The sequence below is a fragment of the Pseudomonas sp. O39 genome, from assembly GCF_045447295.1.
In the GTDB taxonomy this organism is placed as follows: domain Bacteria; phylum Pseudomonadota; class Gammaproteobacteria; order Pseudomonadales; family Pseudomonadaceae; genus Aquipseudomonas; species Aquipseudomonas antarctica_A.
Genome location: NZ_JBJGXV010000001.1, coordinates 1 through 56,281 on the forward strand (window position 1 = coordinate 1; position 56,281 = coordinate 56,281).

At 60.8% G+C, this 56,281-nt stretch carries 55 protein-coding genes and 1 pseudogene (1 of these 56 cut by a window edge); 31 read left to right on the plus strand and 25 right to left on the minus strand.

Annotation, left to right across the window (positions count from 1 at the left end; genetic code table 11):
* Nucleotides 1–88: 88 nt before the first annotated feature.
* Entirely contained in the window at nt 89–1,582 is a 1,494-nt protein-coding gene (locus tag ACI77D_RS00005) for a CoA-acylating methylmalonate-semialdehyde dehydrogenase (protein WP_053254187.1), read from the minus strand.
* Nucleotides 1,583–1,621: 39 nt separating this feature from the next.
* The gene (locus tag ACI77D_RS00010) at nt 1,622–2,971 is read right to left on the minus strand and encodes an aspartate aminotransferase family protein (RefSeq protein ID WP_064450534.1); all 1,350 of its coding nucleotides are present in this window, start codon (nt 2,969–2,971) and stop codon (nt 1,622–1,624) included.
* A gap of 125 nt (nt 2,972–3,096) precedes the next feature.
* On the opposite strand from ACI77D_RS00010, the gene ACI77D_RS00015 reads away from it, so the two are divergent.
* From ACI77D_RS00015 to ACI77D_RS00040, 6 genes are all read left to right on the plus strand, one after another.
* The gene (locus ACI77D_RS00015) at nt 3,097–4,017 is read left to right on the plus strand and encodes a LysR family transcriptional regulator (RefSeq protein WP_064450533.1); all 921 of its coding nucleotides are present in this window, start codon (nt 3,097–3,099) and stop codon (nt 4,015–4,017) included.
* 88 nt (nt 4,018–4,105) lie between these two features.
* Nucleotides 4,106–5,500, plus strand: coding sequence for a uracil-xanthine permease family protein (locus ACI77D_RS00020; RefSeq protein WP_128592035.1), 1,395 nt, complete (start codon nt 4,106–4,108; stop codon nt 5,498–5,500).
* Between the two features lie 87 nt (nt 5,501–5,587).
* Nucleotides 5,588–6,247: a TetR/AcrR family transcriptional regulator gene (locus ACI77D_RS00025; protein ID WP_053254183.1), complete on the plus strand. Its 660-nt coding sequence runs from the start codon at nt 5,588–5,590 to the stop codon at nt 6,245–6,247.
* Nucleotides 6,248–6,259: 12 nt separating this feature from the next.
* Complete coding sequence (locus tag ACI77D_RS00030) at nt 6,260–6,841, plus strand: IMPACT family protein (protein ID WP_407015833.1); 582 nt, start codon at nt 6,260–6,262, stop codon at nt 6,839–6,841.
* Nucleotides 6,842–7,027: 186 nt separating this feature from the next.
* Nucleotides 7,028–7,714: an SDR family oxidoreductase gene (locus ACI77D_RS00035; protein WP_221293823.1), complete on the plus strand. Its 687-nt coding sequence runs from the start codon at nt 7,028–7,030 to the stop codon at nt 7,712–7,714.
* Nucleotides 7,715–7,908: 194 nt separating this feature from the next.
* On the plus strand, nt 7,909–9,267 hold the full coding sequence (locus tag ACI77D_RS00040) for an 8-oxoguanine deaminase (RefSeq protein WP_407015834.1): 1,359 nt from the start codon (nt 7,909–7,911) through the stop codon (nt 9,265–9,267).
* Between the two features lie 134 nt (nt 9,268–9,401).
* On the opposite strand, the gene ACI77D_RS00045 is transcribed toward ACI77D_RS00040, so the two are convergent.
* Nucleotides 9,402–10,493, minus strand: a complete 1,092-nt coding sequence (locus tag ACI77D_RS00045; RefSeq protein ID WP_064450528.1) for a calcium:proton antiporter — start codon at nt 10,491–10,493, stop codon at nt 9,402–9,404.
* Nucleotides 10,494–10,687: 194 nt separating this feature from the next.
* On the opposite strand from ACI77D_RS00045, the gene ACI77D_RS00050 reads away from it, so the two are divergent.
* On the plus strand, nt 10,688–11,641 hold the full coding sequence (locus tag ACI77D_RS00050; RefSeq protein ID WP_407015835.1) for an adenosine deaminase: 954 nt from the start codon (nt 10,688–10,690) through the stop codon (nt 11,639–11,641).
* A gap of 134 nt (nt 11,642–11,775) precedes the next feature.
* Here the strand turns inward: ACI77D_RS00050 and ACI77D_RS00055 are convergent, their stop codons facing one another.
* From ACI77D_RS00055 to ACI77D_RS00065, 3 genes are all read right to left on the minus strand, one after another.
* Complete coding sequence (locus ACI77D_RS00055; RefSeq protein ID WP_064450526.1) at nt 11,776–13,146, minus strand: MFS transporter; 1,371 nt, start codon at nt 13,144–13,146, stop codon at nt 11,776–11,778.
* A gap of 102 nt (nt 13,147–13,248) precedes the next feature.
* A complete protein-coding gene (locus ACI77D_RS00060; protein WP_064450525.1) occupies nt 13,249–13,935 on the minus strand; it encodes a helix-turn-helix transcriptional regulator in 687 nt (228 codons plus the stop codon).
* 137 nt (nt 13,936–14,072) lie between these two features.
* The gene (locus ACI77D_RS00065) at nt 14,073–14,999 is read right to left on the minus strand and encodes a LysR family transcriptional regulator (protein ID WP_064450524.1); all 927 of its coding nucleotides are present in this window, start codon (nt 14,997–14,999) and stop codon (nt 14,073–14,075) included.
* Nucleotides 15,000–15,117: 118 nt separating this feature from the next.
* On the opposite strand from ACI77D_RS00065, the gene ACI77D_RS00070 reads away from it, so the two are divergent.
* From ACI77D_RS00070 to ACI77D_RS00080, 3 genes are all read left to right on the plus strand, one after another.
* Nucleotides 15,118–15,411 (plus strand): putative quinol monooxygenase, encoded by a 294-nt coding sequence (locus ACI77D_RS00070; protein WP_064450523.1) that lies wholly within the window; start codon nt 15,118–15,120, stop codon nt 15,409–15,411.
* A 24-nt stretch (nt 15,412–15,435) separates the two neighbouring features.
* Nucleotides 15,436–16,449: a zinc-binding alcohol dehydrogenase family protein gene (locus ACI77D_RS00075; protein WP_407015836.1), complete on the plus strand. Its 1,014-nt coding sequence runs from the start codon at nt 15,436–15,438 to the stop codon at nt 16,447–16,449.
* A gap of 146 nt (nt 16,450–16,595) precedes the next feature.
* Entirely contained in the window at nt 16,596–16,778 is a 183-nt protein-coding gene (locus tag ACI77D_RS00080) for a hypothetical protein (RefSeq protein WP_064450521.1), read from the plus strand.
* Between the two features lie 8 nt (nt 16,779–16,786).
* On the opposite strand, the gene ACI77D_RS00085 is transcribed toward ACI77D_RS00080, so the two are convergent.
* Together ACI77D_RS00085 and ACI77D_RS00090 are read right to left on the minus strand one after the other, a co-directional pair.
* The gene (locus tag ACI77D_RS00085; protein WP_064450520.1) at nt 16,787–17,980 is read right to left on the minus strand and encodes a multidrug effflux MFS transporter; all 1,194 of its coding nucleotides are present in this window, start codon (nt 17,978–17,980) and stop codon (nt 16,787–16,789) included.
* A gap of 87 nt (nt 17,981–18,067) precedes the next feature.
* Nucleotides 18,068–18,268 (minus strand): heavy-metal-associated domain-containing protein, encoded by a 201-nt coding sequence (locus ACI77D_RS00090; RefSeq protein WP_064450519.1) that lies wholly within the window; start codon nt 18,266–18,268, stop codon nt 18,068–18,070.
* A 147-nt stretch (nt 18,269–18,415) separates the two neighbouring features.
* Between ACI77D_RS00090 and ACI77D_RS00095 the strand changes: the two genes are divergently transcribed.
* From ACI77D_RS00095 to cueR, 3 genes are all read left to right on the plus strand, one after another.
* On the plus strand, nt 18,416–18,796 hold the full coding sequence (locus ACI77D_RS00095; protein ID WP_053254169.1) for a hypothetical protein: 381 nt from the start codon (nt 18,416–18,418) through the stop codon (nt 18,794–18,796).
* 66 nt (nt 18,797–18,862) lie between these two features.
* Complete coding sequence (locus tag ACI77D_RS00100; protein WP_407015837.1) at nt 18,863–21,064, plus strand: heavy metal translocating P-type ATPase; 2,202 nt, start codon at nt 18,863–18,865, stop codon at nt 21,062–21,064.
* Complete coding sequence (gene cueR, locus ACI77D_RS00105; protein WP_407015838.1) at nt 21,061–21,462, plus strand: Cu(I)-responsive transcriptional regulator; 402 nt, start codon at nt 21,061–21,063, stop codon at nt 21,460–21,462. Before ACI77D_RS00100 ends, cueR begins: the two co-directional genes overlap by 4 nt.
* Nucleotides 21,463–21,589: 127 nt before the next feature.
* Here the strand turns inward: cueR and ACI77D_RS00110 are convergent, their stop codons facing one another.
* Both ACI77D_RS00110 and ACI77D_RS00115 read right to left on the minus strand, forming a co-directional pair.
* Nucleotides 21,590–22,489 carry a PA4780 family RIO1-like protein kinase gene (locus tag ACI77D_RS00110; RefSeq protein ID WP_221293819.1) on the minus strand — a complete coding sequence of 300 codons (900 nt, stop codon included), beginning with the start codon at nt 22,487–22,489 and terminating at the stop codon, nt 21,590–21,592.
* A 134-nt stretch (nt 22,490–22,623) separates the two neighbouring features.
* A complete protein-coding gene (locus ACI77D_RS00115; RefSeq protein WP_064450515.1) occupies nt 22,624–23,901 on the minus strand; it encodes an acetyl-CoA C-acetyltransferase in 1,278 nt (425 codons plus the stop codon).
* 114 nt (nt 23,902–24,015) lie between these two features.
* Between ACI77D_RS00115 and ACI77D_RS00120 the strand changes: the two genes are divergently transcribed.
* The 4 genes from ACI77D_RS00120 (at nt 24,016) to ACI77D_RS00135 (ending at nt 30,244) form a co-directional block, all read left to right on the plus strand.
* Entirely contained in the window at nt 24,016–25,368 is a 1,353-nt protein-coding gene (locus ACI77D_RS00120) for a 3-oxoacyl-ACP reductase (RefSeq protein ID WP_407015839.1), read from the plus strand.
* Nucleotides 25,369–25,370: 2 nt separating this feature from the next.
* Entirely contained in the window at nt 25,371–26,219 is an 849-nt protein-coding gene (locus ACI77D_RS00125; RefSeq protein ID WP_407015840.1) for a MaoC family dehydratase, read from the plus strand.
* A 301-nt stretch (nt 26,220–26,520) separates the two neighbouring features.
* Nucleotides 26,521–28,389 (plus strand): collagen-like triple helix repeat-containing protein, encoded by a 1,869-nt coding sequence (locus tag ACI77D_RS00130; RefSeq protein ID WP_407015841.1) that lies wholly within the window; start codon nt 26,521–26,523, stop codon nt 28,387–28,389.
* 172 nt (nt 28,390–28,561) lie between these two features.
* Nucleotides 28,562–30,244: a ShlB/FhaC/HecB family hemolysin secretion/activation protein gene (locus tag ACI77D_RS00135; RefSeq protein ID WP_407015842.1), complete on the plus strand. Its 1,683-nt coding sequence runs from the start codon at nt 28,562–28,564 to the stop codon at nt 30,242–30,244.
* Nucleotides 30,245–30,278: 34 nt separating this feature from the next.
* Here ACI77D_RS00135 and ACI77D_RS00140 read toward each other — a convergent pair whose 3' ends face one another.
* From ACI77D_RS00140 to ACI77D_RS00150, 3 genes are all read right to left on the minus strand, one after another.
* Nucleotides 30,279–30,686, minus strand: a complete 408-nt coding sequence (locus ACI77D_RS00140) for a response regulator (protein WP_053254161.1) — start codon at nt 30,684–30,686, stop codon at nt 30,279–30,281.
* Between the two features lie 60 nt (nt 30,687–30,746).
* A complete protein-coding gene (locus ACI77D_RS00145; protein ID WP_064450511.1) occupies nt 30,747–30,941 on the minus strand; it encodes a Flp family type IVb pilin in 195 nt (64 codons plus the stop codon).
* 64 nt (nt 30,942–31,005) lie between these two features.
* Nucleotides 31,006–31,200, minus strand: coding sequence for a Flp family type IVb pilin (locus ACI77D_RS00150; protein ID WP_053254159.1), 195 nt, complete (start codon nt 31,198–31,200; stop codon nt 31,006–31,008).
* Nucleotides 31,201–31,530: 330 nt separating this feature from the next.
* Here ACI77D_RS00150 and cpaB point away from each other — a divergent pair.
* The 8 genes and pseudogenes from cpaB (at nt 31,531) to ACI77D_RS00190 (ending at nt 38,960) form a co-directional block, all read left to right on the plus strand.
* Nucleotides 31,531–32,465 (plus strand): annotated as a pseudogene (cpaB, locus tag ACI77D_RS00155) (Flp pilus assembly protein CpaB).
* Nucleotides 32,466–32,480: 15 nt separating this feature from the next.
* The gene (locus tag ACI77D_RS00160; RefSeq protein ID WP_064450509.1) at nt 32,481–33,710 is read left to right on the plus strand and encodes a type II and III secretion system protein family protein; all 1,230 of its coding nucleotides are present in this window, start codon (nt 32,481–32,483) and stop codon (nt 33,708–33,710) included.
* Entirely contained in the window at nt 33,707–34,900 is a 1,194-nt protein-coding gene (locus ACI77D_RS00165; RefSeq protein ID WP_064450508.1) for a pilus assembly protein, read from the plus strand. Before ACI77D_RS00160 ends, ACI77D_RS00165 begins: the two co-directional genes overlap by 4 nt.
* Nucleotides 34,897–36,165 carry a CpaF family protein gene (locus tag ACI77D_RS00170; RefSeq protein WP_407015843.1) on the plus strand — a complete coding sequence of 423 codons (1,269 nt, stop codon included), beginning with the start codon at nt 34,897–34,899 and terminating at the stop codon, nt 36,163–36,165. Before ACI77D_RS00165 ends, ACI77D_RS00170 begins: the two co-directional genes overlap by 4 nt.
* Before the next feature lie 13 nt (nt 36,166–36,178).
* Entirely contained in the window at nt 36,179–37,060 is an 882-nt protein-coding gene (locus ACI77D_RS00175) for a type II secretion system F family protein (protein WP_064450506.1), read from the plus strand.
* A gap of 1 nt (nt 37,061) precedes the next feature.
* Complete coding sequence (locus tag ACI77D_RS00180; protein WP_064450505.1) at nt 37,062–37,955, plus strand: type II secretion system F family protein; 894 nt, start codon at nt 37,062–37,064, stop codon at nt 37,953–37,955.
* Between the two features lie 10 nt (nt 37,956–37,965).
* Nucleotides 37,966–38,688, plus strand: a complete 723-nt coding sequence (locus tag ACI77D_RS00185; protein WP_064450504.1) for a tetratricopeptide repeat protein — start codon at nt 37,966–37,968, stop codon at nt 38,686–38,688.
* A gap of 2 nt (nt 38,689–38,690) precedes the next feature.
* Nucleotides 38,691–38,960: a DUF3613 domain-containing protein gene (locus tag ACI77D_RS00190; protein ID WP_064450503.1), complete on the plus strand. Its 270-nt coding sequence runs from the start codon at nt 38,691–38,693 to the stop codon at nt 38,958–38,960.
* 142 nt (nt 38,961–39,102) lie between these two features.
* Here the strand turns inward: ACI77D_RS00190 and ACI77D_RS00195 are convergent, their stop codons facing one another.
* Nucleotides 39,103–39,885 (minus strand): response regulator transcription factor, encoded by a 783-nt coding sequence (locus ACI77D_RS00195; protein ID WP_407015844.1) that lies wholly within the window; start codon nt 39,883–39,885, stop codon nt 39,103–39,105.
* Between the two features lie 126 nt (nt 39,886–40,011).
* Nucleotides 40,012–40,485 carry a prepilin peptidase gene (locus tag ACI77D_RS00200; protein ID WP_064450501.1) on the minus strand — a complete coding sequence of 158 codons (474 nt, stop codon included), beginning with the start codon at nt 40,483–40,485 and terminating at the stop codon, nt 40,012–40,014.
* Between the two features lie 71 nt (nt 40,486–40,556).
* Here ACI77D_RS00200 and ACI77D_RS00205 point away from each other — a divergent pair, with 71 nt between their 5' ends.
* Both ACI77D_RS00205 and ACI77D_RS00210 read left to right on the plus strand, forming a co-directional pair.
* A complete protein-coding gene (locus tag ACI77D_RS00205) occupies nt 40,557–40,994 on the plus strand; it encodes a TadE/TadG family type IV pilus assembly protein (protein ID WP_064450500.1) in 438 nt (145 codons plus the stop codon).
* Nucleotides 40,991–43,735, plus strand: coding sequence for an ATP-binding protein (locus ACI77D_RS00210; protein ID WP_407015845.1), 2,745 nt, complete (start codon nt 40,991–40,993; stop codon nt 43,733–43,735). Before ACI77D_RS00205 ends, ACI77D_RS00210 begins: the two co-directional genes overlap by 4 nt.
* Here the strand turns inward: ACI77D_RS00210 and ACI77D_RS00215 are convergent.
* From ACI77D_RS00215 to ACI77D_RS00235, 5 genes are all read right to left on the minus strand, one after another.
* Nucleotides 43,720–45,696: a pilus assembly protein TadG-related protein gene (locus ACI77D_RS00215; RefSeq protein WP_407015846.1), complete on the minus strand. Its 1,977-nt coding sequence runs from the start codon at nt 45,694–45,696 to the stop codon at nt 43,720–43,722. The genes ACI77D_RS00210 and ACI77D_RS00215 overlap by 16 nt on opposite strands.
* A 132-nt stretch (nt 45,697–45,828) precedes the next feature.
* Nucleotides 45,829–46,386, minus strand: coding sequence for a DUF4136 domain-containing protein (locus tag ACI77D_RS00220; protein WP_262666920.1), 558 nt, complete (start codon nt 46,384–46,386; stop codon nt 45,829–45,831).
* Between the two features lie 45 nt (nt 46,387–46,431).
* Nucleotides 46,432–47,034: a DUF4136 domain-containing protein gene (locus ACI77D_RS00225; protein WP_053254146.1), complete on the minus strand. Its 603-nt coding sequence runs from the start codon at nt 47,032–47,034 to the stop codon at nt 46,432–46,434.
* Between the two features lie 23 nt (nt 47,035–47,057).
* A complete protein-coding gene (locus ACI77D_RS00230; protein WP_407015847.1) occupies nt 47,058–47,807 on the minus strand; it encodes a methyltransferase in 750 nt (249 codons plus the stop codon).
* Complete coding sequence (locus ACI77D_RS00235) at nt 47,800–48,108, minus strand: MazG-like family protein (RefSeq protein WP_064450495.1); 309 nt, start codon at nt 48,106–48,108, stop codon at nt 47,800–47,802. Before ACI77D_RS00235 ends, ACI77D_RS00230 begins: the two co-directional genes overlap by 8 nt.
* A 163-nt stretch (nt 48,109–48,271) precedes the next feature.
* Here ACI77D_RS00235 and ACI77D_RS00240 point away from each other — a divergent pair, with 163 nt between their 5' ends.
* The 3 genes from ACI77D_RS00240 to ACI77D_RS00250 all read left to right on the plus strand — a co-directional run bounded on the left by ACI77D_RS00240 (nt 48,272) and on the right by ACI77D_RS00250 (nt 50,458).
* A complete protein-coding gene (locus tag ACI77D_RS00240) occupies nt 48,272–48,562 on the plus strand; it encodes a hypothetical protein (protein ID WP_053254143.1) in 291 nt (96 codons plus the stop codon).
* 3 nt (nt 48,563–48,565) lie between these two features.
* Complete coding sequence (locus tag ACI77D_RS00245) at nt 48,566–49,921, plus strand: MATE family efflux transporter (RefSeq protein WP_407015848.1); 1,356 nt, start codon at nt 48,566–48,568, stop codon at nt 49,919–49,921.
* A 105-nt stretch (nt 49,922–50,026) separates the two neighbouring features.
* Nucleotides 50,027–50,458, plus strand: a complete 432-nt coding sequence (locus ACI77D_RS00250) for a hypothetical protein (protein ID WP_407015849.1) — start codon at nt 50,027–50,029, stop codon at nt 50,456–50,458.
* Between the two features lie 8 nt (nt 50,459–50,466).
* On the opposite strand, the gene ACI77D_RS00255 is transcribed toward ACI77D_RS00250, so the two are convergent.
* The 5 genes from ACI77D_RS00255 to ACI77D_RS00275 form a co-directional block, all read right to left on the minus strand.
* The gene (locus ACI77D_RS00255) at nt 50,467–51,330 is read right to left on the minus strand and encodes an alpha/beta hydrolase (protein WP_407015850.1); all 864 of its coding nucleotides are present in this window, start codon (nt 51,328–51,330) and stop codon (nt 50,467–50,469) included.
* 156 nt (nt 51,331–51,486) lie between these two features.
* Nucleotides 51,487–53,400 (minus strand): arginine decarboxylase, encoded by a 1,914-nt coding sequence (gene speA / locus ACI77D_RS00260; RefSeq protein ID WP_064450491.1) that lies wholly within the window; start codon nt 53,398–53,400, stop codon nt 51,487–51,489.
* A 212-nt stretch (nt 53,401–53,612) separates the two neighbouring features.
* Nucleotides 53,613–53,984 (minus strand): translation initiation factor Sui1, encoded by a 372-nt coding sequence (locus ACI77D_RS00265; protein ID WP_064450490.1) that lies wholly within the window; start codon nt 53,982–53,984, stop codon nt 53,613–53,615.
* Nucleotides 53,985–54,177: 193 nt separating this feature from the next.
* Nucleotides 54,178–54,714, minus strand: coding sequence for an NUDIX hydrolase (locus tag ACI77D_RS00270; protein ID WP_064450489.1), 537 nt, complete (start codon nt 54,712–54,714; stop codon nt 54,178–54,180).
* A 2-nt stretch (nt 54,715–54,716) separates the two neighbouring features.
* Nucleotides 54,717–55,694: a DUF2333 family protein gene (locus ACI77D_RS00275; RefSeq protein ID WP_407015981.1), complete on the minus strand. Its 978-nt coding sequence runs from the start codon at nt 55,692–55,694 to the stop codon at nt 54,717–54,719.
* A gap of 404 nt (nt 55,695–56,098) precedes the next feature.
* Between ACI77D_RS00275 and ACI77D_RS00280 the strand changes: the two genes are divergently transcribed.
* Nucleotides 56,099–56,281, plus strand: the beginning of a protein-coding gene (locus tag ACI77D_RS00280; protein WP_064450487.1) for a PleD family two-component system response regulator. Its footprint extends 1,488 nt past the window's final position; 183 of the gene's 1,671 nt are visible here — the first part of the coding sequence; its start codon is at nt 56,099–56,101; the stop codon falls past the right edge of the window.

The window sequence follows — 56,281 nt, forward strand, 5'->3', positions numbered from 1 at the left end:
CACCTTTTTCATATTTCTGTCATATAGGTCAAAAAGGCCACAAAACGCAAAAGCCGGCCCCAAGGGGCCGGCTTTTCACTACAACGCCTTACAAACTAGGAAAGGCAAACTGCGAGGCTTCATGGCTGGCCCGTTGCGGCCAACGCTGGGTAATCGCCTTGCGCCGGGTATAGAAACGCACCCCATCGGGCCCATAGGCATGCAAGTCGCCAAACAACGACCGCTTCCAGCCACCAAAGCTGTGATACGCCACAGGCACCGGCAGCGGGACGTTAACACCGACCATACCCACTTCAATCTCGTCACAGAACAGGCGCGCCGCCTCCCCATCACGGGTGAAGATGCAGGTGCCATTGCCATACTCGTGATCATTGATCAGTTGCATCGCCGCTTCCAGGCTATCAACTCGCACCACACACAACACCGGCCCAAAGATCTCTTCTTTATAGATGCGCATCTCAGGGGTCACACGGTCAAACAGGCTGCCGCCCAGGAAGAAGCCCTCTTCATGCCCGGCAACACTCAAGCCACGTCCGTCCACCACCAGCTCGGCACCCGCCGCCACACCGTCTTCTATATAGCCACTGACTTTGTCCCGCGCCTGGCCAGTCACCAACGGCCCCATATCCAGACCACACGAAGTGCCCGCACCGATCTTCAGTGCCTTGACCTGCGGCACCAGCTTGGCAATCAACGCATCCGCTACCTGGTCACCCACGCACACGGCCACCGAGATCGCCATACAGCGTTCACCGCAGGAACCATACGCCGCGCCCATCAAGGCGCTCACGGCGTTATCCAGATCCGCATCCGGCATCAGCACTGCGTGGTTCTTCGCCCCGCCCAGCGCCTGCACGCGTTTGCCGCGTTTAGTCGCTTCGGAGTAGATGTATTCGGCAATCGGCGTCGACCCTACAAAGCTCAACGCTTTCACTTCCGGTGCTTCGATCAGCGCATCCACCGCGCCCTTGTCACCGTGTACCACGCTCAACACGCCTTTAGGCAGGCCAGCCTCCTGCAGCAACTGTGCAATGAGCAGCGTCGAACTTGGATCACGCTCCGAGGGTTTCAGGATGAAACAGTTACCGCACACGATCGCCAGCGGGTACATCCACAACGGCACCATCGCCGGGAAGTTGAACGGGGTGATACCGGCCACTACGCCCAACGGCTGGAAATCCGACCACGCATCAATGTTCGGCCCCACGTTACGGCTGTATTCGCCCTTCAGAATCTCCGGCGCCGAACAGGCGTACTCCACGTTCTCGATCCCGCGCTTCAATTCGCCCGCAGCGTCTTCCAAGGTCTTGCCATGCTCTTCGCTGATCAACTGCGAGATACGTGCCTCGTTCTGCTCCAGCAATTGCTTGAAACGAAACATCACCTGAGCACGCTTGGCCGGTGGGGTATTACGCCAGGCCGGGAAGGCAGCCTTGGCCGAGTCGATTGCACGTTGAATGGTTTCGCGGCTGGCCAACGGCACCTGATGAATCACCTGGCCGGTGGACGGGTTATACACATCGGCAGTACGACCGGACTCACTGACCAACTGGCCGTTGATCAAATGCTGGATAAGGCTCATGCGGGGCTCCTGAAAAGTTGTTCTATATAGAAGGAGAAATCAATCGATCTTGTTCAGCACTTCGCCGACCGCATCGAACAGGCGATCCAGGTCCTGCGGCTTGCTGTTAAAGGTTGGCCCGAACTGCAGGGTGTCACCGCCAAAGCGCACGTAGAAACCGGCTTTCCACAAAGCCATGCCAGCCTCGAATGGACGCACGATGGCATCACCGTCACGCGGGGCAATCTGGATTGCACCGGCCAGGCCGTAGTTGCGAATGTCGATCACATTCTTGCTGCCCTTCAAACCGTGCAGCGCATTCTCAAAGTGCGGGGCGACTTCGGCTACGCTCTGCACCAGGTTTTCTTTCTGCAACAGGTCCAATGCCGCCAGGCCAGCGGCGCAAGCCACCGGGTGCGCCGAGTAGGTGTAGCCGTGGGGGAACTCCACCGCGTACTCCGGCGTCGCCTGGTTCATGAAGGTCTGGTAGATCTCGCTGCTGGCAATCACCGCGCCCATCGGGATCGCGCCATTGGTGACTTGCTTGGCGATACACATCAGGTCCGGGGTCACACCGAAGCTGTCAGCACCGAACATCGAACCGGTACGGCCGAAACCGGTGATCACTTCATCAAACACCAACAGGATGTTGTGCTGGTCGCAGATCTCCCGCAGACGCTTGAGATAACCTTGCGGGGGCACCAGCACGCCAGCGGAGCCGGCCATCGGCTCGACAAACACCGCAGCGATGTTCGACGCGTCATGCAATTCGATCAGTTTGAGCAGCTCATCGGCCAAGGCGATACCGCCCAGCTCCGGCATGCCACGGGAGAAGGCATTGCTCGCCAGCAAGGTGTGAGGCAGGTGGTCAACATCCATCAAGCCCTGACCAAACAGCTTACGGTTACCGTTGACGCCACCCAGGCTGGTACCGGCAATGTTCACACCGTGATAACCACGGGCGCGGCCGATCATTTTGGTCTTGGTCGCCTGGCCCTTCAGGCGCCAGTAAGCGCGCACCATCTTCACTGCGGTATCGGCGCACTCGGAGCCGGAATCAGTGAAGAACACGTGGTTCAGGTTGCCTGGGGTCAGGTCGGTAATCTTTTCTGCCAGTTGGAATGACAATGGATGACCGTATTGGAAGCCCGGGGAGTAGTCCAGGGTGCCCAATTGCTTGGACACAGCTTCCTGGATTTCCTTGCGGGTGTGCCCTGCGCCGCACGTCCACAGGCCCGACAATGAGTCGTACACCTTGCGGCCCTTGTCATCGGTCAACCAGCTGCCTTCGGCGGCCACAATCAGGCGCGGGTCACGCTGGAAGTTACGGTTGGCGGTGTAGGGCATCCAGTGAGCATCCAACTTCAGTTGGCTGGCCAGGGACGAAGGGGCGTTTTCGGGCATGTTCATCAGCAAAACCTCGCAAGGCAAAAGGCAGCGTCGGGATTGAAAAGCGTTCTTGCAGCTAAATTGCCACGGGGATAAAGTCGGTGAAATTCAACTCTTCTAACCTTCAGTCAGGCCTTCACTAAACTATGAGCATCCGTCGACCCGATCCTCTGGCCCAAGTCAGCGACTTCGATATTCGACTGTTGCGCATTTTCCGCAGCGTGGTGGAGTGCGGTGGCTTTTCGGCGGCGGAAACCGTACTGGGTATCGGCCGCTCGGCTATCAGCCAGCAAATGAGCGACCTGGAGCAACGCCTCGGATTAAGGCTGTGCCAACGCGGGCGCGCCGGGTTCTCCCTGACCGAAGAAGGCCGTGAGGTTTATCAATCGGCCCTGCAGCTATTGAGTGCCCTGGAAAGTTTTCGCACTGAGGTGAACGGACTGCACCAGCATTTGCGCGGCGAGTTGATCATCGGCCTCACCGACAACCTCGTCACCCTGCCCCATATGCGCATCACCCATGCCCTGGCGCAGCTGAAGGAACGCGGCCCGGACGTGCAAATCCAGATCCGCATGATCGCCCCCAACGAAGTCGAGCAAGGTGTACTCGACGGCCGCCTGCATGTCGGTGTGGTGCCCCAGGCCAGCGCCTTGTCGGGCCTCGAATACCAACCGCTGTACAGCGAGCGCTCGCTGCTCTACTGCGCGGTCGGCCACCCATTGTTTTATGCCGACGACAAGCAACTGGACGACACCCGTATCGACAGCCAGGACGCCATCGCCCCAACCTTCCGCCTGCCCGCCGACATCCAGGCCCATTACCAGGCACTCAACTGCACCGCCAGCGCCTCGGACCGCGAAGGCATGGCCTTCCTGATTCTCACCGGCCGCTATATCGGCTACCTGCCCGATCACTACGCCAGTCTTTGGGTACAACAAGGCCGACTGCGCGCGCTGAAACCGGCTACCCGTTTTTACGATTTAAGCCTCGCATCGGTCACGCGCAAGGGGCGTCGCCCTCATTTGGTGCTGGAAAGCTTTCTCGAGAGTCTGGCGGCAACGCGCTAACGCGCGCCTTTCGCTAAAAGCTGAGCAACTGGACAGCTTTTTGCAAGGGAGCAAGGACCTTGAACCGTCCGCCTCGAGTTTGCCCGCCATGCCACCAGAATCCTCCAGCCCCAGCGACCTGATCTACGGCCTCAACGATCGCCCCAAACCGATCCCCGCTCTACTGGCAGCCCTGCAACATGTGCTGGCTGCCTTCGTCGGCATCATCACTCCACCGCTGATCATCGGCTCCACCCTGGGCCTCACCGCCCACCTGCCCTACCTGATCAGCATGGCGTTGATGGTTTCCGGCGCAGGAACGTTCATCCAGGCGCGTAGACCTTTTGGTATCGGTGCCGGGATGATCTGCCTGCAAGGCACCAGCTTTGCGTTTCTCGGCGCGGTGTTGTCGGCGGGGTTCCTGGTGAAGCAACGTGGCGGCAGCCCGGAGGACATCATGGCAATGATCTTCGGCGTGTGCTTCTTCGGCGCAGCGGTACAAATTGTGCTGAGCCGGTTTATCGGGCAACTGCGCCGAGTCATCACGCCATTGGTCACCGGAATCGTCATCACCTTGATCGGTATCAGCCTGATCAAAGTCGGCATCACCGACCTTGGCGGTGGTTTCAACGCCCCCGACTTCGGCGCGCCAACCAACCTGGCCCTGGGCCTGTTCGTGGTGCTGACCATCATCCTGCTGAACCGCTCGAACACCCCGTGGGTGCGCCTCTCGGCGATCATCATCGGCCTGGCCCTCGGCAGCCTCGCGGCATGGTTCAGTGGCAAGCTGGTGCCGCAAGCCTTGCCCGACCTGCCGCTGGTCAGCCTGCCGATACCGTTTCGCTTCGGTTTCAATTTCGACTGGAGCGCCTTCCTGCCCATCGCGCTGATTTATCTGATCAGCAGCATCGAAACCGTCGGCGACCTCACCGCCAATTGCATGATCGCTCGCCAGCCTATCAGCGGCCCGTCTTATATAAGCCGGCTCAAAGGCGGCGTACTCGGCGATGGCGTGAGTTGCATGATCGCCGCCACCTTCAGCGCTTTCCCTAACACGACCTTCGCGCAGAACAATGGCGTGATTCAACTCACCGGCGTGGCCAGCCGCTACGTCGGCTTATACATCGGCGTGGTGCTGTGTTGCCTCGGCTTGTTTCCGCTGATTGGCGCCGTACTGCAGCAAATCCCCAAGCCGGTATTGGGCGGCGCGACCCTGGTGATGTTCGGCAGCGTGGCCGCCGCCGGTGTGCGCATCCTCGCGCAGGCACCGCTGGACCGGCGCAGCATGCTGATCATCGCCACCTCATTTGGTGTCGGCCTGGGCATTGCCGCCCAGCCGAACCTGCTGCATTTGATGCCGCCCTTGGTGCAAAACCTGTTCGACTCGGCCATCACCAGCGGCGGCCTGACCGCTATCGTGTTGTGCCTGTTATTGCCGGAAGCCAAAGCAACATCAGTTGCCGCAAACCACGCACTGGAAAGCGACACGCTGGAACCGCTTTGACGGTTTTATTGCATCGGGACTTGTCTGAGGCTTGAGGGTGGGTTATCTGTGCACACGTCGTCTCTATCGATCAGCACGGAAACCTCCATGAGCCTCGAAGTTCCTGCCCACAGCAACCACGCCGGTAAACCTGCCAGCCGCATTCGGCAAAAGAACGAACAAGCGATTCTCCAGGCTGCTGAAGACGAGTTCGCGCGCCATGGCTACAAAGGCACCAGCATGAACACCATTGCGTCGAGTGCCGGGCTGCCCAAGGCCAACCTGCATTACTACTTCACCAACAAGCTCGGCCTGTATATCGCGGTGCTCAGCAATATCCTTGAACTGTGGGATAGCACCTTCAACGCGCTGACCGCCGAGGACGACCCGGCCGTGGCGCTCACCCGCTACATCCGTACGAAGATGGAGTTTTCCCGGCGCCACCCGCAAGCTTCGCGGATCTTCGCCATGGAAATCATCAGTGGCGGCGAATGCCTTACCGAATATTTCAGCCAGGACTACCGTGCCTGGTTCAGCGGTCGGGCAGCCGTGTTCCAGGCCTGGATCGACGCCGGCAAGATGGACCCCATCGACCCCGTGCACCTGATCTTCCTGCTGTGGGGCAGCACCCAGCACTACGCCGACTTCGCCACCCAGATCTGCCGCGTCACCGGGCGCACCAAGCTGACCAAGCAAGACATGGAAGACGCCGGCACCAACCTGATCCACATCATTCTCAAAGGCTGTGGCATCAAGCCGGCCCTATAAACGAAGCGATTTATGCCTTTCACGCTCACAGGCCTTTGCGAATTTCGTGAAGAAATACGCAAAAGCCGCTTTATCACCCTGGCGGCGCCGATCACCAGCCCGCAAGACGCCCAGGCGTTTTTCGAGCAGCACAGTGACCTGAACGCCACGCACAACTGCTGGGCCTGGAAACTGGCCGACCAGTACCGCAGCAATGACGATGGTGAGCCCGGCGGCACTGCCGGGCGACCGATTCTGGCGGCCATCGAAGCCCAGGGGTTTGATCAAGTCGCGGTACTGGTGATTCGCTGGTACGGCGGCATCCAGTTGGGCACCGGCGGCCTGGCCCGTGCCTACGGCGGCGGTGCAAACAAATGCCTGCAGACTGCCGACCGCATCGAGTTGATCAGCCGCGTACCGCTGAGTTGCGCCTGCGGCTTTTCCGAATTGAACCTGGTGAAACTGCGCGTTGCCGAACTGGGCGGGCTGGTGATGGAAGAAACCTTCACCGCCAACGGCGTCGAGTTACAGCTTGCGCTGGGAAAAGCACACATCGACACGCTGCAGACTCAACTCGCCGACCTGAGCCGTGGGCGTATCCTGCTGGAACGCTGAAACTGCCCACATCTACTGTGCACCCGCCTGTGGATAACCTGAGCACATCAGCCTGTAACCCTTCTGTCACAAGGCGTTGCGCGCGCTGTTCACTTTTTGTCCAATGAGACTTCGCGCCATTTACCCAAGTCTGCGCTAATGTAGTTCGCTCAATTCCCTGAACCGCGACTTCAAAGGAAGCCCTGCATGTCTACGCCAAAAACTGCACTGATCATCGGCGCCTCGCGCGGGCTGGGCCTTGGCCTGGTCAAGCAATTGCTCCAGGACGGCTGGGACGTGACCGCCACCGTGCGCGATCCGAACAAGGCCGATGCCCTGAAAGCCGTTGGCCCGGTACAGATCGAGAAACTGGACATGGACGATCAGCAAGCCGTGATCGCCCTGAGCCAGCGCCTCAAGGACCGCACCTTCGACCTGCTGTTCGTCAACGCGGGCGTCAAAGGCCCGGCCAATCAGGAACCCGGCCACGCCACCCTGGCGGAAGTCGGCCAGCTGTTTTTCACCAACGCCGTCGCGCCGATCAACCTGGCCCAGCGTTTTGTCGGGCAGATCCGCAAAGACAGCGGCGTTCTGGCCTTCATGAGCTCAGTGCTCGGCAGCGTGACCATTCCCGATGGTTCGGACCTGGCGCTGTACAAGGCCAGCAAGGCCGCACTCAACTCCATGACCAACAGCTTTATCACCCAACTGGGCGACCACAAACTCACCGTGCTGTCGCTGCACCCGGGCTGGGTGAAGACCGACATGGGCGGCGAAAACGCACAGATTGATGTCGACACCAGCGTGCGCGGCCTGGTGGATCAGGTGAATGCCTACACAGGCAAGGGCGGCCATCATTTTGTCGACTACAAAGGCGACACCATCGCCTGGTAAGGACCACGGTTCAACAGGTGGGAGGGCGCGCGACTTGCTCCCTCCCACACTGATCGCACCCGATTTCCTACACCTAGACCAGATCGCGAACTACACGTAATCTAGCCACCTCGCCTTTACCGGCGACCCTGGATCAGCAGACAGGGCAACACTGAGCTGGCAAACCTGAACCCATCATTCAGAGGAGCCGGCCAATGCCTGCGACCCGTATCTGGTTAAAAAACCCCCTCGCGATTTTCACTGCCAATGGCCTCGATGCCCGTGGTGGCCTGGTGCTGCAAGACGGTGTGATCACCGAAGTGCTGGGCTGGGGCCAAGAGCCCGCAGTACCTTGTGGACAAGTGTTCGACGCCCGTGAGCACGTGATTCTTCCCGGCTTGATCAACACTCACCACCATTTCTATCAAACCCTGACACGCGCCTGGGCGCCGGTCGTCAATCAGCCGTTGTTCCCGTGGCTGAAAACCCTGTATCCGGTTTGGGCACGGCTAACCCCTGAAAAACTCGCCCTGGCCTCAAAAGTCGCGCTCGCGGAACTGCTGCTCTCGGGCTGTACCACGGCAGCCGATCACCACTACCTGTTTCCCGACGGTCTGGAAAATGCCATCGACGTACAGGTGGATAGCGTGCGCGAACTGGGCATGCGCGCCATGCTCACCCGAGGTTCCATGAGCCTGGGCGAAGCCGATGGCGGCCTGCCGCCGCAACAAACCGTGCAACAAGGCCAAGTCATTCTTGAAGACAGCCAACGCCTGATCCGCGAATACCACCAGCGTGGCGACGGCGCGCAGATCCAGATTGCCCTGGCACCCTGCTCGCCGTTTTCCGTGACGCCGGAAATCATGGAAGCCAGTGCCGAACTGGCCAACAGACTCGACGTGCGCCTGCACACGCATTTGGCAGAAACCCTCGACGAGGAAGACTTCTGCCTGCAGCGTTTCGGCCTGCGCACCGTGGATTATCTCGACAGTGTCGGCTGGCTCGGCCCACGCACCTGGCTGGCCCATGGCATTCACTTCAACCCGGATGAAATCGCGCGCCTGGGGGCTGCAGGCACGGGTATCTGCCATTGCCCGAGTTCAAATATGCGCCTGGCTTCCGGAATCTGCCCGACCCTGGACCTGCTTGCCGCCGGTGCGCCCATTGGCCTTGGCGTGGACGGTTCCGCCTCCAACGATGCGTCCAACATGATTCTCGAAGCCCGCCAGGCCCTGTACATTCAGCGCCTGCGTTACGGCGCCGAAAAGATCACGCCTGAAGGCGTGCTGGGCTGGGCGACCAAGGGCTCGGCGCAACTGCTGGGGCGTACGGACATCGGTGAGTTGGCGGTAGGCAAACAGGCTGACCTGGCGCTATTCAAACTCGACGAGCTGCGTTTCTCCGGCAGCCACGATCCGATTTCGGCGCTGCTGTTATGCGGCGCCGACCGTGCGGACAGGGTGATGATTGGCGGCAAATGGCGAGTCATCGACGGCCAGGTTGAAGGCCTGGACCTCAAAGGCTTGATCGCCGACCACACCCAGGCGGCGCGGCAGTTGATCGCCGGAACCTGAGTCAAACATAAATCAAAATGTGGGAGCGGGCTTGCCTGCGACAGCGGTATGCCAGTCGACGCTGAAGGTGACTGAACCACCGCCATCGCGGGCAAGCCCGCTCCCACATGAGTTCTTCGGCACTACTAAATCGGTTACAACCCAAGCAGCGACAGCATGATAAAGGTCGCAAACAACACGAAATGGGTCATCCCTTCGATGGCGTTGGTTTCGCCATCGTTGAGGTTGATCGCGCTGACGACCAGCGTGATCAACACCATCACGGTCTGCACCGGCGTCATCGCCATCTGGAACGGCTGGCCGGTGTAAAGCGCCATGGCCTCCATCACCGGCACCGTCAGAATGACGGTCGACAATGAAGCGCCCAAGGCGATGTTCACGACAGATTGCATACGGTTGGCCAGGGCCGCGCGCAATGCAGTCAAAATTTCCGGTGCCGCCGAAATGGCCGCGACCACAATTGCCGTGATGACCGGCGGTGCGCCGGTGCCTTCCAGGCCCAGGTCGAGGGTCTTGGACATCACCTCGGCCAGCGCGCCGATCACAATCACCCCGAACACCAGCGTACCGATGGAGAACGCCAGACTTATCGGCGGTTCCTGCTGTTCTTCAGGCTGTTTTTTGCGGCGTTTTTCCGGGTAGCTGTAGCTGAAGAAATAGCTGTGCGGCCCTACCTGCATGCGCAGAAACAAGGTGTAGAGCACCACCATCGCGCCGATGGTGAAGGCCGAGTAAATTTTCCAGTCAGCCTCTGGGATAAATTCCGGCACCACCATCGACACGCCCATCGCGGTGAGGATCATCACACTGTAAGTACGTGCCGAATCGTCGTTGTAGGACTGCTCGCCATGCTTGATGCCGCCCATCAATGCGGCCAGGCCGAGGATGCCGTTGATATCGAGCATCACCGCCGAATAGATGGTGTCACGCACCAACGTGGGCGACGGCTCGTTGCTCATCATGATCGCCAGGATCACCACCTCCACCAGCACGGCGGCGAGCGTCAGGATCATGGTGCCATAGGGGTCACCGACTTTTTCCGCGAGTTGTTCGGCATGGTGCGCCACGCGCATCGACGCCACGACGATAAAGCCGATCAGTGTTACGCCGGCCAGCAGCGCCACCATTTGCCCGTTGTGGAGCATCCAGTGCTCCAGCGGGTAGGCTGCAATGGCGGCAATCAGCGCCAGCAGCATGTATTTTTCTTGCTTGAGGGATGTGAGCATTCCGGGCCTTTTCATACGGCTAATCAGTCATTGATGGGGTACAGACTGCACCACGCTGCTAACGTTTCGTTACACCTTAGTTCACAAGGCCTATACGTGAAGAAAAACGAATACTCTCCTGCTGGTCAGGTTTTGCCGATTATTTCAGCCATGGCCTGTAGAATGCCGCCATTGCACCTGATGAGAATTTAGACATGTACGATTGGCTCAACGCCCTGCCCAAGGCTGAATTGCACCTGCACCTGGAAGGCTCGCTGGAGCCTGAGTTGCTGTTCGCCCTGGCCGAACGCAACAAGATTGCGCTGCCGTGGAACGACGTCGAAACCCTGCGCAAGGCCTACGCCTTCAACAACCTGCAAGAGTTTCTCGACCTGTATTACAAGGGCGCCGATGTGCTGCGCACCTCCCAGGATTTCTACGACCTGACCTGGGCTTACTTGCTGCGCTGCAAAGAACAGAACGTGATCCACACCGAGCCATTCTTCGATCCGCAAACCCACACCGACCGTGGCGTGCCATTTGAAGTGGTGCTGAACGGCATCGCGGCGGCACTCAAAGATGGCGAACAGCAACTGGGCATCACCAGCGGCTTGATCCTCAGTTTCCTGCGCCATTTGAGTGAAGCCGAAGCCGAGAAAACCCTCGACCAGGCGCTGCCGTTCCGTGACGCGTTTGTGGCCGTGGGCCTGGACAGTTCGGAAATGGGTCACCCGCCGAGCAAGTTCCAGCGTGTGTTCGACCGTGCCCGTCATGAAGGCTTCCTCACCGTGGCCCACGCCGGCGAAGAAGGCCCGCCCGAGTACATCTGGGAAGCCCTCGACCTGCTGAAAATCCAGCGGATCGACCATGGCGTGCGCGCTATCGAAGACGAGCGTTTGATGCAACGGATCATCGACGAGCAGATCCCGCTGACTGTGTGCCCGTTGTCCAACACCAAGCTGTGCGTGTTCGATGACATGGATCAACACAACATCCTCGACATGCTCGAGCGTGGCGTGAAGGTGACCGTGAACTCGGATGATCCGGCGTACTTCGGCGGTTATGTCACCGAGAACTTCCACGCGCTGCACACCTCGCTGGGCATGACCCAGGACCAGGCCAAACGCCTGGCGCAGAACAGCCTGGATGCGCGGTTGGTAAAACCATAAGCAACTACAGCTGACGCAACAGAGATCAATGTGGGAGCTGGCTTGCCTGCGATGGCGGTGTATCAGTCAGCCATCTATAGCCTGGCCTACCGCTATCGCGGGCAAGCCCGGCTCCCACATTGACCTCATCAGTCTCACGCCTCGGTGAGCTCTTCCAGCGTCTTGCCCTTCGTCTCCTTCCCGAACACCCACACCACCAGCGCCGCCACCGCAAAGCACAGCGCGCCCAGGGCAAACACCCCGCCCTGCCCGGTTATCGGGAACACCAGCCCGGTCACCAACGGCCCCAGCAACGACCCGACCCGGCCAATCGCCGACGCAAACCCGGAGCCCGTCGCCCGTGCCGAGGTGGGATACAGCTCAGGCGTGTAGGTGTACAGCACCGCCCACATGCCAAACAGAAAGAACTGCATCAACAACCCTGAAGTAATCAGCAGCCCTACGTTGCCGCCGAATACCGCACTTTGCCCATACAAAAACGCCATCACCCCGCCGCCCAGCAATGTCACGACGCACACCGGTTTGCGCCCCCAGCGCTCCACCAGCCAGGCCGCCATCAGGAACCCGGGAATCCCGCCCAGGGAAATGATCACCGTGTAGTACACCGACTGCGTCACGGCAAAACCCGACTGCTGCAATAACGCACTCAGCCAGGACGTCAGCCCGTAGAAGCCGAGCAAGGCAAAAAACCACACGCTCCAGATCATCATCGTGCGCTGGCGGTACTGCGCCGACCACAATTGCTGAAACGCCGAGAAAAAAGTGCCCGGCACGCTCTCCACACGTGGCAAGGCAATCGGCTCCGGCAAGTCAGCGCGGCCCAGGGACTCACGCACTTTGCGCTCAATGCCCTGCAACACCTTATCTGCAGCCTCATGCCGCCCTGCCTGCTCAAGCCAGCGCGGCGACTCCGGGATAAAAAATCGAATCGCCAACACAAACACCGCCGGCACCGCCAACACCAAAAAGATGTCCCGCCATCCAATCACTGGCAGCAGGAAATAAGACAGCACACCCGCCGCGACAAAACCCAAAGGCCAGAAGCCATCCATCAAGGCGATATAGCGCCCGCGCCCTTTGGCGGGGATCAGTTCTGAAAGCATCGACTGCGCGATCGGAAACTCCATGCCCATGCCGATCCCCAGCAGGATGCGAAACAGCGTCAGCGTCTCCACCGTCTGCGCCGTGGAACACAGGTAGCTGGCGATGCCCCACAACACGATGCTCCACTGGAACACCGGTTTGCGCCCAAAACGATCAGCCAACATGCCGGATAAAGAAGCACCGACCACCATGCCGAAAAAGCTCGAACTGGCGAGTAACCCCGCCTGGGCAGTGCTCAGGCCGAACTCGGTTTTGATCGAACCTAAAAGGAAGGTCATCATCGCCAGGTCCATGGAGTCGAAGAAAAACGCCAGGGCGATGATGATGAAGATGATTCGGTGGTAACCGCTGATGGGCAACCGTTCCAACCGTTCCGCTGCGCTATAGCCTTGCATACCCATGCCGCACCCCTGTGTGAAAAATCCCCAAAGCGAGTGTGCGGCATCGTTTTGCCCGGTTATTGCTGGATACGACCTGACTGAAACTCTGAACGACGCTTGCGTCTATCCCGCAGTCAGCCGGTTGATTTGCGCAAGCCCGATATCGGTCACCGACAAAGCGCAGGACTCGTTGATCACGTTGATCCATCCGGACTGTAAAAAGAGTTGCAACAGCCCCACCCCCAACGTGCCCCCCAAGTGCGGTTGCTGCTGACTCCAATCAACACAGTCGCAGGCCAGGGGTGCTGCCAGTGCCTGGGTAAAAATACCCAGGCCCGCCAGATGCTGAGCGCCCTTGACGGTGACGTCGGTGCGCTGTTCATGACGGTTGATCCAGCCTGCTTCCAGCATCCGCCGGTACAGCCTTGCCGCCAACTCACCGCCCAGATGCCCATGACATAACCGGGCATGACGCAATGATGCCGGGGCTGCCAATGCCTGCGGCACAGCCAGCGGTGAACCACGCGCCGCGCTGGCCATGGTGGTACTGGCCAAGGCATCGATAGCGGCACTCACATCGGTAGCCGCTACACGATAGAGCCGCTTGCCACGCCGAGCCTCGATCCGCAGCAAACCGCCGCCCGTCAGACGTGCCAAATGCGCATTGGCCGATGCCGCTGACAGCCCGGCGAGTGTCGCCAACTCATCCGAAGTCTTTGCCGAGCCGTCCATCAAGGACCAGAGCATCGCGGTGCGCTTGGGTTCAGCGAGCAAGCTGGCGATCTGACTGATGCAAGGTGCTTCTTCCATGTATTCACTCCTTGTTAAATCATTTGTCTGCTGCGGTTGGAACCGAAGTATAAGGGCGCAAACCGCCCGCTCCGCGGCGTCTGACAGCGCGGATTGGGACAGGATCTGAGTGAAATTTCCTGCTGTAGTGAAGGCGATTACGCAGTACGCAATGGCCCCGGCCGCTGCGCGGTCAAAACCGCACAACGGGACACGAGCATTTCCCGCAGCAGGTTAATGGGTTTGCTCAATTGCGCACGGTGGGCGCACAGCAAATTGAGCGGCGTACGCTCGCCACGCAACTCCGGCAGGATCAAGCGCAAGCGCCCGGCCAAAACGTCGCTGCTCACATCCAGCCAGGATTTGTAGGCAATGCCGACCCCCGCCACTGCCCAGCGGCGCACCACATCGGCGTCGTCACTGAAGCGGTCCCCGGTCACCGTCAGGCTGACCTCGCGTTTGCCATCGTGAAAACTCCAATGGTCGTGCACACGACTGCCGAGCATGTACAGCAGGCAATTGTGCTGGGCCAGTTGCTCCAGATGGCGGGGTTCGCCATGCCGGGCGAGGTAGCTGGGTGCGGCGCACAGCACCCGGATATTATCCGGGGCGATGGGCAGCGCGATCAGGCTGGAGTCTTCAGGCTCGCCGTAGCGCAGCGCGATGTCCACCGGCTGGCGGAACAGGTCGGCCATCCGGTCGCCGAGCAGCAGGCGTATGTTCAGTTGCGGGTATTCACGCTGAAACTCATCCAGCCACGGCAACAACTGATTACGCCCGAAGTCCGAAGGTGCCGACAGTTGCAACACGCCGCTGACATGGTCCTGCCCGCTGGCCAACAAGCGCCGCCCTTCGTCCAGCGAACTCAACGCGGCGCGGGCATATTCCAGGAAGCCCTCGCCCTCGGCAGTCAAACGCAGGCTGCGGGTGGAACGTGCCAGCAAGCGTGCACCGAGTTGCTGCTCGATACGCTTCAACGCGGCGCTGGCTACCGCGGGCGACAGGTCCATCACCCGTGCCGCCGCCGACAAACTGCCCAGGTCCGCCGCCCGCACAAACAACTGCAAATCATCAAAGCGCAGCATGCATTCCCACCCACTATCAAAATTCTATTGAAACAGACTGCTGTTTTAGCCGCTTTTATCTTGATGGGAAATAGCCAATCATCTGCCCATACCGTTCATCACGTGCCAGGAGTCGAATATGTCCGCTGCCTTTAACGTCATCGCCACGCTGATCGCCAAACCCGGCCAACACGCCACCCTCGAGCCCCTGTTGCGCGATTTGCTGGAACCGACCCGCCTCGAAGCCGGTTGCGAGCAGTACGACCTGCATCAGGACCTGCAACACCCCGAGACCTTCTACATGCTCGAACGCTGGAGTGACGAGGCAGCGCTGGCCGATCACGACCAGAGCCCGCATATCCAGAACTTCCGCGCCAAGGCTGCCGATGTGATCGAACACTTCGAACTCAAGCGCCTGAAGTTTCTCGCCTGATTACCGTCTTTTTCCGGAGTCCCCATGAAAGCTATTGCCTACTACGCCTCACTGCCGATCAACGATCCAAAATCCCTGCAAGACATCGAACTGCCAGAGCCCGTCGCCGGCCCACGCGACTTGCTGGTGGAGGTCAAAGCCATCTCGGTCAACCCGGTGGACACCAAGGTGCGCCAGAACGTAGCCCCGGAAAATGGCGCCGCCAAGGTGCTGGGCTGGGACGTGGCCGGTGTGGTCAAGGCCGTCGGCAGCGAAGTGACGTTGTTCAAAGCCGGTGACAAGGTGTTCTACGCCGGCTCCCTGGTCCGCCCGGACGGTAACAGCGAGCTGCACACGGTGGATGAACGCATCGTCGGCCACATGCCCAAAAGCCTGGGTTTCAGCGATGCCGCCGCGCTGCCGCTGACCGCCATCACCGCTTGGGAGCTGCTGTTTGAACGCCTGCAAGTACGTGAAGGGAAACAGGACGAAGGCCAGAGCCTGCTGGTCGTCGGCGCCGCTGGCGGTGTGGGTTCGATCCTGACCCAACTGGCCAGCCAGCTCACCGCGCTGAAAGTCATCGGCACCGCCTCGCGCCCGGAAACCCAGGAATGGGCAAAGGCGCTCGGCGCCGACCTGGTGATCGATCACAGCCAACCGTTGAGCGAAGCGCTGAAAAACGCCGGCCACCCACACGTGACCCACGTTGCCAGCCTGACCCAGACCGACCATCACCTGGACCAACTGGTGGAAGCCCTGGAACCTCAAGGCAAGCTGGCATTGATCGACGACCCCAAGGCGCTGGATGTGAGCAAGCTCAAGCGCAAGAGCCTGTCGCTGCACTGGGAGTTCATGTACACACGCTCGATGTTCGAGACGCCGGACATGATCGAACAACACAACCTGCTCAACCGCGTGGCAGAACTGATCGACGCCGGCACCTTGAAAACCACGGTGGGCGAGCACTTCGGTGTGATCAATGCGGCAAACCTGCGCCGTGCCCATGCGCTGCTGGAAAGCGGCAAGGCCAAGGGCAAGATTGTGCTGGAAGGGTTCTAATAGAAAGTCTGTCGGTGTGGTGCATTATTCATGTGAGTAATGGACCGCACCGCTAGTCAGAGAGTTGATCTTTGTCATATTTGTGAGCGCTTTCGGGTTTATATTGGCCGCCTTTGCCACGATTCTTTTACGTGAGGAAGTCAGCAATGAAGATCCTGATAAGAGCGTTAGCAAAATCCCCAGGCAACAAATGGCAAGTCAGCCTCGACGGCGACGCCTTCACCTTCCGCAATGAAGCCGAGGCCCGTGCCTTTGCCGACACCCTGCAGGCGCGTATCCAGGCGCCCCACCGCATTCCCCTCAGCCAGCAACGTTCCGCCGCCGGCTGATCCGTACCTCAGACCTGCGCCTGTGCGGCCCTCGCCCGTTGCAGGCGCTGGGTCGACATTGCAATGGTCACCGCCAACACACCGCACACGCTGATGACAATCGCCATCGGCATGGCCGTGCCGTCATGCAATACGCCCACCAGCGACGCCGCGCCCGCCGCCACACCAAACTGAATGCAGCCAAGCAGCGCCGACGCACTGCCGGCCCGCGCACCCTGCCCGCTCATGGCGCAGGCCGACGTGTTGGGCAAAATGCAGCCCAGGCTGGCGATGCAGATAAACAGCGGCACGAGCAATGGCCACAAGGCTTCAGTGCGCAGGGCGGCAATGCCTAGCAGCGTCAACGCTGCCGCTACGTAGACCCACACCGTGCGCGACAGCAAAAACGCCGGGCCACGCTTGGCCAGCAAACGCGCATTGAGCTGTGCTACCAGGATAAAGCCGGCGGCGTTGGAGCCGAACAGCCAGCCGTAATGCTCGGCAGGCACACCGTACAGCTTGATGAATACGAACGGTGAGCCGGCGATGTAGGCAAACATCCCGGCAATCGAGATGCCGCCGGTCAAGGCGTAGCCGAGGTAAACCCGGTCTGACAACAGCGCGGCGTAGCGGCGCAGTGACCCGGACAACGGCTGGCGAGGCTGGTTGGCCGGAAAGGTTTCCGGCAACCCGACGGCCACGGCAATGGCCGCCATGACGCTGAACACCGACAACGCCAGGAAGATCGACTGCCAACCCCACAACCCGACCATCACCCCACCCGCCAAAGGCGCGAGGATCGGCGCCAGGCCGGTGACCAGCATCAGTTGCGAATAAACCTTGGCCGAACCCACGGCATCACATTTATCGCTGACTACCGCCCGTGAAATCACCATGCCCGCGCAGCCACCCAGGGCCTGCACGAAGCGCGCGCCGATCAGCCATTCCAACGACGGCGCATAAGCGCAGGCGAAGGACGCCAAGGTAAACAGGGTGACGCCGCTGAGCAGCGGCACGCGCCGACCAAAGCGGTCCGCCAGTGGGCCGTAAATCAATTGGCCGATGGCCAGGCCGCCGAAATACACCGCCAGGGTCAGCTGGATATGTTTTTCATCGGTCGCGAAAGCCGTGGCCATTGCCGGAAAGCCCGGCAGGTAAAAGTCGATCGCCAACGGCGCGAAGGCGCTCAAGGCGCCCAGGATCAGGATTATGCGGAGGTTCATCAGACACCCAAGTGAGTCGGCAGCCCGACAGTCTAGCCGCGCTTGGGTGCCCTGAACATTACGATAGCTCGCTAACTATCAAAAAACTCAAGCAAGCTTGGCGTTGTAGCCTTCTTCAGTGATCAGGCTGATGACCTGATCGGCAGACAGATGGCTATTTTCAACACTCACTGCTTTCGCCGCCAGGTCGACCTTGACGCTCGCCGCCGGGTCCTGGCTTTGCACCGCCTGGGTAACCGCCCGGACGCAATGGCCGCAGGTCATTCCTTCAACGCTGAATACTTGCATGACATGACTCCTTTGATGAGGTTGTGGCCAGTTTTGACCTTGCCACGATGGCAAGGTCAAGCGTTGAAACTGTCGGCCGGGCTGGTATTCAGCCGCCGCCTCGGCCAAGCTTCATTTCTCTTAGATATGAACCACGGAGCATTCGCCATGCGCTGGTCGTTTTTTAGCCTTATCGGCCTGTTGAGCTTGTCTGCCGCTGCGCCCATGGCCTGCGCCGATGAGGATTATGCGGTGCTGATCATCTCCCGCGAACGCCTGGAAGTACCGACCAACTGCGAGATCGGCCTCTACATTCAGGACCAGTTGGCCGGGCGTCTGTTTCAGGAACAGGCCACCTCGTTTAACTTGCCTGCTGGCAATGTGTCGCTGCGCCTGAAGCTGCTGCCGGGCCAATCGCCTGGTTGCCTGCCGGGCATGCTCGCCCCGCCGGCGCAGAACATCACGCTGAAAGCCGGCGACATACGCAAGTTGCGGATCGCCCAAGGCCCGGACGGCATGTACCTGAAACCCGCTGCACTGGAATATTAAAGGCGCTTGACCTTCCCCACAGGTCAAGGTTGATCCTAGGGGCAACTTCTTCTGGAGGACTGCCCCATGAATGGATCCACCACATTTGACCTGCCCATCGGCGGCATGACCTGCGCCAGCTGCGCCGGTCGCGTCGAGCGGGCGTTGGGCAAAGTGCCAGGGGTGCAAAGCGTCAGCGTCAACCTGGCCAATGAACGCGCGCATGTCGAAGTGCTGGGCAAAATGGACCCCGCAGTATTGATCGCCGCCGTCGACAAAGCCGGTTACACCGCCACGCTGCCCCAAAGCGAAACCGTTACCGACGCCAATCAAGCCCAACGCCTGTACCGCGAGCGTTGGGCGTTGCTGCTGGCGATTGTATTAGCACTGCCGTTGGTTCTACCGATGCTCGTGGAGCCCTTCGGCCTGCACTGGATGCTCCCTGCCTGGGTGCAGTTCGCCCTGGCCACGCCGGTGCAGTTCATTTTGGGCGCGCGTTTCTATATCGCCGCCTGGAAAGCCGTACGCGCCGGCGCAGGCAATATGGATTTGCTGGTCGCCATCGGTACCAGCGCCGGTTACGGCCTGAGCCTGTATGAATGGCTCACCGCGCCCGCAGGCACCCTGCCGCATCTGTACTTCGAAGCCTCCGCCGTGGTGATCGCCCTGGTGCTGCTCGGTAAGTACCTGGAAAGCCGCGCCAAACGCCAGACCGCCAGTGCCATCCGCGCCCTCGAAGCCTTGCGCCCCGAGCGCGCGATTCGCGTGCTTGAAGGACGCGAAGAAGACGTCGCCATCAGCGCGTTAAAGCTCGACGACCTGGTGCTGGTGAAGCCCGGCGAACGCATCCCGGTGGATGGCGAAGTCGTGGACGGCCAGAGCCATGCCGACGAAGCCTTGATCAGCGGCGAAAGCCTGCCCGTGCCGAAACAGCCGGGTGACAAGGTCACCGGCGGCGCCATCAACGGTGAGGGCCGTTTGTTGGTGCGCACCCGGGCTGTTGGCGGGGAAAGTGTGTTGGCACAGATCATCCGCCTGGTGGAAGACGCCCAGGCGGCCAAAGCCCCGATCCAGAAACTGGTGGATAAGGTCAGTCAAGTCTTTGTGCCCGCCGTGCTGGTGCTGGCGCTGATCACATTGGTGGGCTGGTGGCTGTACGGTGCACCGCTGGAAACCGCGATCATTAATGCCGTCGCTGTGCTGGTAATTGCCTGCCCGTGCGCATTGGGGCTGGCCACACCGACGGCGATCATGGCCGGCACCGGCGTCGCCGCGCGCTACGGCATTCTGATCAAGGATGCCGAAGCGCTGGAGCGCGCCCATGACGTCAGCGCCGTGGTCTTCGACAAGACCGGCACCCTCACCTCCGGCACGCCAAAAATTGCGCATTTGGCGGCGGTGGACGGTAATGAGGCTCTGCTGCTGCAACAAGCCGGCGCGCTGCAGCGCGGCAGCGAGCACCCATTGGCCAAGGCCGTGCTGGATGCCTGCAGCGAAAAAGGGCTGCACGTGGCGGATGTAAGCGCCAGCCAATCGCTGACCGGGCGCGGCATTGCCGGCACGCTTGACGGCCGGCAACTGGAGCTGGGCAACCGTCGAATGCTGGAAGAGAACGGCTTGAATGCAGGCAACCTGGCCGACTCCGCCAAGGCGTGGGAAGCCGAAGGCCGCACGTTATCCTGGTTGATCGAACAAGGCGCACAACCCCGTGTGCTGGGGCTGTTCGCTTTTGGCGACACCCTCAAGCCCGGCGCACTGGAGGCGGTGGCACAACTCAAGGCCCGGCACATCAGCAGCCATTTGCTCACCGGCGACAACCGCGGCAGTGCTCGTGTAGTGGCCGAAGCCCTGGGTATCGACGATGTACACGCCGAAGTCCTTCCCACCGATAAGGCCGCCACCGTCGCCGAGCTGAAAAAAACCGGTGCAGTGGCGATGGTCGGCGACGGCATCAATGACGCCCCGGCCTTGGCCGCCGCCGACATCGGTATCGCCATGGGCGGCGGCACCGACGTGGCGATGCACGCGGCCGGGATCACCCTGATGCGCGGCGACCCACGCCTGGTGCCGGCCGCGCTGGAGATCAGCCGCAAGACCTACGCCAAAATCCGCCAGAACCTGTTCTGGGCCTTTGTGTATAACTTGATCGGTATTCCGCTGGCGGCGTTCGGCTTCCTCAACCCGGTATTGGCGGGTGCGGCCATGGCCTTGTCCAGCGTCAGTGTGGTGAGCAATGCGTTACTGTTGAAAACCTGGAAGCCCAAGGATTTGGAGGATCAACACCCATGAACATCGGCCAGGCAGCCCGTCAGAGCGGGCTGAGCGCGAAGATGATTCGCTATTACGAATCCATCGGCCTGCTCAAAGCGGCGCACCGCACCGACAGTGGCTATCGGGTGTATGGCGCCGACGACTTGCACACGCTTGCGTTTATCAAACGCTCGCGGGACTTGGGGTTTTCGTTGGAAGAGGTCGGCAAGCTGCTGACCTTGTGGCAAGACCGGCAGCGGGCCAGCGCCGACGTAAAAGCCTTGGCGCGCCAGCACATCGAGGCGCTGAATCAGAAGATTCTGGAGCTGGGGCAACTGCGCGATACGTTGCAGGACCTGGTGGAGCACTGCCAGGGCGATCATCGGCCGGATTGTCCGATTCTCAAGGAGTTGGCGTCGGGCAATTGTTGTGCCTGAGCGGATGCACACAACACACCTGTGGGAGCTGGCTTGCCTGCGATGCAGACACCTCGGTATGTCAGTTACACCGCGGTGATGCTATCGCAGGCAAGCCAGCTCCCACATTCGATCGCCGTACTGAGCCTTACTGCATCCAGGGCGGCGGCGGTGGCTCGTCGGGCACTTTACTCGCAGGCGCATCATCCGCCGCCCGTATCGCCTGGCGACGCTCTTCATCCAGCCGCGCCGCTTCGATCTCGCGGATCACACCGCCCACGTCCGCCAACTCTTCCGGCTCGTCGAACTCGCCGGTCAAGATGCTGGCCGGGTGCAAGGTGCCGGCTTCATACAACGCCCACATTTCCTTGGCGTACTTGGTCGTCTTCAACTCCGGGGCAAAGCGCCCGAAGTAGGAAGCCATGTTGCCCACATCCCGCTCCAGCATGCTGAACGCGTGGTTGTTGCCCGCCGCATCCACCGCCTGGGGCAGGTCGATGATCACCGGGCCCGTCGGCGTGAGCAGTACGTTGAACTCGGACAGGTCACCGTGCACCAGGCCGGTACACAGCATCAGTACGATCTGGGAAATCAGGAAGGCGTGGTATTCGCGCGCCTGGTCCGGCTCCAGCGTGACGTCGTTCAAGCGCGGGGCCGCATCGCCGTATTCGTCGGCCACCAGTTCCATCAACAGCACGCCTTCAAGGAAGTCGTACGGCTTGGGCACGCGAACGCCCGCACCCGCCAGACGGAATAATGCCGCGACTTCAGCGTTCTGCCAGGCGTCTTCGGTTTCTTTCTTGCCGAACTTGGAGCCCTTGGCCATGGCCCGGGCCTGGCGGCTGTTGCGGACCTTGCGGCCTTCCTGGTATTCGGACGCCTGACGAAAACTTCGTTTATTAGCCTCCTTGTAAACCTTGGCGCAACGCAATTCGTTGCCGCAGCGCACCACATAAACAGCTGCTTCTTTACCACTCATGAGTGGGCGCAGCACTTCGTCGACCAGACCGTCTTCGATCAGGGGTTCAATGCGTTTAGGAGTCTTCATCAGCTTTTATTGTGGGTCCTTTATTACCAAATACGCGTATGGCACTCGTTATACGGCAATCAGCTCGCCGGTGGGAGGGGCTACCGACCTCTGACCACTGAAGAATGCATGCAATAGGCCAATTTTGTCGGCAATTACCGTTCGATGATCGCCGTCACCCCCTGACCGCCGGCGGCGCAGATCGAAATCAGCCCGCGGCCCTTGCCCGCTGCATCCAGCAATTTGGCCAGATTGGCGACGATGCGCCCGCCGGTGGCGGCAAACGGGTGCCCGGCCGCCAATGAACTGCCTTTGACGTTCAGCCGGCTGCGGTCAATGGCGCCCAGCGGCGCATCCAGCCCCAGGCGCGTCTTGCAGTAGTCGGCATCTTCCCAGGCCTTGAGCGTGCACAACACCTGGGCAGCGAACGCTTCGTGAATCTCGTAGTAATCGAAGTCCTGCAATGTCAGGCCATTCCTCGCCAGCAGGCGCGGCACGGCGTACACCGGCGCCATCAATAGCCCTTCGGCACCGTTGACGAAATCCACCGCGGCCGCTTCACCATCGCGCAAGTAGGCGAGGATCGGCAAACCCCGCTCCTTGGCCCAGGCTTCACTGCCCAGCAATACCAGGGAGGCGCCGTCGGTCAGCGGCGTCGAGTTGCCGGCGGTGAGCGTGCCCTTTTCGCTGCGTTCGAACACCGGTTTGAGGCTGGCGAGTTTTTCCAGGGTCAAGTCCGGGCGCAAGTTGTTGTCACGGGTAAGACCCAGAAAGGGCGTGAGTAAATCGTTGTGCCAGCCTTCGGCGTAGGACGCGGCCATTTTCTGGTGGCTCTCCAGCGCCAGTTGATCCTGCTCGGCGCGGGGGATTTGCCAGGTCTGCGCCATCAACTCGCAGTGCTGGCCCATCGACAAGCCGGTGCGCGGCTCGCCATTACGCGGCAGTTCCGGTTTGAGGTGATGCGGACGAAGTTGTAACAAGACTTTTAACTTATCCGCCATGGACTTGCTGCGGTTGGCTTGCAGCAGGATCTTGCGCAGCCCCTCATTCACCCCGATCGGCGCGTCGGACGTGGTGTCGACGCCACCGGCAATCCCACATTCGATCTGGCCCAGAGCGATCTTGTTGGCCACCAGCAACGCAGCTTCCAGGCCGGTACCGCACGCCTGCTGAATGTCGTACGCCGGCGTTTGCGGCGACAGGCGCGAGCCCAGCACGCACTCGCGGGTCAGGTTGAAATCCCGTGAATGCTTGAGCACCGCACCCGCCGCCACCTCGCCGATGCGCAGGCCGTGCAGGTTGTAGCGTTCGATCAGGCCTTCCAGCGCCGCCGTCAACATCGCCTGATTACTCGCCGTGGCATAAGGGCCATTGGAGCGGGCGAAGGGGATGCGATTACCGCCAATGATCGCTACACGGCGCAATTGAGTCATGGAAAGCTCCCTGAAGGTTATGAGGTGAGTCTGTGAGACTAGCCTAGGCTCAATCGAACGACTTTCACCTCTTGATGGTCCACCGTTTGAACCCCAGCACTCGGAGAGCGTTCCATGTCTGACCGTTATATCGACTTCGCCAACTCAAGCCTCGGCCATCGCCTGGTCGCCGCCATTGGCCTGCCGTCACCGGTACGCCTGGAACGCTGGCAGGCCGGGCGCCTGCGTCCGGTGGAAGGTGCGCTGTTGCTGGGCGGCGGCGCGCTCGCGGCCAAGGTGCTGCCGTTTGCCAATAAACTCACCGACGCCATTTACAGCTACGGCCCCGAGCCATTGGCAGCGCCCGCGTGGATCCCCGGGCATGGCCCCAAACTCAAGGCCGTGGTGTTCGATGCCAGCGACTTGCAGCACACCGACCAGCTCAAACAGCTGCGCGAGTTCTTTCAGCCGTTGCTGAAAAATCTTGAGCACAGCGCCCACGTGGTGATCCTTGGCCGCGCCCCGGAAACCCTCAGCGATCCGTTCGCCGCCAGCGCACAGCGTGCCCTCGAAGGCTTCAGCCGGTCCCTGGCCAAGGAGCTGCGCAGCGGCGGCGTGCTGCAATTGTTGTATGTCGGCGAAGGCGCCGAGGACCAGTTGGAGGGCGCTCTGCGCTTTTTCCTCTCACCCAAAAGTGCCTATATCTCCGGCCAGGTGATTCGCCTGCAAGCCTGCGCCACGCCGGTCGAGGATTGGACTCGCCCGCTGGCCGGGCGCAAGGCGCTGGTCACTGGCGCCGCGCGTGGCATTGGCGCCGCCATTGCCGAAACCCTGGCCCGCGACGGTGCCGAAGTGATCGTGCTGGACGTGCCCCAGGCCAAGGCTGATCTCGACGCCCTTGCCGCGCGCCTGGGTGCGCGCACTATCGTGCTGGATATCTGCGCCGAAGACGCCGCTGCGCAATTAATCGAACACCTGCCGGACGGCATCGACATCGTGGTGCACAACGCCGGCATCACCCGCGATAAAACCCTGGCCAATATGACCCCGGAATACTGGGACGCCGTGCTGGCGGTCAATCTCAACGCGCCGCAAGTGCTGACCAAAGCCCTGCTGGACAGCGGCACGCTGCACGATAATGGTCGTGTGGTGCTGCTGGCTTCCATCAGCGGCATTGCCGGCAACCGTGGGCAAACCAATTATGCCGCCAGCAAGGCCGGCTTGATCGGCCTGGCACAGGCGTGGGCACCCTTGCTCAAAGAACGCGGCATCAGCATCAACGCGGTCGCCCCTGGTTTTATCGAAACCCAGATGACCGCGCACATTCCCTTCGCCCTGCGTGAGGCCGGGCGCCGCATGAGCTCACTGGGCCAGGGTGGCTTGCCGCAAGACGTGGCCGAAGCCGTGGCCTGGCTCGGCCAGCCGGGTTCTGGAGCCGTCAGCGGCCAAGCGTTGCGGGTGTGCGGGCAAAGCCTGCTGGGAGCGTAAGCATGGAGTGGCAGACATTAGACAGCACCCCGTTTCTGCCGCCGCTGTACTGGCGGGCCGCGCTCAAGCGCAAGATCACCGGCAGTACGTTGCCTGATGCAGGGCTGCGCTGCCACCTACGCGTGAACCCCGAGGACGTGGCCGCTTATCGCAAGGTGTGCGGGTTTGCGGACAGCCCGGTTCTGCCGGGCACGTACCCACATGTCCTGGCGTTTGGTTTGCAAATGCAATTACTCACCGACAAACAGTTTCCGTTCCCGCTGCTGGGGCTGATTCACCTGAGCAACCGCATCCGCATCCATCGCCCGTTGGGGGGAGTGAGCAACCTGATGGTGGGGGTGTACGCGAACAACCTCCAGCCCCATGCCAAGGGAGCGACCTTTGATATCGTGACCACCGTGGAGGATTCGCTGGGTCTGTTGTGGGAAGCCGAGAGCCGAATGCTCTGTCGCGGGGTGAAACTGGAAGGCGCAACGCACGATGATCACTTGTCGGCCTCCGCTGACGTCAGCGAGTTGGCCCGCTGGAAAGCACCCGCCGATATCGGTCGCCGATATGCCCGGGTATCCGGGGACTACAATCCGATCCACCTGAGTGCGTTGACAGCCAAACTCTTCGGCTTCCCGCAAGCAATTGCCCACGGGCTGTGGAGCCTGGCACGAACGCTGGCCGCGCTGAATGAGTATTTGCCTGCTGCCAATGTTGAAATAGAGGTCGAATTCAACAAGCCCGTCCGCCTGCCCAGTGAAGTCATCTTACTGACCCGTGCCGCAGGTGCCAGCGGCGAGTTGCTGTTAAAGGGAACGGGTGACCTTCAGCATATGGCGGGCAAGTGGCGCCCGATTGCGTGAAACGCGCCATTTAATTGTATATATACACCCTAAGTTATAGCGGACGCCCTGACGTCCGCTTTTTTATTCAACCCACTGATATGTAAAGCATCGCTAACTTTAGACGCCCCTCTATTACACCCTTCGTATTAGCTATTAAGCCGATTAAGACCTTGTGTATATAAATCGTTAATACCAAGTTGAGCGTTGCGAGAAAGAGTCCCCGGGTCTGTGATAACCACACGGACAAACGTATCGCTATCCCAAGAAATAACGAGCGTTTGAAACAACCAAGGTTGTACAGGTGCAAGGGAACTCAATCATGAAAACTCAAACTCAAGTAGTGTTATGGAAAACAAGTACCGCGCTGGCCCTGATCATGGCGATGAGCCTCGGTGGCTGCAGCAGCGGCGGTGGCGGGCATCACAGCAGCGTGGCGGCATCCTCTCCTGACGCAGGTGCGGGAACAGGCGCGGGCACAGGTGGCGGCTCGGGCGGAACGGGTGGCGGAACCGGCGGTGGTACTGACGGCGGCACGGGCAGCGGTACTGGTGGCGGTACGGGCGGTGGAACCGGTGGCGGTACTGACGGAGGCACGGGCGGCGGTACTGGTGGCGGTACGGGCGGTGGAACCGGTGGCGGTACTGACGGAGGCACGGGCGGCGGAACCGGTGGTGGCACTGGCGGCGGCACGGGCGGCGGAATCGGTGGCACTGGCGGCGGTACTGGCGGTGGCACGGGCGGTGGCACTGTTGGCGGAACCGGTGGTGGCACTGGCGGCGGCGCTGGTGGCGGAACCGGTGGTGGCACAGGCGGCGGCACGGGCGGCGGAACCGGTGGCGGAACCGGTGGCGGAACCGGCGGTGGCACAGGCGGCGGCACTGGCTCGATAACTACACCTCTGGTAACAGGCCAGATTGTCGGCGCTCTGGGCACCACTGTCGGTAACGTAGGTACCGCGGTGGGCAACATTGGTTCGAGCTTGAATGGTGTTCCAATTGTCGGCGTTACCGCTGGCGGCCTGGTCACGTCCACTGGCAATGCCGTCACCAGTATCGGCACCGGTGTGACGACAGGCCTGGGCTCCCTGGGTACCGACAGCAATTCCCTGGGCAAAACGGTTGCTGGCGTAGGCAACGGCGTCGCCAACCTGGGCACCGGTGTTTCCACTGCGGGCCAATCCCTGGGCACCACGCTGAGTGGCGTGCCGGTGGTGGGCGGCTTGACCGGTGGCGTAGGCACAGCAGCGGGCGGCCTGGTTAGCACTGCCGGTCAGGCAGTCACCATGCTCGGCGATACCCTCAGCACCGCCAGTACCACTGGCCCATTGGGCTCGTTGACGAATACCGTTGGCAGTAAAGTGCTGGTGCCTGTGGTTTCCCTGGTGGAAAACACCACCGGCAACCTCGGCACTGCCACCGGCCTGGGCACTCCGGTCAATGGTCTGCTGAATAAAGTCGGCAGTACCGTCACAGGCGTGGGTGGTCAAGTGGCCAGTGCCGGCGGTGCGGGCAACCCTGTCACGACTGTCGTGGGCGGTGCGTTGACCGGCGTTGGCAGCGTGCTCGACAAGTCCGGCGGTTATGTCGCTCCCGCCAGCACTGCGCCTGCCTCAGGCTTGCCAGAATTGGTGGGTGGCCTGGTGGCCAACGTGGGTAACGGTCTGAATGCCGGTAACACCAATGGCACTGTCAGCGCAGCAGGTGTAACCGGCGGCGCACTGGGCGGCACCGTCGCCTCGCTCGGCACCGTGATCGGTGGTAATGGCGTCGCCAATACCGCCGCCACGGCGCCGGTTGCAAGCGTGGCAACTACCGTCGGCGCAGCCCTGAACCCTGTGACAACCGGTGTTTCCAGCCTGACGCAAAATGTCGGCACTACCACAGGCGTCGGCGCGCCGGTCAACGGTCTGGTAACGCAAGTCGGCGGCGCAGTCAGCGGTGTCGGCACAACGTTGACCGCAGCCAACGCCAACCCGGTGACTAACGCCGTAGGCACCACCGTCACCGCAGTCGGCAACACCGTGGGCGCGGTAGGTGGGTTGGTCACCGGCGGTACCGGCAGCGGTGGTGGCCTGCTCGGCGGTCTGACCGTCGGCGCCGGCACCAGCGCCCCGGCCAGTGGCAGCGCAAGCACCGGCACAAGTGGTGGTCTGGGAGGTTTGTTAAACGGTCTGACCGGTAAAAAATAGAATTGCACCTGGCCGATTAGACGGCCTCCCCTACAGCGCCTACGCTTGGTTGAGACGAGAGACCCTATAAGTCTCTCGTCTTTTTTATGGGCTTGATGCCATGCCCTCCCGAACCGCGTCCCAGAACCCGGCGGGCCCGAGACGCTGCTGCAGTCTGACCATGGAGTGTCCTATGCGCGTGTTGACTCCGTTGTTATTACTTACCCTCAGTGCTTACGTTCAGGCCGAGACCCTTCCCAGCTTCCTCAACAGCAACGACACCATTCGCAATCTGCCAGTGCCTAACCTACCTGCCGACGCCTATCGACCCGTCACGCCACAAACCCAGGTGCCGCAAGCGCCCGCCACCCAGAACCAGCCGTTGCAGATGGACACCAAAGTCACCATCCGCAAGCTGCAGATCGAGGGCGGTACGATCTACCCACTGACCGAAACGGCCAAGGCTTACGCTGCGTTGCTCGGCCATGAAACCAACCTCGCGCAATTGATCGAAGCCACCCGCAGCATCACGCGTCGCTATCAACAGGACGGCTACCTGTTGTCCTACGCGTTCTTGCCGCAACAGACCTTCGAAAATGGCCTGGTGCGCGTGGTATTGGTGGAGGGGTACATCAAGGATTACCAGCAAAGCGGTGACATCGGCGCGGTGTCGGCCTACATCGACAAACTGGCCAACAAGCTCATGGCCGAACGCCCTCTCACGCGCAAGACGTTCGAGCGCTATACCACCCTGATGGGGCGTATCCCCGGTGTAACCCTGCAAGCGCAAGTGCCGCCGCCGGGCACCACCGATGGGGCCGCGCACATGAAGATCGAAGCCACGCGCAAACCCTTCACCACCAGCATGAGCCTGGTCGACGACAACCGTAACGGCACGCAAGCGTTGCTCACCGCCACCAGCAACTCCCAGACGTCGATGGGCGAGCAACTCTACGTCAGTGGTTTGTTCCCACCGGGTGACGACAAAGAGCATTACTACCGCGTGGGCTACAGCCAGTTCATCAATGCCGAGGGCAGCCAAGTGGTGGTGGGCGCCGAGCGCTATCGCGCCGACCCCAAAAGCAACATCCAACTGGACGGTGGCTTCGAACTCAAACCGCATCAGTCGATTGATCGCTACACCATCGGCCTCAGCCATCCGCTGATCGCCTCACCGAATGAATCACTGACCGTGGCTACACGCCTGTACGCGGTGGACCAAACCACGCGCTATCAACTGGTGGGCTACCCGCAGCGTTTCGACATCGAAACCAACCTGCGCGCCCTGGCTTTCGAGGGCGACTGGCGCAAGTCCGACACGCGGCAACTGCGTATCCTTAGCGCCGGGCTTTACCAAGGCATCAACGGCCTGGGCGCCACCACGCGCAGTGACCTGGCGGTGACCAAACCGGACCTGGACTTCTTCCGCCTGCGCCTCTCCGGCGTGCAGAGCGACAAGTTCTTCGATAACTGGCAAGGCGTGCTGTCGGGGGCGTTCTACTGGAGCGACAGCACCTTGCCCGACAGCGAGCGCGCCACATTCGGCGGGCAGAACTTCGGCCGTGGATACCCCGATGATCAAGTGTCGGGCGACAAGGGCTGGGGCGCGGCGTATGAGGTCAACTACAGTTTCAACCGCGCCGGCGATTGGCTGAAGGTCGTGCAACCCTATGTGGTGCTCGACCGTGCCAAGACCTGGTTCAACGAGCTGCCGGCCAAAAGCAATGACCTGTCATCGGCTGCCGTGGGCGTGCGCTTTGGCGATAACAAGTACTACAACATTGCGCTGGAAGCGGCCAAACCGATGTCGGACATCGCGCTGGACAGCTTCAATCGGCGGCCGCGTTATACGCTGAGCTTCAGCTATCAACTCTGAATGAGGAGACTGTGCAGAGGGCTTTAAAGCCCTCTCACAGGGAGGACTTTCTCAGGGGGAAAAGGCTGTCGAGGGTATCGAACAAGCGCTTCAGGTAAATAGGCTTGCGAAACAGATCCAGCACTTGCAGGCGCAGCATATCGCTGACGTCATCCATTTCGGCATGGCCCGACATCACAATCACCGGCAGGTGTTGACGAGCCGTGTGTTCGCGCAAACGCTTGATCAGCGAGATACCACTTTCCTCGGGCATCCGCAGGTCGGTAATGACCAGCGCGATATCGGGGTGCAGGGTCAATTCCTGCAAGGCAAAGGTGACGGAGGTTGCCGTAAAACAAACGAAGCCCTCGTTCTCCAGCGACTCCGCCAGTTCAACGAGGGCATCTTCTTCGTCGTCCACCAACAGGATCTGTTGGCGGCAAGGTATAGCTGCAGCATTCATAGGCACTACCTGATGTTTCCATTCAACAACGCGTGTACTCAACAGGAGGCCGTCTAAAACTCATGTAGTAGTAATGGCGGTCTGAATTTTACCAAAGAAGGTCGTAATCTGAGGTCCCAGCGTAGTCCCGGCCGCCAGTACCACCAGCGCTACAATTGCAACGAGAATAAGGTATTCAATCGCCGTTGCGCCGTCCTTGCGCTGAAAAAACACCTGGAGTTGAACATACAGTCTCATCAACAGATTAAAGACCATCTTACTTCTCCTCTGGCGACATGACGCCATATCAAGGTTTTGCTCACGCTACTCGCAGTTATGATTACGTTGTCGTAATGGCCGTCTGGATTTTCCCGAAGAATGTAGTGATCTTCGGCCCCAGCGTCGTCCCAGCTGCCAGTATTACCAATGCTACAATCGCCACGAGAATGAGGTATTCAATCGCCGTCGCGCCATCCTTGCGATGAAAAAGTAACTGAAGTTGAACATGAAGTTTAATCAACAGATCAAGAATCATCGGAATGCTCCTTGGGCGACCAGACGCCCTGCCTCGGTGCTGCACAGTAATTGCTATGTGCCATCTGAGCATTGTCAACAAACCTCACCCTCACAACTGTAAGAAGGGATTAATCACAAAGTAGTGGTTGCTTTGCTGCCCCCTTAAACCCTCGATTTCAAAGGCCGCTTCCTGCGCCGCAAAGAAATGTTTCTGTCAGTAATGGCATTTCGTCCTAGCTGAACTACCTTCAAATAGCTAAATAGTTAGTTACCGTTCACAGCAGCCAGGTGGCGGATTTAGCCTGTTTGGATAGGCGGTTTTTGGTGCAACAGGAAAGGGAGAGCCGTCATGAACACGCGTTTCAGCATGATACTGGCCGGTGTGCTTTTGGTCGGTGCGCTGTTTGCCGGTTATTGGGGGCTGGTGCTCAGTCGTCAACCTGCCCCTGCCCCACCCCCGCCGCCACAGGCCGCACCTGTCGAAAAAGCGGTTGCCGTGGTGGAAGATCAAACCCGCCAACCGGTGGTGGTACTGGCCCACGATGTGCCGCCGTTTGTTGCGCTGAATGCCACCGATTTAACCGTGGAGAAACTGCGCACGGTACCGGCCGGCAGCTTGACCAGTGTTGACCAGGCCATCGGCCGCACACCCTGGCGAGCCCTGCGCGCCGGCACCTGGCTGAACGACGACAGTTTCACCCCCGGCGGCCCGCTGGCCCGCTGGCCCGCATGATCCGCCCTGACGAACGCGCCCTGGCCGTCGCCGTCGATGAAGTGATTGGTGCCGCTGGCCAACTGAGTCCCGGCGACTACGTGGATGTGCTGCTGTACCTGCGCCAGGACGCTGCCAACCTCGAACAGTCGGCACAAGTGGTGGTCCCGGCCATGCGCCTGCTCAGCGTCGGCGATCAAATGGGCCTGACCAACGACGGTGCCCCTGCCACACCACCGGCACTCACCGCAGACGAAAAAGCCCAACGCCACGCGCCCTCTCGCACCGTGGTGCTGGCGGTGCCCGAGCAACTGCTGAGCCGACTGATGCTGGCGACCCAGGCTGGCACCTTGCGCCTGGCCGTGCGCAGCGCCGATGAACGCTTGCTGAGCCACTACTGGGCCGGCGAAAGCGATGCGCCGGGCAACCTGCAAAGCGCCAACCGCGACCTCTACCAATTCACTCAACTGGCCTTCGCCCAAGCCCCGAAAAAACTCGCCCAGGGCAGCCCACGCCGCACCGGTGTCGAAGTGATACGCGGCAATCAAGCAACCCAACAAACACCCGACTGAACAAGGATGCTGTGCATGAGCCGACGTTTCGCACCGGTGTTCACGCTGAAAATCGCCTGTGCCCTGATGCTGTCGAACTTGTCTGTAGGAGTGGCCGTGGCCGCCCCAGGCAACTGTGGCAGTTTGGGCCAACTGCCCGCAGCTCTCTCGGTTGGCGAGGGCCTGCAACAGGAGCTGCAATCACCGGTCGCGATCACGCGCCTGGCGATAGGCGACCCGAAAATTGCCGATGTCCACCTCAACGGGGATCGCGGTTTCCTGCTCACCGGTGTGGCCTCCGGCACCACCAGCCTGATGGTCTGGACAGCCTGCTCGAACACGCCGCGCCAGAGCATGGTGTTCGTCAAGGGCAAGGCCACATCAGCCCTCACCAGCCTCGCACTGTCGCCTTCCGATGACCCACTGCTGCCCAGCCAGGTGCAGACCGACATTCGTTTTGTCGAGGTCAGCCGCACCAAGCTCAAGGAAGCCAGTACGTCGATCTTCGGGCGCGGCGGCAACTTCCTGTTCGGCAGCCCCAGCAACGTGGCCAACCCGGTGAGTACGGCGTTTCGCGGCAACCTCCCGGTCAACGGCGATACCTTTAATATCGGCTTCGGTGGCGGGCGTGTGTCGGCCATGATCAACGCCCTGGAAAGCAGCGGTTTTGCCTACACCCTGGCGCGTCCGAGCCTGGTGGCCATGAGTGGCCAGAGCGCAACGTTCCTCGCGGGCGGCGAAGTGCCGATTCCGGTGCCCAGCAGCGGCAGCAACAGCATCTCGATCGAGTACAAAGAGTTCGGGATTCGCCTGACCCTGACCCCGACAGTGATCGACCACAACCGGATCTCCCTCAAAGTGGCACCGGAAGTCAGCGAACTGGACTACACCAACGCGGTGGTCATCCAGAACATCTCGGTACCGGCCCTGACCATCCGCCGCACCGACACCAGCGTGTCGCTGGCAGACGGCGAAAGCTTCGTGATCAGCGGCCTGATCAGCAGCAACAACACCACCAATATCAGCAAATTTCCCGGCCTCGGTGACATCCCGATCCTGGGTGCGTTCTTTCGCGACTCCTCGGTTAACCGCCAGGACAAAGAGCTACTGATGATTGTCACGCCACACCTGGTGCAGCCATTGGCGGCCAACGCCCAGTTGCCGTCCTTGCCGGGCGAGAAGCTGCGCAACTACGACCCGAACTGGTACCGCCTGTACTTTCTGGAAAACGGTAATTTCGACCGACTCAATGGTTTGTCCCAATGAGCGATAGCCTGAGCCAGACGTTTCTGGCAATCACGCGCAATACCACCGACCTGGAATGGCTGCAGGGCGCGCTGGCGCCGCTTGGCCAAGTGGTCAGTGCCGGTAGCGGCACCCTGGACGAGTTGCTGGCGCTGGTGGATGTAACCTTCGCCAACCTGGTGTTTATCGGCCTCGACCGTGAGCACGTGGTCGCCCAAAGCGCGCTGATCGAAGGTGCACTGGAAGCCAAGCCGATGCTGGCCATCGTCGCCCTCGGTGACGGCATGGACAACCAGTTGGTGCTCAATGCAATGCGCGCCGGCGCCCGGGATTTTGTCGCCTACGGTTCACGCTCCAGCGAAGTCGCCGGGCTGGTGCGCCGCCTGAGCAAGCGCCTGCCACCGGTCACCACCAATACCCAACTGGGCGGCCTTACCGTGATGTACGGCACCCAAAGCAATGCCGACGGCGCCCTGCTGGCCAGCCATTTGGCGTTGGTCGTGCAAAAGAGCGGCCAGCAAACCCTGCTGCTGGACCTTGGCCTGCCCCGCGGCGACAGCCTGGCGCTGCTGGGGCTGGAAAGCTCATTCAATTTCGGCGATGCCCTGCGCCACCTCAGGCGGTTGGACACCACCCTGATCAACAGCGCGTTTACCTCAGCCGAAGACGGTCTGCGCATCCTTGCCTATGCCCCCAACGACGAGCCCCTGGAGCTGACCAGCGCCGCCGAGCTCTACATGCTGCTCAGTGCCTTGCGCCAGCACTTCCAGCACATTGTGGTGAACCTCGCCGGCCAGCCGGACAGCGAAGCGCTGCGCACGTTTGTCAGCCACTGCGACAAGCTGTTGTGGTGCACCGACCAGAGCGTACTGGACTGCCGTCGCAACCTCGGCGTGCTAAAGCAGTGGCGCGAAAAAGGCATGAAACTGGAGCACGCCAAGCTCTTGGTCGACCGCTATATCAAAGGCTGCGCGCCCGACTCCGAGGCCTTGGGCAAAAGCTTCGGGCTGGAAGTGATCGCCGTGTTGCCGTTGAGCCCGGAGGTGCGCCTTAACGCCAAGAACCAGGGGCAGACCCTGTTCACACTGGCCCCTCGAGAAAGCCTGACCCTCGCGCTGAAAACCCTTGGGGAACGGCTGGCAAAGCGTTCGGAAGGCATGAAGAAACCGTCCAACACCTGGCTTGAACGCTTACTGAGAACAGGCAAATGAACGGCGAAAAACTCTTTGGCACACCGGCTCGCGGGATCGCTGGCAACACCGACCACGACGGGCTGAAGCTGGTGCTGCATCGTTACATCATCGATGCCATCGAAGAGTCGGGAAAAAACCTGCTGGAGGGCTCGCGCCAGCTGTTGGCGCAGTTTGTCATCGACAAAGTCGCTGAATACATCAACCGCATGCACCTGGCGATTTCCCGTTATCAGATGGAGCGCCTGGCCGAAGAAATCGTCGACGAGTTGACCGGTTTCGGCCCGCTGGAAGTGCTGCTGCGCGACCCGTCCGTGACAGAAATCCTGGTCAATGGCCCACACCGCGTGTTTATCGAACGTGACGGTTTGCTGCACCTGAGCGACCTGCGCTTTATCGATTCGCACCACGTCGAGCGGGTGATGCAACGCATCCTCGCGCCGCTGGGCCGACGCCTGGATGAGTCATCGCCGATGGTCGACGCCCGCCTGCCCGATGGCAGCCGGGTCAACGCGATCATCCCGCCGATCGCCCTCGATGGGCCCTGCCTGTCGATTCGTAAATTTCGCAAGGACATGCTCAAGAGCAGCGACCTGGTCGCGATGCAGACCATCGACCAGAACATCTTCGACTTCCTCCAGGAAGCAGTCGGCAAGCGCTGCAACATCCTGATCAGCGGCGGCACCGGCACCGGTAAAACCACACTGCTGAATATCCTTAGCCAATTGATCAACCCCCATGAACGCCTGGTGACCATCGAGGATGTGGCCGAGCTGCAACTGGGCCACCCGCACGTCGTGCGTCTGGAAACCCGCCCACCGAACGCCGAGGGCCACGGCGAGGTCAAGGCCAGCGACCTGATCCGCAACGCCCTGCGGATGCGCCCCGACCGCATTATTCTCGGCGAGATCCGAGGGGTCGAAGTGCTCGATGTACTGACCGCCATGAACACCGGCCACGACGGTTCCATGAGCACCGTGCATGCCAACAACGCCGGCGATGCGCTGCTGCGCCTGGAAACCCTGGTGGGGTTGACCGGCCGCGTGGTGGCGGAGAAAACCCTGCGGCAAATGATCTGCGCGGCCCTGGATGTGGTGATCCAACTGACCCGCCTGCCGGACGGGCGTCGTTGCGTCAGTGAAGTGGTCGAGGTGGTGGGCATCCGCGAAGACGTCTACGTGACCAACACCCTGTTCCGGCATGACCGGCGTACCGGCTTCGGTTTTCTGCGCGAGGCGGTCAACCCTGCCGGCGAAAAACTGCGTCGCGAACCGACACTGCCTTGAAGGAGGCACAACCATGACCGGGGCCATCCTGCTGCTCATCTGCCTGATCCTGATCGGCCTGTCGATTCGATCCTTTCAAAACGGCCTGCGCCGCGCCCAGACCGAGCGCGTGCTGGGACGGCTCGCCGAAGGCCAACCGCAGCTGACCGAAGAAGCCGGCCAGTGGAGTGGCGTGGAAAAAATGTTCCTGCGTGCGGGCCTGGGCAAACCCACCGACAGTTTGGGCCTGTGGCTGACGATGTGGGGCCTGGGCGTAGTGCTGGGGGGGTTGGTCGCCGGCTGGGTCGGCCTGCTGGTGATGCTGGTATTGCCGCTGTTGCTGTTGCGCCTGTACATCGCCTGGCGCTACCAACGACGCATCAAGCGCATGATCGAACAGCTGCCGCAATTGCTCGACCATACCGTGCGCAGCCTCAAGGCCGGGCGAACCTTGGCCGACGCGGTGCTGGGCGGTATCGAGATCACTGAGGACCCGCTGCAAGAGGCCATGGGCCGTATCCGGCGCAATGTGCAGCTGGGTGTCAGCCTGCCGGAGTCCGCCCACGACTTTGCCGAGTTCTACGAGCGTGATGAGTTTCGGCTGTTCGCGTTGGGCTTGAAGGTCAACCACCGCTATGGCGGCAACGCCAGTGAATTGTTGGAAAACCTGATCAAGATGATCCGCGAGCGCGAGCAGGCCGCTCGCCAGCTACGCGCCCTGACCGGCGAAACCCGGGTGACCGCCTATGTGCTCACCGCCCTGCCGATCTCGATGATCGGCTACTTCCTGGCGGTGAACCCCGCCTACCTGATGACCATGTGGAACGACGGCACCGGGCGCATGCTGTTGTTCGTGGCGCTGATCATGCAGCTGTTGGGCTGCTTCACCTTGTGGCGCATGTTGCGGAGCGTATGAGATGGCTATTTCGCTGCTGATCAGCGCCGTACTGTTCCTGGCCGCCCTGGCGCTGGTGCTGGCCAACTTGATAAAACATCGGCGCAGCCAACACCTGGTCGCCCAGCGTTTACAGGGCCAGATGGGCCGTGAGCACCGGTTTGGCACGCTGATGCGTCAATTGGGCAACAGCCCCATCGCGCAACGCTCGGTCAGCCTGGACAACGAAACCCAAACCCTGCTCAACCGGGTCGGCTGGCGCCAGGCCACCCAGCGCTCCATGTTTGCGGCCATACAAGTGGGCACCCCGTTACTGCTGTTGGGCGTCGTACTGGTGGGCCAGCAACTGCTGTTTCCCCACACTGCTTCGCCGTGGCTGGCGCCCTTGATTGGCCTGGGCATCGGCTATCTGCTGCCCAAGCGCATTCTGGCCAGGGCCGCCAAGGCGCGGCAGCAACGCATTGCGCGCGAGGTATCCACTTTCATTCCGCTGCTGCGCATTCTGTTCGAGTCCGGCATGGCGGTCGAACAAGCGTTACGCGTGCTGAGCATTGAAGCGCAGCGCCTGCTGCCGGCACTGACCTCTGAACTGCGCCTGATCCTGACCCGCGTCGACTCCGGCCTGGAACTCAGCGAAGAGTTGGGTAAAACCGCCAGGATGCTGGCCGTGGATGAATTCACCGACACCTGCACCATCCTCCAGCAACTGGTTCAGCAGGGCGGCGGCGCGATGAAATCGTTGCTGGCGCTCAAGCAATTGCTCGACGACCGACGTCTGACGCGCATCCAGGAATTCGTGTCGAAGATGTCCGCGAAAATGTCGGTCGTAATGATGGTGTTTTTGTTTCCCGCCCTGCTGATCGTGCTCGGGGGGCCGGCGTTCATCGGCATCTCTCGGGCCTTGAGTAACTTATGAGGAGCGCCCGATGAAAGCCTTGATAGCCGGAATGAGCCTGTTATTGCTCGGCGGTTGCGCCACCAATGGCCAGACCCCGTGGGCAGCCCTGACAGCAACCGGCACCTGCCCCAAACCCGGCGCCGACCAGGAACTGTCGCTGAACCTGGCCGATGAAATGGCCAACGACGGCAAGCTGCACGCCAGCCTGGCCAACCTGCAGAGCTTGCCGGCCAATCTGCCCCAGGTGCGCCTGCGCCAGGCCAAGGCCTATCGGTTGCTGGGACGCAGCGAGGCAGAGCCACTTTATCGCAGCCTGCTCGGCACCTGCATGGCCGCAGAAGGCGAACACGGTTTGGGGCAACTGGCCTCGGCCAAGGGTGACAACGGGCAAGCCATGTCGCACTTGCAACGCGCGGCGCGACTGGCCCCGACTGACGAAAAGATCCGCAATGACCTGGGCGTGGTGTACCTCAACCAACTGCGTCTTGAGGATGCGCGATTCGAATTCATGACCGCCATGGAGCTCAAGCAGAGCGACACGCTGGCGGCGATCAACCTGGTGACCCTGCTGATCTATCAGGACAACTGGACGCAGGCCGCACAACTGGTCACGCAAATGGGCCTGAGCCCCGAACAAGTCACCGACGCCCAGGCCAGGGCCGAAAAACTCAAGGGCTCAAGCGCCCCCATCGCCAAGGCCAAGGACCAGATCGCCACGGTCGTCGATGCAGCCAGCAACCCGAGGAATTAATGATGAAAGTGCCTTATCTCACCAGCCTGGCAGTGCTGGTAATGCCCCTGAGCGTCATGGCCATAGAACCCGGCCCCTCCTCGCCGCAGCAGGCGGCCACCGAGAACTGGCTGACGTTGCAGTCCAGTGGACGTGTCGCATCGACGACGCCACAAAAGGCCACGGCCGTGGAACGCGAACAAGCCGCCCAGCGTTTACTGGAGAGCTACAAACATCCGATTCCGGAGTATTTCGAACAGAAAGTCGGTGGGCAGACCCAAGGCAGTAATTGAGCCAATCCGGCACCCGCGTCGTGCCAAATGGAGGAGCGGGTTTGCTCGCGAATGCGTGGTATCAGCCGAGACATCCTCAGCCGATTCACCGCTTTCGCGAGCAAGCCCGCTCCCACATTTTGGCCGAGTGTGAAAGGACAGGTCAGTGGGCAGTGACACGCTGGCGCATTGCCGAATTGTTCGGCGATAGCGCCAACGCCAACTGCGTGCGGTTATGCATGTGGGTCAGGCGCAAAACCTGAGACACATACAGCTTCACCGTGTTCTCGGTGATGCCCAGCTCGCAGGCGATTTGATAGTTGGTCTGCCCCTTGCCCACCAGCCGCGCGACGTCCAACTGACGCGGCGACAACTGGTTGAAGATCGCCGGAGTTTCCACCGAGCCGACCTCCTCGGCCGACACGTCTTCGCCCTCGAGCGCTTGCGGGCTGCGGCGCACTTTATCGAGGTCCTGGTACAGATCGTTGATGGACTCGGAAAGAAATTGCAGCTTCTGGTTCAGGTGCCCCAGTTGCAGCTCCTTTTTGCGTTCTTCCAGCGCGGCTTCCTGGCGCTGCAAGCCCTCGAGCAGCTCGTGCAGATCGATCGGTTTCTGGTAGTAGTCCGCGATCCCGGCGCGCAGGGCCTTGATCACATCTTGCTTGTCGGCGCGGCCGGTCAACATGATCGCCTCAAAGGCACGTTGCTTGCCGGCAACCTTTTGCAGGGCCTGGACCAACTCAATGCCGTCCATGTCCGGCATATGCAGGTCGCACAGCACCAGGCCGATCTCGTCATCTTCGCTGAAGCGTTTCAGGGCCTGTTGGCTGGCCCCACATGGGACGCAGCGGAAACCGCTGCTTTCAAGAAACTCACAGAGCTCTTCCACGATCAGCGGCTGATCATCGACCACGAGCACTTTTACTGCAGAGGTAAGCTTGTTCACGCGCTACTCCATGCCTAGCAAGCCAATAGTTTGACTAATCCTTCACCACGAAATATTCCTTACACCTACGTATTAAACGTAGACGTACTTTCTGACTATGTACATAGCGTTAATACCCTCTGACGACTAATGGATCCAAAACCAGGCTGCAGCAAAACCCACCAGTAAAAACGGCGCGAACGGCAGCTTTTTTGACGAGTCCGGTGCCAGGTGAACCAAATGAGTTTTAAGCCCTTGACGCATAAGCGGCCAAAGCTTTGGCGCCAGTAACAGCCAGAGCAAATTGACGGCCGCAGCCCCTACAAATGCCACCAGCAAATACTCGGCATTCGATGCCAGCGCCAGGGCCGCAAGCAGCTTGACGTCCCCCGCCCCCAGACGGCCAAGGGCGTAACCGGGCAAGGTCAACAGCAGTGCCAGGATAAAGGCCCACAGCCCCTGCCCGACGGATGCTCCGAGCCAGGTGTTGCCCGTCCACACCAGATAAATCAACGCCAACAGAGCCGCGCCCAGCGTCAGGCGATTGGCAAGCAATCGTTGCCGGACGTCCTGCACCGCACACAGCGCCAACCACAACAGCACCACCGCACCCTGGATCACTAAAAAACATCCCTTTTTGCTGATTGATTCTATGCTGATATCAAGTAGTAGCCGTCAGGGTAGACGCGGTGATGAAAACAAGCCTCCCCAGAAAGCAAAAAGGCACGGCAGCGATTGAATTCGTAGCCGTGTTCGTGATTTTTTTCGCCGTGTTCTACGGCATGGTCAGCTATAGCCTGCCGCTGCTGTTATTGCAGTCGTTCAACCAGGCAACCGCCGAAGCCGTGCGGCTGAGCGTGGCCCTGGACCCGACGATGCCGGGCTACCAGGCCGCAGTGCAGAGCACCGCCAAAAACGCTATCACCACGCGTTTGTATTGGATTCCGCCAGCGTTCAACTTCAACATCAACCAAATCAACACCACCTTCAACAACGGCCTGCTGTCGGTGCAGATCAACTACCCCTCGGCCAATCTCCAGGCGGTAATGCCCTTTATTGTCCTGCCTGGCATTGGCACCGTGCCGCAATTGCCGGTGACATTGCAGGCCCAGTCGAGCCTGCAGTTTTGAGTTCGGGCGACAAACTCTTCGGGCGCCTGCTCGGCCGCGGTGGCGCGCTGGCTATCGACACGCCGGCGCCTCCTGCTGCCAGGCTGCACATACAGTTGGATGCTCAAGGCCATGTGCTGGAGATCAGCGGCACGCTGCGCCCACAGTTAGGGCAGCACGTGAACTCGCCACGCTTGCACGACCTGCTGTGCGCCCACAGTGCCCTGGCGGTGGAAGGTGTTCCGGCCGATTGGCAACGCCACAGCCTGGACCTGGATTTCCAGAGCCCGGCCGGGCACATCCTGCACACCCGGGCGATGATAGAAGCCCATGAGCACGGCTGGCTGTTGCATGCCGTGGATATCGGCGATTTGCTCGGCGGCCGAGACCGGGCCGAGCAGCGCGAACAGAACCAGCAACTGATCAGCCTGGTGAGTGAGCAATTGCGCGTGTGCAGCCTCAGCCGCTTGCCCGAGGTGTTCAACGAACAGCTATGCAATATCGCGCAACGCTGGCGCATCCCCTGTGTCGCCCTCGCGTTGCTCGATCAGGAAGATCAGGGCTGGATGATCTACAGCCAGTACGCCAACCATGACGCACCGCTGTTCTGGCACACCGGCCAGCGCCTCGGCACCTGCCTGGACAGTCTCAACGGCACGACGCCGCTGAGCCTGCAAGCACCTTATGGGCGTGGTGAGCACCCGCGCTTGCACAGCGTGTTTGGCAATGCCGATGGTTTTCTTGTGCCCTATCGCGATGGCCAAGGCATCGCCGCATGGCTGCTGTGCGGCGCCTACAGCGGCCAACCGCACACCAACGACCGAGACTGGCTGAACCTCGCCGCCGCCCTGGCCGCGCCGTTGCTCAGCCGCCTGCGCGAACACCGTCACCATCAACAACTGGAACGCCTGGAAGCCCTGCAGGGCTTGCTGGGCACTGGCTGGTTTGAGTTGTTGCCCGTGAGCGGCGAAATCCAGCTTGCCCCCCAATTGATGCGCAACCTCGACCCGGAAGAAGGTCCGACCCGGCAACCCCTGGACGCGTGGCTGACCCTCATCCACCCCGCCGACCGCCAGGAGCTGCACAGTCGCCTGCGGGACCTGCAAACCCTCGGTAAGCCCTTGCTCGCCAGCGTACGCCTCAACCGCAGCGACACCGACCGGCCGCCGACCTGGTATCGCGTGCAGGGCCAAGTGTTGGGCGCCGGCGAGCGGCGTCGTTGGGTCGGCTTCATGCTCGATATCAGCGACATCAAGAACCAGCAATTGCAGGCCGACGCCGCCCACGCCCGACTGGACAACCTGATCGCCAGCTCACCGGCAGTGATCTATGTGCAGCGCTATGTGAACGGGGCCCTGCAACCGGTGTTTTTCAGTGACAGCCTGCTCCCCTTGCTCGGCCGCACGCTCGCCGAATGCAACCACGACAGCCTGGTGCAATGGGTGCACCCCGACGACCGCGACCTGTACTTCCAGCGCACCCGCCAACTGCTGCGTGAAGGCAGCGTGCGCAGTCGTTATCGTGTGCAGAATAAGCAGGGCGACTACCACTGGCTGCTCGATGAAGCCAAGTTGCTGCGCGACGACCTTGGCGTGCCGGTGGAAGCGGTCGGCCTGTGGCTTGATGTCACCGAGGCGACCCTGGCGGCGCAACAGGTCAAGGACAGCGAGGAGCGCTACCGAATTCTCGTGGAAGACTCCCCGGCGATGATTTGCCGCTACCGCCCGGACCTGACCCTGACCTTTGGCAACACGCCACTGGCCAACTATCTGGAATGCCTGCCCGCGCAGTTGCACGGAGTGAACCTGGGGGACTGGCTGTCGGCCGAACAGCGCGGGGCATTTGTGCACCGCATCGGGCAACTGACGCCGGAATTTCCTGTCAGCACCGCAGAAATCAGCTTGCAATTACCGGGGCGTGAACATGCTTGGTGGGTGTGGTCGGACCGCGGGGTATTTGATGAGCACGGCGCTTTGGTGGAGGTGCAGGCCGTGGGCCGCGACAACACCGAAGTGCGCCGCTCCCAGCAACAACTGACGCAAAGCGCGAAAATGGCCACCCTCGGCGAAATGGCCACAGGCCTGGCCCATGAGATCAACCAGCCGCTGAACGTGATGCGCATGGCCATCGTCAATGTGCTCAAGCGCCTGAGCAATGGCGACGCTCAGGTCGATTACCTGACCGAAAAACTGCAGCGCATTGACGCACAGGTGCAGCGTGCGGCCCGTGTGGTGGACCATATGCGCGTGTTCGGCCGCCGTTCGGAGGTCGAGCAGCAACCCTTCGACCCGGCGCAGGCGCTGGAGGGCACGCTGTCGTTGCTCAGCGAAGGCCTGCGCGGCAAAGGCGTGGACGTGCGCCTGACCCAGGCGGAGGTTCCGGTGCAGGTCAAAGGCTACATCGACCAACTTGAGCAAGTGTTGATCAACTTGATGGTCAACGCCCGCGACGCGCTATTGAGCCAACGCGAGAAAAACCCCGAGCTGCGTCCCTGGATCGCCGTGCACACCGAACACGACAGCCGTCACGTGCGCATCTGGGTCGAAGACAACGGCGGCGGCATCGACCCACGGTTACTGGAGCGAATCTTCGAGCCGTTTTTCACCACCAAACCGATTGGCGTGGGCACCGGGTTGGGCTTATCGGTGAGCTACGGCATCGTAGAGAACATGGGCGGGCGGCTGAGCGTCAGCAACGGTGAACACGGCGCGCGCTTTTGTATTGAGCTGCCCAGGGCCACCGACGCTCAAATTACCAGGTAGGCTTCGCCGGTCTGGCCACAGGTCAGGTTGGCGCCAACGTTCACATTCGCCAGGCTGATGCCCAGCATGTTCAGCAGGTTGTTGAGGATCGGGTTGAGCAGCGGGGCCAGCAGGCCATCCACTATCGGCGTGACAATGGCGCTGACGCTGCCGATCAATGCTGTGACAGTCGGCACCAGCACACCCAACGGAGTCCCTCCCGACGGTTGGTAAGCAGTGATGCTTACGCCATTAAGCGTGGTCGAAAGGCTGCTCACCACGTTAGTCGCCGGGGTGGCCGCCTGATAGGTAGGCGTGAGGCCCACGTTAGGTGGCGTGGCAAACGGCGTGGTGCTGGAAAACACCAGGGATTGGTTGCTCTGCGCAATCGGGCTTTGCACCTTGATCGCGATGCCGCCGCCGGCAAAGGGCACACGGGTACCACAAGTGCCGTTACCGAGAATTTCATGACAGGTTTTGGTGCCGATATCGATCAGTGCCATAGGCGCCACCGTCATCGGCTGCGTGGTGGAAAACGCATTGGTGATATTGCCCACATTCAGTGACGCCAGCGAAGTAGTGGTGTAGGCCGTGAGGCTCTTGGTGCCCGCAGTGCCGCTCGGGCAGCTGTAGGCGGTGACATAACTGCTGGCAGCTCCGGCATCCAGCACGATGTTAAGCGGCAGGTTGCCGGACAAGGCCTGTATATCCAATTGCTGGCACCCGGCGCCCAACAGGCATAGCGCCGAGTTGAGCGTGGTGACCAGGTTCAAACTCAACAGTCCGTTGATTACCGGCGTCAGCGGACCCACCAGGTTATTCACCGCCGTGGTCAGCCCCGACAAACTGCTCAACACCGGCAAGCTGACCGTCACCTCCGTACGCACCTGAGCGGTACGCACATAAATCGCGTTCGGCCCCAGCGGGTTGGCGGCGGCAAGTGCCGGGTTGCCAATGGCCGACAACTGCGGCGGCTCTATCACTTTGACTTGGGTGGTGATATTGGCCAGCCCCAGCAGGCTCACGGGCAAGGTCGCCGCCACCGCGCTCTGGCTGTTGGACAGTTGCACCACGCCCTGAATCAGTTGAAAAACTTGCAGGTTGGCATTCAGCGCCGCAGCGGTGGTGCCGGTTTGCAATTGCAGGATTTGCCCAAGGGTTAATGGCGCCTGATTGATCGCGGCGACTTGCAGATTGCCCAGCGCGGTCAACACGTCCGCCGTCGCACCGTTGGCGGTCAGCACAGTGATTGCGGCCTGGATCAACTGCGACGCGGTGACCGTGGTATTGAGCAATTGGGTGTAGTTACCGGCGGCCACGTTCAGGTTGACCGCCAACTGGTTGAGGTAACTGAGCAGATTGATGTTGGTGTTGAGCAAGCCATTCCAGCCAGCGAGGGTCAGGTTGACGTTGCCGCCGAGCAAGCCGCTGAACAGCGGGTTCAACAGGCTCGCGCTGGCCGTGTTGACGCTGGCCAGGGTGCTGTTGATGGTGAGCTGGGCCAACGATGGCGCAGGCATCGCCGCGACTGCCGTCGCCGTCAATACAGTGTTGACGCTGACCGGGCCGCCGGAAAAGAGTGTCCAGATTCCGCCGGCCACGCTGGTGGTGACGGTTTTGCTGACCACCACTTGAATCGCCGATGACACCGCAGGGTTTGCACTGAAGGTGCGCAGCCCCGACGCGGCGGTCGTTACCGTGCCGCAAAGGGTCGCCAGGGTATTGCCGTTACCCACCACAAAATTGTTCCGAGCCACACTCTGCGCCGCGTAAGCCGCTGCGCTCAGGCCCGCCACACAGGTCCCGCCGCGACTCACGGCCTCCAGCGCCGCCGTATCCGCCACACCCTGCAGCTTGCGCTTTTCCAGGTACAAACGGCCGCTGTCGACCACCAGCAAGGTACAGACCAATACCAACGCCAACACGCCGACCGCCATCAAGCCAATGGCACCGCGCTGCTTGTAAGCCAATCGGGGAGACATCGAGCACTCCTGTGCCGGCGAGTTGCCGAGCGCTTACTCTCCTGGGGTGTCAATGAGTGTAGACAAGGGCTGGGGAGGATGACGGGCAAATGTGGGAGGTGCCTTGCTCCCACACAGCTCAGATGGCGGGGTTCAGTGCGGTGGGTAATTGGAAAGGATCTTGGTCACCGTGGTGCGGATGGCATTGCTGCGGTCCTGCGGGTTCGGCGTGCTGCTCATCATCTGCTCGTCGCTGCCACGCCACACCAGCTTGCCATCCTTGCCGTCCAACAGGTCGACCTGCAGGGTTGCGACCTTGTAGGTGATGTTGCGCGTTTCGTTGTACATCGGCGCGCCCCAGTAACCGTTCCACGGGCCGCCCCATGCTCCACCGTAATTGGTGGTGACTTGTTGCTGGCGGTCTTCGACGATCAGGTAAACCTGCACCTTCAGGTCGGCCTTGGTGCCTGCCGCAGCGGGACGCAGGCCGCGTTGGTCGAGTTGTTCGCCCACAGCCTGGCGGATGCGTTGCTCAGTGAGGTCACTCTTGATGCGCGGGTCATCCGGTCGATATTGCAGGGCCGGGTCTTTCCAGGCCCAGTTGCGATAGGCGCCGAAGTCGCGGCTGGCGTCATAGTCGTTGTTGACCTGACTGGTCTGGCAGCCCCCCAGCAGTACAACAACAGCAAGTGCAGCGAAGCGACGAAGCATGGTTGTTCTCCAAAAAACGGCATAGACCTGAGATGAGAATAGCTGCTAACTGGGCGGGTAGGCAGTCATTGCCTTCTGCATTGCCTCGCGCAGTGCATCCGCGCGTTCGCTCAAGCTGCCCTGGCTGGTCGTTTCGGCGCTGGTGCTCCAGACCGGCTGGCGGGTGCGGGCATCGAACAGGCTGATACGCGCCACCGCCACCGTCACTTCATAGGTGCGCACCACCGGCACCGAGTTGTACATGCCGTAACCGTTGCCATAGCGGTTATAGCCACCGTAACCATAGCCATAGTCGTCCTGGACCTGGCGCAGGCGCTTTTCCAGGCGCACATCGGCGCTTACCAGCAGGTCGGGCGCACGGTTGTCATGCAAGGGGCGCAAGCCGCGCTGGTCAAGGGCGCCGCTGACCGCCTCGGCAATTTGCGCCGAGTCGGCCCACGCCGAACCCGCCGGCAGTTGGCCGTTAAGCCAGGCCCAACTGCGGTAGGCGCCATAGTCGCGCACCGGCGCCGGGTAGGCGCTGGCATCAAAGGTGTTGGCCGCCTGTGCCGGAGCCGGCGGCATCGGGGCCGAGGCGGCCACGTAAGGATTCGGGCTGGAACATGCTCCCAAACCCAGGGACAACAGGATCAAACAGAGACGACGCATTTCGACCTCCGCAGACTGGGCCGCTAAACTGGACGGCATATCCAGTGCAAATAACGCCCAAGCCCGGCAAAGCTTGGGTGACGACGGTGAGCGAGTTCCATCTCCAACAAATCCTGTAAATCGGCGCGGGCCTGGAATTCCACCGGCATATAGTCGTGGAACACCCGCACGCCACTTTGGCTTTCGACCTGCCATAGCCCTTCGAGTTTCGCCGCCAATTCCCGTGGGTCGAGGGGTTGTTGCGGCGTAAGGCTCTGCTTTTCGCCGGCCATGTCGTTCTTGCGCATTTTGCGGAAGTGGCCTTTGAGCAGGTTGCGGTAAATCAGCGCATCACGGTTGTAGAACGCCAGCGACAACCAGCCGCCGGGCACCGTGAGTTGGTGCAGCACCGGCAGTATCGCATGGGGTTCGGCCAACCATTCCAGCACCGCATGGCACAGCACCAGGTCGTAAGGTTCGGTGAGTTGGCCGAGCAGGTCCTGCCAGGGCGCGTGAATAAACGTCGCCGTCTGCCCCGCATCCGCAAAGCGTTGGCGCGCGCCTTCGAGCATCGGCTCGGCGGGCTCGGCCAGTGTGACCTGATGGCCGCGTTCGGCCAGCCACAACGACATATGCCCCAGGCCGGCGCCGATATCCAGCACGCGTAACGGGCGGTCCGGCAACGCTTCGGTCAGGTCGGCCTGGAGCACCGCCAGGCGAATCGCCCCTTTGGCGCCCCCGTAGATTTTCTCGGCGAAGCGCGTGGCCAACTGGTCGAAATGACGATCACTCATGGGCAAACCGCCGTTCGCTGTCGGCCAGTTTGGCGCGTACCACTTCATTCATATCCAGGCCCAGCTCACTGCACAGCAACAGCAGGTACAGCACGATATCGCCGACTTCCTGCCCGGCATGGGCGAGCTTGTCTGCGGGCAATTGGCGCGATTGGTCTTCGGTCAGCCACTGGAAGATTTCCACCAGCTCGGACATTTCCACGCTGGCGGCCATGGCCAGGTTTTTCGGGCTGTGGAACGGCTTCCACTGATTGTCATCGCGGATACGGTGCAGGCGTTCGGTGAGGTGTTCGAGGTTCATGCGGGGGCTCCTGAAGGTGTATAGCTTCGGGCGGATGATTGGCGAAGGCAAGTGAATCCCTGCACGCCGTAAACCTCTATGCTAGAAGGGAACTCGCGTGCGCCGATAACGACCAAAGGCTCAGGTCCGGCAGCTACGCCCACCTATTCATCAGGACACACACATGCAAACAGACTTTTTCGGCTGGCTGGGTCTCAAAATCGGCCAGATCATCCACTTTATCGTCGAGCTGTTCAGCGGGCTGTTCAACACGCTGTCCCATGCCGGCGGCGATTTTGTCGACGGGCTATCCAAATCCCTGGGCATGGACACGTCGATCATCAGCATCATCACCCTGATCATCGGGCTGTTGCTGCTGTACTCGGCAGTGCGCGCGTTTATGCGGGCGTCGATCATTGCGGGCATTATCTGGTTGATGCTGGGCCTTTGGCTGCTCAGTTGGGTTGTGCACTGATACTTGAAAACACTCACGATACTCACCGACTGGCGCGACCGCCCCACCCATCGCCGTGTCTGGGCCCTGGCCGCGCCGATGATTTTGTCGAACATCTCGGTGCCACTGGTAGCGCTGGTCGACAGCATGGTCATCGGCCACTTGCCACACGCCCACCAACTGGGGGCCGTGGCCGTTGGGGCCAGCCTCTATACCTTCCTCGCCTGGGCCATGGGTTTTCTGCGCATGGGCTCCACCGGGTTTGCCGCGCAAGCCGCCGGGCGTGGCGATGGTGCAGCGTTGCGGCAGGTCCTGCTGCAAGGTCTGTTGCTGGCTCTGGGCCTGGCGATGCTCTTGGGCACGGTGGGCATCCCGCTGAGCCAGTTGGCGCTGGAATGGATGCAGCCCTCCCCCGAGCTGAATCAACTGACCCGCGATTTTTTCCACATTCGCTTGTTCGGCCTGCCTGCCGCGCTGGCCAGCTATGCCTTGGTCGGCTGGTTCCTCGGCACCCAGAACGCCCGTGCACCGCTGGCGATTCTGCTGACCACCAACCTGGTCAATATCGCCCTGAACCTGTGGTTCGTTCTTGGCCTGGATTGGGGTGTGGTCGGTTCCGCGCGCGCCTCCGTCATTGCCGAATGGACCGGCGCCCTGCTTGGCCTGGCGCTCACGCAAAAAGCCCTGCGAGCCTACCCCGGGCATATCGCCTGGGCCGCACTCAAGCGGTGGCAAAGCTGGCGCCCGCTGCTGGCGGTGAACCGCGACATCTTCATCCGCAGCCTGGCCCTGCAATCGGTATTCTTCATGATCACGGTGCAAGGCGCCCGCCTGGGCGATGCCACCGTGGCGGCCAATGCGCTGCTGCTCAATGGCCTGTTGCTGACCGCCCATGCCCTGGACGGTTTGGCCCACGCAGTCGAGGCCCTGTGCGGGCACGCCATCGGCGCCCACGACCGGCAGGCGTTACGCCGTTCATTGGTGGTCGCCTGCGGTTGGTCATTGATCGCCAGTGTGGGCTTCGCGCTGCTGTTCACCTTTGGCGGCCACCTGTTTATCGCCATGCAAACCAACATCCCCAGCGTGCGCGAAACCGCCGATATCTACTTGCCTTATCTGGCGGTGCTACCGCTGATTGCCGTGTGGAGTTACTTGCTGGACGGCCTGTTCATCGGCGCCACCCGCGCACGGGAAATGCGCAACGGTATGCTGCTGACAGTGGTGATTTTGCTACCGTTCGCGTGGGTATTGCAGAGCTACGGCAACCACGGCTTGTGGATAAGCTTTCTGCTGTTCATGGCCTTGCGCAGCCTCACGCTGTGGGCGATCGCTTGGCGATTGAACAAAAGAAACGCGTGGCTCGGCGAGCCGACCTGTTAGTTCTCACAGGTTACAAAACCCCGCTACCGACGTTGAATGAAGGTTGGGCCTGCAAAGCGATACGTTTCTGGCCTCAACCTTCTTTCAACTCAGGGACGGACAAACATGGGCAGCAATATCGTATTTATCCTCGGCGCGTTGCTAGTGGTCGGTTTAATCGTGGCCGCCACGATGCGTGCGGCCAAGGCGAAAAAATCGCCGCCACCCAGCGACGTCGTCACTGAACCTGCCATTCAAACCCCACCGATAACCCCGGGCACCGGCGAGTGGGCAATCAAACCGGGAAGCGACACACCTGCAACCCTGCCGGAGCTGCCTGTCTCAACCGCAGTGGAGGTCTGGAACCAGACGGGTTTCCAGGTGTTCGTGACGCAGCAGGGCATTAGAGCGACCCTGTCGCCCCAGGGTCGCACGCTAATGAATAATGGCGTTGCGCTGACAATCACGCCCGCATCACCGGATGACACGCTGCGCTCCGTCGCGCTGGAGGAAGCCAGTACCGAGACCTCAACCGTGTACAGCCTCATCGTCCATTAGCGCCAGCCTCACTGGCCCGGAGTGGACTGGATAAACGCCGTGACCCGATCAAGCACCGGCGCCAGCCAGCGCAAGGGCTTGGCAATGGACGCCACCAGCGTCGCATGGTTGGTCTTGGTGAAGTAAAACTCCTCGACCGGCACCCCCGCGTCGCGCAACTTTTTCGCCAGCCCGCCCGTGTTGCGTGTGGGGTTGACCAGCGTGTCGCTCGCAGAGGCAATCAACAGGCTCGGCGGCGCGCCATGGCTGACGTGGTTGATCGGCTGGGAGTCAGGTGGGGAATTCGGGAAGAAAAACACCGGGCGCACATCGCGGTTATCAATCGGCAGGAAGTCATAGGGCCCGGCCAGGCCGATCCAACCCTTGAGCATCGAGGGCGACAATCCCACGGCTTTCAACCAGCGCCCGTCCAGTGCCAGCATCGAGGCATTGTAGGCACCGGAGCTGTGGCCCATCAGGTAGAACTGCGTGGGGTCGGCGCCGTATTCGGCGATGTGTTGACGTGTCCAGGCCACCGCTTGGGCGCCGTCTTGAAGAAAGGTCGGGTAACGCACTTGAGGGTAGAGCCGATAGTCGGCGATCACGACAACGATGCCGCGTGAGGCCAGTGCCTCGCCGACAAAACCGTAATCGTCCTTGGAGCCGCTGTTCCAGCTGCCGCCGTAAAAAAACACCACGACGGGCGCATTGGGTGCGGCCGCGACAGGGCGGTAGATATCGAGTTTTTGGCGCGGATCAGTGCCGTAGGCGATGGATGCGGTTTTGGTGAAGGTGCTGGAGGGCGTCAGTGCGTTGAGCACTTTGATCGGGGAGCATGCCGCGAGGAATGCGGCGACTGCCAGGGTGAACGCTTGCAAGAGTTTGCTCGACATCGTTCAGACCTCACAAAGAAGGTACAACCAAACGAAGATCTAAATGTGGGAGTGGGTTTGCTCGCGAAAGCGGTGAATCAGTTAACACATGTGTGACTGATGTACCGCTTTCGCGAGCAAGCCCGCTCCCACATTTTAGATCTCTGCCAGCCGATATTACGAGGACAGGTACGAAGAGCGGGTCAAACCGAGACGCAACGCATCCAGGAACTGCGTGCGCTCACTGGCACTGATCTTCGCGCTCGCGCACTTGTCGCGGTAATGCGTCATCAACTCCTCCGGCGACAAGTGCACATAGCGCAGCATGTCTTCGATGGTGTCGTGGGTCTCGATACCGGCGCTGTACACCGAACCGTCTTCGCGCTGGTAGATGTTCACCGAATCGGTATCACCGAACAGGTTGTGCATGTCACCGAGGATTTCCTGGTAAGCGCCCACCAGGAAGATGCCCAGCAAGTAGTCTTCACCTTCATTCAGGGCGTGCACCGGCAGGCTGGTCTCGATGCTCTGCTCGTCGACGTATTGCTTGATCTTGCCGTCGGAGTCGCAGGTCAGGTCTTGCAGCACGGCGCGGCGCAGCGGCTCTTCGTCGAGGCGGTGCAGCGGCAGAATCGGCAGGACCTGGCCGATGGCCCAGGTGTCCGGCAAGCTCTGGAATACCGAGAAGTTGCAGATGTACTTGTCGGCCAGCTTGTCATTGAGTTCGTCCAGCACTTGGCGGTGCGAGCGCTGACGGGCTTTCAACGAGTTGTGCAGGCGACGGCACACGGCAAAGTAGCACTGCTCGGCGAGGGCTTTTTCCGCGAGGGTCAGTTTGCCGTCGGCGTACTGGGTGGCCACGTCGCTCATGTAGTGAGTGGCGCGCCAGTAGGTTTCGGTGACCATCTCGATGTCGGTCGGGCCCAGCAGGTCCACCAGCCATTGCACGGTTTCCGGCAGGCTTTCCTTGTTTTCGATTTCCGGCACGTCGTCGTTGTGTTTTTCGACGTCAGTGACTTGCACCACCAGCATGGCGTGGTGGGCGGTCAGGGAGCGACCGCTTTCGGAGAAAATGTTCGGGTGCGGCAGGCTCTGCGCGTCGCAGAATTCCTTGAGCATGCCCACGACCACACCGGCGTAGTCGTCCATGTCGTAGTTGATCGAGCTGGCGTTACGCGAGTGGGTACCGTCGTAGTCCACGCCCAGGCCGCCGCCGACGTCGATGTGGTCCACCGGCAGGCCGAGGTTACGCAGTTCGCCGTAATAACGAATGGCTTCCTTGAACCCGTGCTGGTAGTCGGCCAGGTTGGCAATCTGCGAGCCCATGTGGAAGTGCAGCAGGCGAATGCCTTGATCGAGGCCAGCCGCGCGGAAGCGCTCGACCACCGACAGCAACTGCGCCGCCGACAAACCGAACTTGGACTTCTCGCCACCCGTGTCCGCCCATTTGCTCGACGCCAGCGACGACAAACGCACGCGCAAGCCAACCTGTGGCTTGACCTTGAGGTTGGCGGCTTCTTCGATCACCAGGCCGACTTCGGATTCTTTCTCGATCACGATGAAGACGTTATGGCCCAGCTTCTGGCCCATCAGCGCCAGGCGGATGAACTCACGGTCTTTGTAACCGTTGCAGACGATGGTGCCGCCCTTGGGTGCCAGGGCCAGCACCGCCAGCAGCTCAGGCTTGGAACCAGCTTCCAGGCCGATGGAAACGTCCTGGGTGGCGATGATGTTCTCGATCACCGCTTCCTGCTGGTTCACTTTGATCGGGTACAGCGCGGTGTACTTGCTCTGGTATTCCAGGCGTTCGATGTTGGAATCGAAAGCGCCGGTCAGTTGGCGTACACGGTCTTGCAGGATATCGGGAAAACGCACCAGCAGCGGCAAGGACAAACCGCTTTTGCGCAGCTCGTCGACTTGCTCGTACAGATCGACGGGCGTGCTGTTCGGGCCGTTCGGACGGACTTCAACGCGACCGGCATCATTGATCGCGAAATACCCGGCCCCCCAATGGCGAATCCCGTAAACACTGCGGCTGTCCGCAACTGTCCATTGGCTGCCATCGTCTTTGCGTGTGCGTCGTACGGACATCGAAGTCCCCTATATAAAGTCGAAGATCACCGCGCCCTTCTGTAAGGCTGGCGAAGTCTAAAGAATGAAAATGACGATTTGCCTGTAAGCAAGGTAGACCCCACTCGCAGGACAGAGTTTAGACACCGGTCAGGAACAGGCTCTGTGAAAACCATGGAGACGACAGTTCGCGTTCAGCAAACCGGCGATCGGGGTGGGTTTCACAGAGGCTGCTAGCCGCCGGATTTCTTCGCCTTGTAACCGAGCTTGATCAGCTCGGCCAACAGCAACTCGACGTGATCGCCCTGAATCTCGATGACGCCGTCTTTCAGGGCGCCACCCGTGCCACAGCGCTTTTTCAGCGTGGTGGCGAGTTCCTTCAGGGCCTCTTCGGCCAGGGGCACACCGGTGATGGTGGTCACCGTCTTGCCGCCACGGCCTTTGTTCTCGCGTCTAACGCGGGCAATGCCGTCGCCTTCAGGGATCAGGGTCTGTTTGCAGGTACACGAATCCACGGGCTGGCGACAGTCCGGGCAGTGTCGACCTGCGTCGGTGGAAAATACCAAGCCACCAAGGGCGGCGAAGGATGCGGCTTTTTTGGCCACCGGCAATCCTCTTGGGAGGACAAAGACAGATCGCTGCTCGATTCTCGTAAAAAGAACAGGGCATCGACCGCGAAGCCCCACTCAGGCAGGGGCAGCGCTACCGAACCGCAAAGGCGGTTTGGGTGAAAAGTCGCGCAGTGTAACGGCAAAAAGCCGACTTGCTAAGAGCCAAATAGCGCCAATTTATACAACTTTAGCGACGCGAGGCCAGATAGCGCCGCAAGCCCTCTTGAGCGTCCGGGCAGTAAGGCTTTTGTTCAGCTTCCTGCAGAACCATTTCAAGGGGTAAAAACCGTGCTTCCATGACTTCTTCGGGCTGCAGCCGTAATGGGCCATCCCAGACCGCCGAATAGGATTTGCACCAGAGCCGGCTGGCGCCATCCTCGAAGTAGAAATGGTCATGCTCGACCAATTCCACGCCGCCAACCCCGAGCTCTTCTTCCAACTCACGGGCCGCCGAATCGGCGTAACACTCGCCTGCCGCGACCATTCCGCCCGCGGCCGTGTCCCAAAAACCGGGGTACAGGGCTTTGCTCAAGGTACGGCGATGCACACACAGTTCGCCGGCCGAATTGAACAGGAAGATAAAAGTGCAACGGCCGATCAGGCCGCGCTCACGAAGGTCAGACCTGACGAGATGGCCGAGCAGGTTGTCCTGTTCGTCGACCCAACAAATCAGTTCAGCATCAGAGGCCGCGCGGTGCGCGGCCTCATTTTGAGTAGCGTCCATCATCACCCTTGGTTGAGGAGCTGACGCAAGTCGATCACTGCAGCGTTTGCCCGGGAAATATAGTTGGCCATGACCAGCGAGTGGTTGGCGAGAATGCCAAAGCCACTGCCGTTGAGAATCATAGGGCTCCAAACCGGCTCCTGCGAGGCCTCCAGCTCACGAATGATCTGACGCACGCTGACGGTGGCATTTTTCTTGGCCAGCACGTCGGCAAAATCGACTTCAATGGCGCGCAGCAAGTGAGACAAAGCCCACGCCTGGCCACGGGCCTCGTAGAACACGTTGTCGATCTGCATCCATGGGGTTTCCACCACTTCTTCATCGACCTGCGGCACTTCACCCGGCGCCAGGGCTTCGGTTTTGAGTGCTGTGTTCAGCTTGACCCGACCGACACTGGCCGACAGGCGTTGCGACAACGAACCCAAACGAGTGGCGACATCGCCCAGCCAGTTGTTCAGGTTGTCGGCACGCGCATAGAACAGCGCGCCCCTCTGGTTAGGGTCGGACAGACGCGCTTCGTAGCGGCTCAGGGAATTGATGCCTTCCTGGTACTCCGACTCGCTCGATGGCAACACCCAGCTCTTATTGTCAAAGTTAAAGCGTGGCTCGGCCTTGGCCAAATCGGCGTCTTCAGCCGATTGCGACTGGGAACGGGCGAAGTCTTTACGCAGGGCACGGGTCAAGTCACGCACCTGCACCAGCACGCCGTATTCCCAGCTGGGCATGTTGTCCATCCACAGGCCGGGCGGGAAACGGTCGTTGGAAATATAGCCACCGGGCTTGTTCAGCAACGTGCCGACCACAGTCTTGAGGGTTTCGACGGTGGTGTAGCCAATTACCATCTGCTTGCCTTCCTTCTCGGCGGCAAGCTGGGCGTTTTGCTGGACCGGAAACAGCGCCGGCTCTTCGCTCCAGTACCAACCCAGGCCGCCGGTGACCAACAGGTACAAGGCCAGCACGCTGAGCAACGCTTTGCTCATCAGCAGGTTGCGAAAGTAGCCGCGGTGGGTCGGCTTTGGCTCAGGGGCGGGGCCTTTGGCACTGCCTGCACGGTTTTTCCAGTCCAGCATGGCGATATCCTTTCAATCACTTGAGTTCATGCACGTCAATTGTCCGGGTGCGGTCAAACACTCCGACCACAACCCTACCCCATCGTGCCCATCGGTGCGGGCCTTTTAACCAAAGTGGCGCACGGGGCAGGTTCGACTATAAAGATCTTCAACCATAACGCATGCAGGCTTTTTACGCAGCGCGACCATAAGGTCAAAAACTGAATCGCACAGACTTGTACTTAATTGACGTATGACACTCATATAGAAGAAAAGAGGTGCTAGCATAGAGCCATCAGTCGACCTCAGCATGCACCCTAACTAGTAGTCAGGATATGACCGAGTCAGAAGACCCCAGCCGTGAGCGTCTCAAGCAGCACTTTGCCCAGCGGGTAATTCATCAGGCACGTCAAATTCTTGAGATCTGGCAACGCCTGCAGCGAAGTGAATGGTCAAACGCAGATTTGTCCGAACTCAGCGAAGCGAACCTGCGCCTGCTGCGTTTTGCCGAACGCTTC

Coding starts and splice junctions, on each gene's coding strand:
- ACI77D_RS00020 (WP_128592035.1), top strand. CDS start 4,106: ATGCCACCAGAATCCTCCAGCCCCAGCGACCTGATCTACGGCCTCAAC.
- ACI77D_RS00140 (WP_053254161.1), bottom strand. CDS start 30,686: ATGAATGCTGCAGCTATACCTTGCCGCCAACAGATCCTGTTGGTGGAC.
- ACI77D_RS00055 (WP_064450526.1), bottom strand. CDS start 13,146: ATGGGTATGCAAGGCTATAGCGCAGCGGAACGGTTGGAACGGTTGCCC.
- ACI77D_RS00150 (WP_053254159.1), bottom strand. CDS start 31,200: ATGATTCTTGATCTGTTGATTAAACTTCATGTTCAACTTCAGTTACTT.
- ACI77D_RS00080 (WP_064450521.1), top strand. CDS start 16,596: ATGAAGATCCTGATAAGAGCGTTAGCAAAATCCCCAGGCAACAAATGG.
- ACI77D_RS00270 (WP_064450489.1), bottom strand. CDS start 54,714: ATGGACGCTACTCAAAATGAGGCCGCGCACCGCGCGGCCTCTGATGCT.
- ACI77D_RS00225 (WP_053254146.1), bottom strand. CDS start 47,034: ATGCGTCGTCTCTGTTTGATCCTGTTGTCCCTGGGTTTGGGAGCATGT.
- ACI77D_RS00135 (WP_407015842.1), top strand. CDS start 28,562: ATGCGCGTGTTGACTCCGTTGTTATTACTTACCCTCAGTGCTTACGTT.
- ACI77D_RS00205 (WP_064450500.1), top strand. CDS start 40,557: ATGAAAACAAGCCTCCCCAGAAAGCAAAAAGGCACGGCAGCGATTGAA.
- ACI77D_RS00250 (WP_407015849.1), top strand. CDS start 50,027: ATGGGCAGCAATATCGTATTTATCCTCGGCGCGTTGCTAGTGGTCGGT.
- ACI77D_RS00025 (WP_053254183.1), top strand. CDS start 5,588: ATGAGCCTCGAAGTTCCTGCCCACAGCAACCACGCCGGTAAACCTGCC.
- ACI77D_RS00235 (WP_064450495.1), bottom strand. CDS start 48,108: ATGAACCTCGAACACCTCACCGAACGCCTGCACCGTATCCGCGATGAC.
- ACI77D_RS00035 (WP_221293823.1), top strand. CDS start 7,028: ATGTCTACGCCAAAAACTGCACTGATCATCGGCGCCTCGCGCGGGCTG.
- ACI77D_RS00130 (WP_407015841.1), top strand. CDS start 26,521: ATGAAAACTCAAACTCAAGTAGTGTTATGGAAAACAAGTACCGCGCTG.
- ACI77D_RS00090 (WP_064450519.1), bottom strand. CDS start 18,268: ATGCAAGTATTCAGCGTTGAAGGAATGACCTGCGGCCATTGCGTCCGG.
- ACI77D_RS00010 (WP_064450534.1), bottom strand. CDS start 2,971: ATGAACATGCCCGAAAACGCCCCTTCGTCCCTGGCCAGCCAACTGAAG.
- cueR (WP_407015838.1), top strand. CDS start 21,061: ATGAACATCGGCCAGGCAGCCCGTCAGAGCGGGCTGAGCGCGAAGATG.
- ACI77D_RS00215 (WP_407015846.1), bottom strand. CDS start 45,696: ATGTCTCCCCGATTGGCTTACAAGCAGCGCGGTGCCATTGGCTTGATG.
- speA (WP_064450491.1), bottom strand. CDS start 53,400: ATGTCCGTACGACGCACACGCAAAGACGATGGCAGCCAATGGACAGTT.
- ACI77D_RS00185 (WP_064450504.1), top strand. CDS start 37,966: ATGAAAGCCTTGATAGCCGGAATGAGCCTGTTATTGCTCGGCGGTTGC.
- ACI77D_RS00120 (WP_407015839.1), top strand. CDS start 24,016: ATGTCTGACCGTTATATCGACTTCGCCAACTCAAGCCTCGGCCATCGC.
- ACI77D_RS00085 (WP_064450520.1), bottom strand. CDS start 17,980: ATGAACCTCCGCATAATCCTGATCCTGGGCGCCTTGAGCGCCTTCGCG.
- ACI77D_RS00095 (WP_053254169.1), top strand. CDS start 18,416: ATGCGCTGGTCGTTTTTTAGCCTTATCGGCCTGTTGAGCTTGTCTGCC.
- ACI77D_RS00070 (WP_064450523.1), top strand. CDS start 15,118: ATGTCCGCTGCCTTTAACGTCATCGCCACGCTGATCGCCAAACCCGGC.
- ACI77D_RS00160 (WP_064450509.1), top strand. CDS start 32,481: ATGAGCCGACGTTTCGCACCGGTGTTCACGCTGAAAATCGCCTGTGCC.
- ACI77D_RS00115 (WP_064450515.1), bottom strand. CDS start 23,901: ATGACTCAATTGCGCCGTGTAGCGATCATTGGCGGTAATCGCATCCCC.
- ACI77D_RS00220 (WP_262666920.1), bottom strand. CDS start 46,386: ATGCTTCGTCGCTTCGCTGCACTTGCTGTTGTTGTACTGCTGGGGGGC.
- ACI77D_RS00175 (WP_064450506.1), top strand. CDS start 36,179: ATGACCGGGGCCATCCTGCTGCTCATCTGCCTGATCCTGATCGGCCTG.
- ACI77D_RS00075 (WP_407015836.1), top strand. CDS start 15,436: ATGAAAGCTATTGCCTACTACGCCTCACTGCCGATCAACGATCCAAAA.
- ACI77D_RS00040 (WP_407015834.1), top strand. CDS start 7,909: ATGCCTGCGACCCGTATCTGGTTAAAAAACCCCCTCGCGATTTTCACT.
- ACI77D_RS00050 (WP_407015835.1), top strand. CDS start 10,688: ATGTACGATTGGCTCAACGCCCTGCCCAAGGCTGAATTGCACCTGCAC.
- ACI77D_RS00100 (WP_407015837.1), top strand. CDS start 18,863: ATGAATGGATCCACCACATTTGACCTGCCCATCGGCGGCATGACCTGC.
- ACI77D_RS00005 (WP_053254187.1), bottom strand. CDS start 1,582: ATGAGCCTTATCCAGCATTTGATCAACGGCCAGTTGGTCAGTGAGTCC.
- ACI77D_RS00045 (WP_064450528.1), bottom strand. CDS start 10,493: ATGCTCACATCCCTCAAGCAAGAAAAATACATGCTGCTGGCGCTGATT.
- ACI77D_RS00030 (WP_407015833.1), top strand. CDS start 6,260: ATGCCTTTCACGCTCACAGGCCTTTGCGAATTTCGTGAAGAAATACGC.
- ACI77D_RS00065 (WP_064450524.1), bottom strand. CDS start 14,999: ATGCTGCGCTTTGATGATTTGCAGTTGTTTGTGCGGGCGGCGGACCTG.
- ACI77D_RS00170 (WP_407015843.1), top strand. CDS start 34,897: ATGAACGGCGAAAAACTCTTTGGCACACCGGCTCGCGGGATCGCTGGC.
- ACI77D_RS00015 (WP_064450533.1), top strand. CDS start 3,097: ATGAGCATCCGTCGACCCGATCCTCTGGCCCAAGTCAGCGACTTCGAT.
- ACI77D_RS00190 (WP_064450503.1), top strand. CDS start 38,691: ATGAAAGTGCCTTATCTCACCAGCCTGGCAGTGCTGGTAATGCCCCTG.
- ACI77D_RS00125 (WP_407015840.1), top strand. CDS start 25,371: ATGGAGTGGCAGACATTAGACAGCACCCCGTTTCTGCCGCCGCTGTAC.
- ACI77D_RS00165 (WP_064450508.1), top strand. CDS start 33,707: ATGAGCGATAGCCTGAGCCAGACGTTTCTGGCAATCACGCGCAATACC.
- ACI77D_RS00180 (WP_064450505.1), top strand. CDS start 37,062: ATGGCTATTTCGCTGCTGATCAGCGCCGTACTGTTCCTGGCCGCCCTG.
- ACI77D_RS00230 (WP_407015847.1), bottom strand. CDS start 47,807: ATGAGTGATCGTCATTTCGACCAGTTGGCCACGCGCTTCGCCGAGAAA.
- ACI77D_RS00145 (WP_064450511.1), bottom strand. CDS start 30,941: ATGGTCTTTAATCTGTTGATGAGACTGTATGTTCAACTCCAGGTGTTT.
- ACI77D_RS00060 (WP_064450525.1), bottom strand. CDS start 13,935: ATGGAAGAAGCACCTTGCATCAGTCAGATCGCCAGCTTGCTCGCTGAA.
- ACI77D_RS00275 (WP_407015981.1), bottom strand. CDS start 55,694: ATGAGCAAAGCGTTGCTCAGCGTGCTGGCCTTGTACCTGTTGGTCACC.
- ACI77D_RS00240 (WP_053254143.1), top strand. CDS start 48,272: ATGCAAACAGACTTTTTCGGCTGGCTGGGTCTCAAAATCGGCCAGATC.
- ACI77D_RS00110 (WP_221293819.1), bottom strand. CDS start 22,489: ATGAAGACTCCTAAACGCATTGAACCCCTGATCGAAGACGGTCTGGTC.
- ACI77D_RS00255 (WP_407015850.1), bottom strand. CDS start 51,330: ATGTCGAGCAAACTCTTGCAAGCGTTCACCCTGGCAGTCGCCGCATTC.